This window comes from Catenibacterium sp. GCM10023432 (genome assembly GCF_042651925.1).
GTDB lineage: Bacteria > Bacillota_I > Bacilli_A > Erysipelotrichales > Coprobacillaceae > Catenibacterium > Catenibacterium mitsuoka.
On the sequence record NZ_JBHSEB010000090.1, the window covers coordinates 1 to 57,671 of the forward strand.

Consider the following 57,671-nt stretch of genomic DNA (forward strand, 5'->3'; position numbering starts at 1 on the left):
CTAAAAGACTTGTGACAGTCAAGACAGATATATCTCTGATGTCCGTTCTTATCTTTTCCATTCTTCTTGAAATGAACTGAACCACATATAGGGCATGCCTTATGAGATGGATCAATGTCTTCATCATCCTGTTCATATAATGATTCGATAAGTTTATTTACATAATCCTTATCCTTAGATCTTAAATAGTTTTTTACCTGGTTTTCAGTTATCATAGCACTCACCTGACCTTTTAAGATCATTTTACAACTATTCGAGAAATGATGATTTGAGTTAGGCGGCTATAAAGTAGAAAAATAGGCGTTAAGCTAAATTTAATGATCTAGTAGCAACACTTTTCATAAACTTAGCGATATTATTTAGCTTTAAAGAATCAAGTAAATAATCATAATTATCCGATAAAGCATCTATCTTAATCAATTTCTTACCTGTTTGATCATATAAGATCATTGCGTCTTTCTTATCAATAACTACCTGTCCAATACCAGTGATACATAATACCTTCTTAGCATGAAATACTCTATGTATCTCTATTAGAGACTCATTAACTGATACACCCCATATAGATGCCCAGGCCACGCCATATAAACCAATAGCCCCAAAGATAGAAGAAACATACAGATGTCCCATCTCTACTGTTTCATTGCCTTGCAGATAGAAATAACTAAATACAAGAAACATAACCATTCCTAGAATGAACTGTGACATACAGGCATACTTCAACACCGCTAGCGCTTTACTCTATAATGTGTAGTACTTATGTCCTCATCAATTGTTTTACTAGAAAAATGAGATATCGCTTCACCGATAACACCTAACACAATCGCAATAATTATGTATCTAATTATAGTTTCTATCATATCTGTTCACCTCTTATACATAAATTATATTGTATCAATTAATATACTACAAGACACAAAAGATCCCCTAGGATCTCCTAGAGGATTCTTATTAACCCCAGACTTCTTCTGCGATTTCTTTTACAAGCTTTAATTTAGCCCATTCTTCTTCTGTTAGTTTATTACCAATCTCACATGATGCAAAACCACATTGTGGACTCAAAGAAAAACGTTCAAGAGGAATATACTTGCTTGCTTCCTTAATTCTCTGAATTACTTTTTCTTTATCTTCTAATTCTGGACGTTTAGTAGTGATTAATCCTAAGACAACCTTCTTATCACCAGATACTTTTGCAAGAGGCTTGAATCCTCCTGATCTTTCATCATCATATTCTAAGTAGTATGCATTCACATTTTCTTCACCAAATAATAAATCAGCCACACCATCATAAGCACCCCAACTAAAGAAAGTAGAATGATAATTACCATGACATACATGTGTATTGATTTCTAAGTCCTTTGGACTTGCTGCAACAACTTCATTGTTAAGTTTTAATAATCTCTTTTTATAATCTTCTAATGCATCACCAGTACGTCCTGTAAGCCACGTGCAAGCTGTGGATTGACCATACCACCCCAGACGCAATCATCAAACTGCAATACTCGACATCCTGCATCATAGATTTCATGGACAAACTCGATATAATCCTTAACTACATCAAAGGCAAAAGCCTCTTCATTTTCATAAATACTTAATGTATTTCTAAGTAACTGTGCTCCCGTAAAGTAAGCATAGAACTGTCCTGGTGAAGGAATAGTCTGTTTGGCTAATGTATTTTCATCTTCAAACTGTTTTACAAATCTGAAATAATCTACAAAAGGATGATGATCACAGCTGATCTTTCCTGTGACATAAGTATCATCAATCATTGCTGCTTCACCATCAAATGTTGTATTACCTTCTATTGTCTTTTTGTGTTCTACACCATTAAATCCCCACATAAAATCTAAATGCCATGTAGAACGTCTAAATTCTCCATCGGTGATTGTATGATAACCTAATTCTTTAATCTTAGTAATAAGTTCTGCAATACATTCATCTTCTACCTTTTTTAATTCTTCTAGATTAATTGTATTATTCTCAAAATCTCTTCTCGCCTTCTTAAGTCTTTCAGGTATTAAGAAACTACCTGCATAATCATATGTATTCATTTTAATTGTCTCCTTTTTTTTCGTGAGTTCATTGTATCAGAGATATTCTGAAAGTAGAAATACGTATAAATGTATGTTCGTTATAGATTAAGGCTGTGGATACGATACATCAGCAATGTACTCGTATTCAAAAATAGAAAACATATTATAAGTGTTATAATCCCTTTTATACCTAGAGTATGCATAGAACTCACTAAAGGCATCATACGAACAATTGAATAGGCGACATTAAATTCTATTAATATGCATGTAGATTGTTTTCTAAATATATACTGTAATATAATCAAAACAATCATTAATGGTAATGAGGTTTTAATAACAGATAAGATTATTTCTTTATACATAGTAATCACTCCCTGTTTATTATTATGACTACTAATTTTAAGAGAATTATGTGATTTATAACAGAAATGTAAATTGTATTGATTATTCCATTATAAAACCGATTATAAGGTTTTCTCATTGAAGAAATGAATTATATTTTATACACTTTTTTAAACTTTTTTCTTAAAGACCCTTGCAATTATCTAAAATCCATAGTATATTATACGAGTGCCACGAAGCAACGGTTCCATAGCCAAGTTGGTAAGGCAGAAGACTGCAACTCTTCGACCATCGGTTCAAGTCCGGTTGGAACCTCCATACGTGTGCCCTGGTGGCGAAACTGGTAGACGCACAGGACTTAAAATCCTGCGGACTTCAAACTCCGTGCCGGTTCGATTCCGGCCCAGGGCACCATCTTTATAAACGGGAAGTAGCACAGCTTGGTAGTGCACCTGGTTTGGGACCAGGGGGTCGCAGGTTCAAATCCTGTCTTCCCGACCATTTATTGGGGCCTTAGCTCAGCTGGGAGAGCGCCTGCTTTGCACGCAGGAGGTCAGGAGTTCGATCCTCCTAGGCTCCACCATTTTTATTGGTCTGGTAGTTCAGTTGGTTTAGAATGCCGCCCTGTCACGGCGGAGGTCGCGGGTTCGAGCCCCGTCCAGACCGCCAATTGGTTCCGTAGCTCAGTCGGTAGAGCAGAGGACTGAAAATCCTCGTGTCGCTGGTTCGATTCCGGCCGGAACCACCATTTTACTTATGATGCAGGTTTACCCAAGTTCGGCTGAAGGGATCGGTCTTGAAAACCGACAGAGGATTAACGTCCTGCGGGGGTTCGAATCCCTCAACCTGCGCCATTAATAAATATAACTCAGGATTCTTTCCTGAGTTTTTTTGTGCATATTTCAAAGACTATATTTTAGAGGTTCTTATTAGACAAGATAAGTATTTTAGTTATCAAACTATCGATGCTTATCCTTTTTAATTACTCCCCTATTCTTTGAGACAAAGAAAAAAAGCTATCAATTGATAGCTTCTTAGAAAATGTTGAAATATAATAGACAAGCACAGATACTTGCACAAATTGGAGCAAGTACTGGTACCCATGCATAATCCCACTGAGAAGTTCCCTTGTTCTTAATTGGTAAGATTGCATGTAAGATTCTTGGACCTAAGTCACGAGCTGGGTTTAAAGCTGGACCTGTAGGGCCACCAAATGAAGCAACTAATGCCATAACTAATAAACCAACACCAATGAAACCAGCACCCTGATTACCATGTTCAAAAATTGGTGAATGAGTAATAGATAATGCACAGAAGAATAAGATGAATGATCCGAAGAATTCGTTTAAGAAACCATTTAACTTATTCTTTGTTGCATCAGTAGTTGAGAATGTACCTAAGATTGCTTCAGGATTTTCTGTTGAGTCATAATGAGGCTTGAAGCAAAGATAAACAATGAACTGACCTACGATAGCACCAGCGAACTGTACTAAGATGTAAGGTAATACTTCAGCTAATGGTACATCACCTACAACAGCAAGACCAATAGTGAATGCTGGGTTGATATGGTTACCAGAAATTTTACCAATCATAAGAGCTGGAATCATAACGGCCATACCATAACCGATTGCAATGACGATCCATCCACTGTGGTTTCCCTTTGTTCCCTTTAATTCCACGTTTGCTACTGAGCCGTTACCAATCATAACCATGATTGCAGTTCCAAGGAACTCAGCAATTAGACGAGTAGTTAATGAAAATGTCATAATTGTCCCCCTATTTAATATTTAATTGTGTTTAATGACATTTGGATTATAAAACCTGTATTTCAATGTGTCAACATGTTTATAAAATGTTAATGCTTACAATCGTTTTTTTGTGCATAGGTGGCACATTATTTCTATTTTTGGTATAATGCACAAAGGAGGGTTTGTTATGTTAGAGATTAATACAAAAGCACCTTCTTTTAATCTACCAGATGAAGAAGGCAATATGCATACTTTAGAAGAATATAGAGGACATCGCGTGATTCTCTATTTTTATCCTAGAGATAATACACCTGGATGTTCTAAACAGGCATGCGGGTTTAGAGATTTGTATCCTGAATTTTTAGAAAAGGATGCAGTGGTCATTGGAATCAGTAAAGATTCTGTAGCAAGCCACAAGAAGTTCAAAGAGAAATATGAACTACCTTTTACTTTGCTTTCTGATACAGAAAAGAAGACAATCATGGACTATGACGTATGGAAAGAGAAGAAGAATTATGGAAAGGTCAGCATGGGTGTTGTAAGAACAACATACTTAATTGATGAAGAAGGAATGATCATTAAAGCCAAGGAGCGTGTAAAGACAGCTGATAATCCAAAAGAGATGCTTGAGGCTTTATCATGAAGATTATCATGAGTCCTGCTAAGAAGATGAGAAGCGACGAGGATGCTTCTATTGCTCCTACTACACCTTGTTTTCTTAAAGAATCTCAAATATTAGAAGAGAAACTTAAGAGTATGTCCTATGAGGAATTAAGAAAGCTTTGGAAGACCAACGAAACATTAACACATCAATGTTTTGAAGAGTTACAGGAGCGTCAGTTTAAACCTCTTACATGTGCAATTCATGCTTATGATGGGATTGCGTTTAAGTACCTTCATCCCTTTTCTATGAGCGATAGTGAAAGAGAGTATTTAAACATGCATTTACGTATTTTATCAGGTCTGTATGGAGTTTTAACACCTACCGACGGAATTGTACCCTATCGTTTAGAAATGGGCGTAAAATCGTTTAATTTGTATCAATTCTGGGGTAGTAAAATATATAACTCTTTGGATGATCATGTCATCATTAATCTAGCCTCTAAAGAGTATTCAAAATGTATTACTGATTACTTAACGGAAGAAGACCAATGTATTGAGATACAATTTCTAAGAAATATCAAAGGAGTACTCAAGCAGCAGGCAACCTATGCGAAGATGGCTAGAGGTGCAATGATCTCTTATATGGCTAAAGAAAAGATAGAAAATATAGAGGACTTAAAGAAGTTTAACGATTTAGATTTTGTATTTGATGAAAAGCTATCTAATGATCATTGTTTTGTATTTGTACAAGGGAGAAATGAAAATGAATAAGTTTTTAAAAGGTTTTGTATGTGCACTCCTTGTATTAAGTACTGGTTGTGCTCAAGAAGAGAAGAAAGAAACACCAAAGAAGACTAAGAAAAAGACAGATGAAACAGCTCAGGTCACTCATACTGATATTACTATGTCTTTTGTAGGTGATATAACTTTAGGAAATTATGCAGGACAGCCATATGATGGATCTTTTGATCAGGAATATGTAAAACAAGGTAATAATCCTGATTATTTCTTAAAGAATGTAAAAAGTGTTTTTGAACAGGATGATTTAACTATTGCGAACTTAGAAGGTCCTTTGACTGATGAAGAGAGTCATGTGATTAAGTCATTCCCTTTTAAAGGTAAAAAGGAATATGCAAAGATTTTAACTAATAGTAGTGTTGAAGCTGTGACAGTCGCAAATAACCATTCTATGGACCGTTATCAGAAAGGGATGGATGATACTAAAGCAACTCTAGATGAGTATGGTGTAGGCTATTTTGGATATTCAAAGAGCTATATTAAGGAGGTAAAGGGAATCAAGTTTGGATTTCTTGGTTATGCATTTCCTAATGCTGTATCTGATGAGATGAAGAATGCGATTACTGAATTAAAGAAGAAGACTGATTTTGTGATTGTTTATTATCATTGGGGTATTGAAAGAAACTATAGTCCTACTCAGGGACAAAGAGATTTAGCACATGCAACTATTGATGCAGGGGCTAATATGGTTGTAGGTAGTCATCCTCATGTATTAGAAGGGATTGAAACATATAAGGATTCCCCTATTGTTTATAGTTTAAGTAACTTCTGTTTTGGTGGCAATAGAAATCCAAGTGATAAGGATTCTATGATCTACCAGCAAACATTCCATTTTACTAATAAGAAGATTACGAGTATGGAACATAAGATTATTCCATGTATGATTTCTTCTGTTAAGTATCGTAATAACTATCAGCCTATAATTGCGACAGGACAGGATGCAGAGCGTATACTAAAGAAAGTCAATACAATCCAGTAAATGAAAGGTGTTGATCAAATGATTGAAGATATCTTAAAAGAGAAAAAGAATATGACAAATGGAGAAAAGAGAATTGCGGATTATTTCTTAGATAAAAAGACTTTACTTCGTAAACAAAGCAGTCGTTCTATCGCATCTCAATTGTTTATCAACCCTTCTATGATTACTCGTTTTTGTCAGAAATTAGGATTTCATGGATATACTGATTTTCTTGAAGAATATTTAAAAGAAATTGAATATACAGAATCTCATTTCCAGGATCTTGATCCTAATCACCCTTTTGATGATCAAGATAAAAACACTGTAATCGCAAATAAGATTGGACAGCTATATCATGAAATTGTAGATGATACATTAAAGCTAATTGGTCATGATGATCTGCAGAATGCGATTAATTGTTTAAATAGAAGTGATATTATTTATGTATATTCTGCAGGCGTACAAGGTGACGTAGCCCAGACTTTTAAAGATAAGATGTTGAAGATTGGAAAGAATGTGGTTCTTGAAACAAAGATGAATGAACTCTATTATCGTGCTTCTTATTGTTCTCTTAATTGTTCATTTATTATTCTCTCTTACTCTGGAGAAATAGAAACAGAATTAAGAGGTGTTAAGAAGCTTAAAGAGAGACATATTCCTCTTCTCGCAATTACATCTTATGGAGATAATACATTGTCTCAATATGCAGATTATGTTTTGCATGTTTCTACAAGAGAAAAACTGAAAGATAATCTAGGTGATTTTGCGATGAATATATCTACGATGTTGATTCTAGATATATTATATGTGAGTATTTTTAATACTGATTATTTAAAGCATTTTGAAAGAAGAAGATCTAGTTCACAGGGATTTGATTTATTTAGAACATCCAAGAATCCTAACATTAAGTAAGCAACATTGTTGCTTGGATATTATTAGAAACACACATCTTTTCGCAACGCTATTGAAAGAAGCCGTTCATTAATTGAGCGACTTCTTTTTTTATTTATAATCTTAGTTGTAGAAAGAAAGGTGATGAAGATGTTTCCAAAAGATTTTCTCTGGGGTGGTGCAACGGCAGCTAACCAGATAGAAGGTGCTTATTTAGAGAATGGTAAAGGATTAAGTACCGCAGATGTGATGACTTTAGGGTCTCATGAAAAGAAAAGACGTATTACAAAAAGTATTGAAGAGAATGAGTATTATCCTAGTCATAATGCGATTGATTTTTATCATCATTATAAAGAAGATATCGCATTATTTGCAGAAATGGGATTCAAGGTTTATCGTATGTCTATTAACTGGACACGTATTTTCCCTAACGGGGATGAATTAACACCCAATGAAGAAGGACTTAAATTCTATGATGCAATACTAGATGAATTAGAGAAGTATCATATTATACCTCTTGTAACTATTTCTCATTTTGAAACACCTTTAGGACTTCAAAAGTATGGTTCATGGGAAAATAGAGCTGTAGTGGATTGTTATGTGCGTTTTGCGCTAGTTTTACTAAAAAGATACAATAATAGAATAAAATATTGGCTTACGTTTAACGAAATCAATTGTATGTCTACTCAGCCTTGGGTTGCAGCTGGTATTAATAGTGATGATGAGAGAGTAAGAATGACTGCAGCATATCATCAATTTATTGCAAGCGCAAAAGTTGTAAAGATTGCTCATAAAATTAATCCTGATAATAAGGTAGGAATGATGTATTGTGGTCATTTCTCTTATGCATATAGCGCTAATCCTGATGATGTGATTGGAACGATGAATTTTATGCATAGTATGATGTTCTATTGTGATGTACAGTGTCGTGGATATTATCCTCAATATAAAATAAAAGAACTAGAGAGACTACATATTACCTTACCTATTCAAGAAGGAGATTTAGAAATACTTAAAGAAGGTAAAGTAGATTTCTTATCACTTAGCTATTATTGTACTCATGTGACTGGTAAAAAGACGAAAGGTATTCTTAAAGGTATGAATGGTTTAGATACAGGTTATAAGAATACATTCTTACCTAAGAGTGATTGGGGGTGGACTATTGATCCCCAGGGGTTAAGATATGCATTAAATTATTTATATGATCGTTATCAGTTGCCTTTGATGATTGTAGAGAATGGAATAGGTGCTATAGACCAGTTAGAAGATAATAAGGTCCATGATACATATCGTATTGAGTATTTAAAAGCGCATTTAAAGGAATTGTCTAAAGCAATTGAATTAGATGGTATTCCAGTGATGGGTTATACAATGTGGGGGCCTATTGATTTAATTGCGGGATCTACTGGTGAAATGAAAAAGAGATATGGTTTTATTTATGTAGACGTAGATGATTCAGGAAATGGCTCTATGAAGAGATATAAAAAAGATTCTTTTTATTGGTATAAGAAGGTTATTGAAACAAATGGACAAATCTTAGAGGAGGATTACTAGTATGAAGAAATATATTTTAATGGATAGTGAATATTGTAGTATGGGTAGATGGATTTCTGTTATTGTAGGTAAAAAGTTAGGAATGAAATTATATGAAGGTAAGGATCTTGTAAAACTAGCTGATGAAGAGTGGTTAACTGAAGATTATTTAAAGGATTTTGATAATAGAATTGCGGATATGTCTTTAGAAGAAGTAAAGGCAAGTGATGAAATTAAAAAGGTTCATCATGCTTTATCTAAAGCCATTCTAAAAGCTGTAGAGAATGGTCCATGTATTATTCATGAAAGAGCTGCAGGTGATGTACTTGAAGGACATGCAGATTGTTTAAAGGTACTTTTATATAATACTTCAATGGAACATCGCATTCCTCGTGCAATTGCGGATAAAACATATGATTTAGAAGGATTAGAACATGATGAATTAGTCAATTTTATTCATCGTGAAGATCATAAGCGTAAGGTTTATCGTGATGCCATTTCTCATCATTTATGGGGTGAAAAACAAAGCTATGATATATGTTTAGATAGTGATTTATTATCTAGAGAGAAGTGTGCAGAAATATTAATCGAAGCGGCATCAGATTGTAAACTTGATTTAGAGGAATGTGCTCAAATTATTAAAAGTTATTTTGACTGGACAAGATAAGAGGTAAATAGAGATGATCAAAAAACTTTGGAAATTATTTTTTTCAATGGTCTATCTCAGTACTTTTACTTTCGGCGGTGGCTATGTCATTGTCACATTAATGCAGAAAAAGTTTGTAGATGAGTATCATTGGATCAATCGAGATGAAATGCTGGACTTAGTAGCCATTGCCCAATCAGCACCTGGTGCTATTGCCGTCAATGGAGCTATTGTAGTTGGATATAAGATTGCTGGTGTTTTAGGTATTATAGTTAGCGTTATTGCGACTATTCTTCCTCCATTTATTATTATCTCTGTTGTATCTGTATTTTATTCTATTTTTAAAGAGAATTTAATTGTTCATTATATACTTGATGGGATGCAGTCAGGTGTAGGTGCAGTGATTGGTGTTGTTGTTGTAGAAATGGCATTAGGTATCTTTAAGGAAAAGAAAAGAAGTTATTATTTGATTATGTTCGGTTCTTTTATTGCGAATTACTTCTTTAAGGTAAATGTTGTATTGATTATTTTGACATGTATTGTGATAGGTATTATTTATTCTTTATATGAAAGGAGACTCCAGCAATGATCTATATACAGTTATTTTTAAGTTTTCTGCAGATTGGCGCTTTTAGCTTTGGTGGTGGTTATGCTGCTATGCCTTTGATTCAAAGTCAGATTGTCAATTTACATCATTGGCTGGATTTTAAAGAATTTACAGATTTAATCACTATATCACAAATGACACCTGGTCCTATCGCAATTAATTCAGCTACATTTGTAGGAACTAAGATTGCTGGTATTCCTGGTGCTATTGCCGCGACTTTAGGATGCATTCTCCCTTCTTGTATACTAGTAACTAGTATTGCATATTTTTATCTTAAATATCGTCATCTGCGTTTCTTGCAGAATATTCTAAATCACTTGAGACCAGCCGTCGTTGCATTGATTGCAACCGCTGGTGTTACCATAATGATTTCTGCATTATTTGGTAGTGAAGCAACAATTATATTAAATAACTTCCGTATTCATCAATTGATTATATTTCTATTTTGTGTATTTATGCTCTGGTATAAGAAATCTAATCCAATATTTGTAATGATTCTTTCAGGGGTTATTAATGTTATTTATCAGATTATCATCTAAAAAAGAGTAACTAAATAGGCTTGGAGTTAACTTTATTTATTTCATAAATCATTTACCATGTTTTTAAGATCAATAAATCTATAGAAAGAAAAAAAGGATAAGCATCGAAGTTTGACGACCGAGATGCTTATCCTAGCCAATAAGAACACTGCAATAATAAAACTTTCATCTAAAATCAAGCATATTACTGAAAATTAATATAAAAAGATTATTCAATATCTGAACTTCGATGAACTATCATGCCCTAAGTATAATTCCAGAGGTCTTGTGTATATAATAGTTAATTCTCTTAGGGAATATAAGGATCTGTTATAGACCCCATACCAATCATACAGGGTTTTCATCTAAGAGTTCTCAAGCATCCTCTATAGAGGTTCATCCCATTATTAGAGGATAAAATACCTTTGACCTTTTTATAGAAGATGAGCGTAAAACCCATTACCTTTAGGTGATGGGATATAAGCGACAAGAAATTATATATTTTACTGAAATGATGATATTACATTAGAATATGCGATATAATAGGTACATGGAGAACATCTCTCTAAATCTTTAGAAAGGAAAAATGCTATGTATCTTACAGTAAAGCAACAAGTAAAACATCTTTCAAAAGAAGATTACAAAAATATTAAGCATCTTTGCCATATAGCAAAGAATCTCACTAATCAAGCAATCTATAATGTAAGACAGTATTACTTTAACGAGGGCGAATACCTTAATTATGAAAAGAACTATGCTCTATTAAAAACATCTAACAGTTACAAGATGCTGAATTCAAATATGGCTCAACAGATACTTAAAGAGGTCGATGGCAGTTTCAAATCATTCTTTGGACTACTTAAGCTTGCTAAAAAAGGCAAGTATGCTTTTAAGGATTGTCGTTTGCCAAACTATCTTCCAAAAGATGGATATACTACGCTTGTCATAGGTTTTGTAAGACTTAATGGTAATAAACTGATTTTACCATATTCAAATGCTTACAAGAAAACACATAAATGTGTAGAGATTACCATCCCACCTATATTACTTGATAAGAAAGTTAAGGAAATCCGTATCATACCGAAAGCAAACGCTAGGTTCTTTGAAATTCAATATACTTACGAAGCTGAATGTATTCAAAGAAACTTAAATATCAATAATGCACTAGCAATTGACCTTGGTATTAATAATCTTGTAACAGCGGTATCAAGTAATGGCAAGACATTCATCATTGATGGTAAGCGACTTAAATCCATAAATCAGTGGTACAATAAGAAAAATGCACATTTACAGTCTGTAAAAGATAAACAAAATATTGGGAAAAGACCTACCAATAAACAAAAAGCCAATACTCGCAACAGGAATAATAAGATTAATGATTATATGAACAAGACTGCTCGCACAATCATAGATTATTGCATCAATAATGATATTGGAACACTTGTAGTTGGCTATAATGAAACTTTCCAGAAGAACAGTAATATTGGTCAAGCCAATAATCAGACATTTGTAAATATACCTTATGGACAACTTCGTTTTAAGCTAGAGTACCTTTGTGAGATTAATGGCATTGTCTTTGTAAAGCAGGAAGAAAGCTATACTTCAAAAGCATCATTTTGGGATAAGGATGATATTCCTATTTACAATAACGACAACCCGCAAAGCTATACATTTAGTGGAAAGCGAATATATAGAGGTATGTATCAATGTTTAAATGGTAAATGTCTTAATGCTGATGTAAATGGTGCATTAAATATTTTGCGTAAAAGTAATGTTGTGTCTCTTGTGGAGCTATACAGTAGAGGCGAGGTGGACACGCCTGTAAGAATAAGGATTGCCTAGCAATAGGTGGAAACTTAAATATCAAACTTCTTAAAAAGAGCCGTTAGGCTCTCTAAAGCCCATTACCTTTAGGTGATGGGTAGTTCACAATGTATATTACTCCTTTTCTAAGCAAATACGACAATTTGTATAAAGAAATCTTTTTAAAAAGTTCATATAATAATGTTGGAAAGAGATTTCCCACTCTTTTCTACCCTTCGAGGTCAGCGCCCATTCCCTTCTAAAAGCTGACCTTTTTTATTTATTCTTTATATAGAATTGGTTTAATCATTACCTTGTATCAATATATTCAGGTGATGAAGATATGTGATTCCCACCATATTCTACAAATATCACTTCATCAATGGCCAGCTATGCTGTTTTTTTATGTATTCTTCTATCTTTTCTTTATTTAATGATTCACCAATGACAATAATGATTTCCTGCCCTTTCGCAATTGTTTCAGTAGTAATCTGGTCTTTTGTTGCATTAAGTTCTATCCATTGATTATCTTCAGGAATAAAGCCTTTGATTCTAAATACCTTACCACATAGAGGATCATTAAAGATAGAATGAGTGGCTTTTGTTAGTTCTTCTTGAGTAATAGGCTGGTTCATAAAGAACATAGTAGAGAACGCTTCTTCTTTCTTAAAGAACATCTTAATAAAGCCTTCTAATTCATAACCAGAATGAAGAATAGAATCAAAGTCTTGATTATTGAGCGTTTCTAAATTAAGACAGTCTTCTTTATTAAATCTTCTTTTACATTTAATAAGAGCCATTGTGTTATTTAAGTGTGTGATTGTGTTATTGATTTCTTCTTCTGTGGCTTCACTAGAGCGACTGAGAATGATTTTACCAGCATCTGCAACCTGACAGCCTAGTAAGTAATCTGATTGCTTAGAGAGACTATTTTCGAGCTTAGAATTCACTAAAGCAATCACATTACCAATCTCATACCATTTATCTAATGGTTCTTCATGAAGTACATCAAAGAACTCATCGACATCATAAATACCTGATGGTTCTACTAATATTCTATCAAAACCTCTCATACCCATAGAAATGAGTTTTGTCTTAAAACGACGTCTATGACAGTCTAAATCTCCTCCACCAACAACCATTTCTAGTTCACATTGGTCACCTAATTCTTCTTCTAATACCATCATATCTACATTAATCGCACCAAAATCATTTTCTAAAATTGCGATATGCAGTCCTTGATTAATTAAATATTTCGCATACTTCTTAATAAATGTTGTTTTACCTGATCCTAAAAAACCTGTAATTAAATCGACTTGTACCATAAGTTCACCTCTTGATTTTATTATATGTTGATCTAATGTTTTGTCAAACAGTTCACATTAGTGACATGTAAGAGACATAGAATATTCTTTAGAAACTATATGTGAATTATGTCAAACTATGGACTTAACATACCTATATATTTATGTTAGAATTCAGTTGAAAGGGGGCAGTGAATATGTGTACTGCTGCATGTTTTAAAGATAAGGATTGTTATTTTGGAAGAAATCTTGATTACGAGTTTTCTTATGGTGAACAGATTGTTGTAACACCTAGAAATTTTGAGTATGGTTTTAGACATACAGATGAACCATCTTACAAATATGCCATCATTGGAATGGCTCATGTCAGCGATGGGTATCCATTATATTATGATGCAATGAATGAAAAAGGATTAGGTATGGCTGGACTTAACTTTGTAGGAAATGCTTATTTTAATCCTGTTGTAAAAGGAAAGACAAATGTTTGTTCCTTTGAATTTATTCCTTGGATCTTATGTCAGTGTGAAACTGTTGATGAAGCAATAAAGCTTATTAATGAAATGAATTTATGTGATACACCTTTTAGTGCATCATTCCCACCTGCTTCACTTCATTATATGATCAGTGATTCAAATAAAACTATTACTGTAGAAGTAATGAAGGATGGGATACATATTTATGATAATCCTGTAGGTGTACTGACTAATAACCCACCTTTTGATAAACAGATGTTTAATTTAAATAATTATATGTATCTTTCTACTAAACAGCCTGAGAATACATTCTCTCAAAATGTAAACTTATCTACTTATAGTAGAGGTATGGGTGCTTTAGGATTACCTGGTGATTTATCTTCAGCATCACGTTTTGTCCGTGTCGCATTTTCTAATATGAATGTCACTAAAGGATTAAATGAAAAAGAGAATGTGAGTCAGTTCTTCCATATTCTTGGTTCAGTAGAACAGCAGAAAGGACTATGTGAAGTATCTGAAGGTAAGTATGAATATACTATTTATACATCTTGTTGTAATTTAAACAAAGGTATTTACTACTATTCAACTTATCATGGACATACTATTAAAGCGGTGGATATGCATAAGACAGATCTTGATAATAAAGATTTGACATGTTATCCAATGATTGATGAAGAAGTATTCTTCCAGCAGAACTAATAGAAAATTCATAAGTCAGAATATAAAATAGCACTCGATCTGAGTGCTATTTTCATTATTCCATAACTCTTATTGCATGATAACCTTCATGAATAGCTGTCATAATCTTTCTTGGAGATACAGCATCTCCCACAACGCAGACTTCTTCATACATATCTTCTAGAAGGTTTTCTAATTCATTGTTTGGTCTAAATCCTACTGCATTGATGATTGTATCACATGCAATAACATAAGTCTGACCATCCTTTTCATAAGTTACGCTATTATTTGAAATTGCAATGACTTTCGCATTTCCAACGGTTTCTACATTTCTATCTTTAACTAATCTTCTCAAATGCTGATCATTGTTTAAACAATGCTGTGCTGTATAAAGAATATCAGGCATCATTTCTAATAAGGTTACATGGTCTGCACGAACAGCAATATCGCATGCTGATTCAGTACCTGCAAGACCACCACCGATTACAACAACATTCTTCCCTACTTCAGCTTTATGTGTTAAATAATCACTTGCTAGAATAGTATGTTCAATACCTTCAATAGGTGGAGTGACTGGTCTAGAACCTGCTGCAAGAATAACCTTGTCATAATCTTTTTGTTTAAGGTTATCTTTTGTTATTTCAGTGTTAAGGTGAATATTTACACCCAGTTTATAGCACTGTGTTTCTAAATACTTAATTAGATTTAATACATCATGTTTAAAATCAGGTCCTCCTGCGGGCCATAAAGTACCGCCTAAACGATTTTCCTTTTCATAAAGGTCTACTTCAAAGCCTCTTCTTCTTGCAGTGATTGCTGCTTCCATACCTGCTGGACCACCACCGATAACTAATACTTTTCTTACTGTACCATCAGCCTTAGGAAGTGCATATTCCTTTTCAGCATAGCATAGTGGATTGACTGCGCAATAGTAATGTTTACCAGAGAAACCAGCTAATAAGCACTCATTACAGCCTACACATGGTGTGATGTCTTCTGTATGTCCTGTCTTAACTTTCTTTACCCAATATGGATCGGCAAGCATCTGGTGACCTAAACCAATATAATCAAGAATCCCATCTTCTACTGCCTTTTTTGCAACAGCAGGATTTAATAATTTGCCATCACCAAGCACTGGAACATTAACTACTTCTTTAATTGCCTTTTGAACATCTAACTTGAATCCTTCTTTACTATAAACAGTAGTAATCGCTTGATACCACTCCTCATAGCAACCAGTATCTACATGTAAAGCATCAACACCTGCCTTTTCAAAAATCTTTGCCATTTCAATACCTTCATCAATTGTTCTAAAACCTTCAACACGATGAACTGGCGTAAACTTTACAAGAACTGGGAAACCCTGAGGGACATTCTTCTTAATTGCTTCTATGCATTCTAATGTAAAACGCATTCTATTTTCTAGACTTCCGCCATATTCATCAGTACGGTTATTCCACTGTACTGAATGGAACTGATCTAACAAATATCCTCCGTATGCATGTAATTCAACCGCATCTGCGCCTGCATTCACTGCAAGAGAGGCTGAATAACCTACTTTTTCTACTAAATAATGAATGTCATCCTTAGTAAATGGTTTACAGATTAAATCTGGGAACCAGAATGATCCAACACTACCTGCACTGTATGGTGGTGTAAAAGGATCTGTGAACTGTTGTCTACCTAATCCTGGAGATAACTGCACACATACCTTGGCTCCATAATGATGACATCTGTCTACTAACATATTTAATCTTTCGACATGATGGAAATCAGATAATTCAGTACAAGGACGTGGTTCATATTTAGTAGAAACAACGTTCGCACCAGTAATAATAAGTCCTGTACCACCTTTAGCACGTTCCATGAAATAATTAATTGCATCGATGTTGTAAGCACCATCCGCTTCACCTGTTGTACCCATTGGAGACATAAAGATTCTGTTCTTTAGTTTCATTGTTCCAATAGACGTCTTATCAAACAAACTCTTTGTCATGACATATCCTCCTTATTTACATCAGTTATGTTTATCTTTACCTAAGTAAAGTTTATACTTAAATAAATGATATGTCAACGCTTTCAGAAAGACTTTTAATTAAATCTATGTTACTATAGTTAAGAAAGGTGATTATATGAAATCAGTAAACAAAGAAACAATTACAGAAGTCGCATTAGACCTCTTTCTCAAAGAAGGATTCAATAATGTAACTGTCAATCAAATATGCGAACATTGTGATATCACAAAACCTACATTCTACAAATATGTTAATTCTAAGGATGATTTGATTCTCAATCTCTATGATCAGACTATTTCAAATATTTTAGGTGATACATACCACCTTTTACAGGCAGATAGTCATTTCGAACAGTTATTAATGATTTTCAATGCATTAATTCAAGAAACAAAGAGATTTGGAAGTGATTTATTCTCTCATATGCTTATCGCAAATTTAAACGAAAATAAGCATAGTTTTGATATGAGAAATTCCTTAACAGACCTTTGTGTGATGATTATAAAGAAATCTCAGGAAAAGAATGAAATTAAAAACCATACAGATCCACACATCCTATATGAGACTCTTGCTCATTTGTTTACAGGATATGAAACTGTATGGTGTATTGAAGATGGAAAGACACAATGGAATAAATCATTCTATCAGAGCTTAATCGCATTATTACAAGTAGAAGATCAATTTGTAGATATCTATAAGAAGTATATTGACTAGGAAGGATTTTATCCTTCTTTTTTTATCTTATCTTGAAGATTATAACTATTGTCACGATAAAAGTAATGATCAAGTTCGTTGCTGCATAAAATCACTATCTAATGAAAAAAAAAACAGACCGAAGCCTGTTTTACATCTTGATGATTCCAAATGCATTTGCAACTGAACTTAACAAGATAATAGCTGCAAAGATTGGACAAACATATTTAATCATGAAATTGAAGATCTTTTCACGTTTGAATGGATTGTTGTGAGACTTGATTTCTTCCGCAATCTTGTCTACACCAATCACTCTAGATACAAGTAAACAGATGCATATTGCAGAGATTGGCATCATGACTGAGTTCGTTAAGAAATCAAAGAAGTCTAAAAACTGCATACCAATGATCTGGATAGAGGCTAGTGGTCCATAACCAAGTGATGATAATGAACCTAATGCAAGCATGATAATTCCAAGAACACATACAGATTTATGTCTACTCCATCCAAGTTCATCCTGGAAAGTAGATACTGCACATTCAGTTAGGGCAATTGAACTAGTAAGTGCTGCAAATAATACTAATACGAAGAATAGAATACCAATAAGTGTACCAAGTCCCATACTATCAAATACTTTAGGAATAGTAATGAACATCAATGATGGTCCTGCATTAAGGTTATCCATATTCCCATTAGAGAAGGCAAATACTGCTGGGATAATCATTAATCCAGCCATAATCGCAATAGCTGTATCAAATACTTCTACGCTTTCTGTAGAGTTTTCAATAGACACTTCTTTTTCTGTATAAGAACCAAAAGTGATTAAGATACCCATGGCGATAGATAATGAATAGAACATCTGTCCCATTGCAGTCACAACTGTCATCCATGAGAAATTCTTAAAGTTAGGTACAAGGAAGTATTTAACACCTTCTAGTGCACCTGGGCGAGTCACTGAATAAACAGTAATGACACATGATAACACAACTAAGATAGGCATCATGATCTTAGAGACACGTTCAATACCATTTTTAACACCTGCAAATACAATAAATAAAGTCAGTAAAGCAAAGGCAATAAAACATAATTCTGTTGAAACACCATTAGAGATAAATGTAGAGAAGTAGTCACTAGATGCTAAAGCATGACCATTACCCAAAACATATTCTATAAGGTATTTAATGACCCATCCACCAATAACAGAGTAGTAAGGTACGATTAATATAGGGATAATCGCATTGATCCATCCACCAAACTTATGCCCTATAGAGTTTCCAAATTTTCTAAAAGCCCCTACAGGACTCTTTCTAGTCATTCTTCCAATTGTGGTTTCTGCAATAATCATTGTATAACCAAATGTGAGTGCAAGAATGATATAAATTAATAAGAAGATTCCTCCCCCATATTTTGCTGCAAGATATGGGAAACGCCAAATATTTCCTAAACCTACTGAAGCTCCTGCGGCAGAGAGGACTAATCCTAGTTTTCCTGAGAAAGTACTTCTCTTTTCATTGTTTTTCATAAAATCCCTCTTCCTTTTGTCTTTTTTTTAGAACAATCAACATTATATCACAAAAAAGAGATAAAGGAATAGAAAAGTTCAGAAGGTAAAAAAACAGAATCTCATTACTGAGATTCTGTTATGTGGTTAACTCTTTTTCATTCTTATTAAGAGATAAATTCCAGATACTAAGAACAATGCTGCAAATACAACCAGCTGTGTATTATCTCCTGTTTTAGCAGGTGTCTTATCTTTTTCATCTTTCTTTGTATCTTGTTTTTTATCTGGTACAACTTCTGCTTTTTTCGCAATCAACTTAAAGTCTTCAGTGACTGTATGATTATTTTCAGAATGTGTGATTGTAAATGTCTGATCTTCTTCTTTGTTTTTATCAAAGCCTGTTAATACAGCTTCTTTTGTAACATCACGACTAAATCCATTGTCATAATAAGCAGTAATTGTAAGATCTGCTTCTTCACCTTTAACATGTTCTTTATTCTGCTTGATTTCAAGCTTTGTGAGTACTGAAAGCTTCTGTTTTCTAGGAACAGTCTTTACATCAATACCTGCCATCTGACAGATACCTATAGCTTGAAGTTGTACTGATTCATAACCGAGTGATCCAGTCTTAAAGCCTGCATTAGAGATAATAGATAGAGGTGCACTATTGTTTTCTAGTCCTTCTAAAACAAACTTAGTGTAGTATAAGATACAGCCACGAGGTACATGGTAATCACTTGTTACAAGAACAACATTCTTAACATCTGGATACTTTGTTTTTAATACTTCATAAGTATTTTTCGCATTTCCTACTGTATCCTGTGCTCTATTTTCTACAATCAAGCGAGATGGCTCTAAGCCCTGTTTTAAGAGCCATTCACCCATCAATCCACCTTCAGTCACATTTGGATTATTCTTTGCAGTCCCACCACCTGTAACGACGACATATGATTCAGGATATTCTTTCGCAATTGCCAGACCTGTTTGAAGTCTACCTACAAGTTCTTCCTTCATCGTACCATCATCATTGAGTGCAAATCCAAGAATAACAACTGACATACTATTATCTTTTGGTAAGCCTTGAGGTACTTCATTTACATGAGTGAAATCAGGAGAATTGACTTCTAGCCAATAATGCATGATTGAATCCCAAGCTTCTCCCTTTTTCTTATCTACAGATTTTAGTTCTACTAAGACACGTTCAATATCAGTGACTGAGTCTTCCATATAATCTGCATAATAACCAATTAATTGTGAAATGAGGACATCCGCATCATTTTCTGCGTATACTGGTGTCACTAGAAATGCACTGAACATCAATGAGAAAGCAGTGAATAATGCGAACAATTTCTTATATCGTTTCATAAGTTATGCCTCCTTTTTTGTCCTTATTTCCTCCTTTAATATACATTCTCTTCTCACTTTCATCATACCTATAATAAGCATAAATCTCAATAAATACAGATAAAATAAACTGTTTCTAGGTCACTATAATTATCTTCATTTTAACATTATAACTTATAAAAAGAGTACCGAAGTACTCTATTTACGATCCAGTATTGATTTGATTCCCATAAATAATGAAAATACAAATATAGCGATATATAGTCCAAAATATGGCATACGTACACCATGTTCTAAATAATCAGATAAAGCAATAAGTGCCCAGATGACACCCATCATAAGATATTGCGCGGCAATATAGCGATAGTCATCTTTATGTTTATTACGTTGTCTCATCACTAGCGCGAAGCCAATAACAGCCGCAAACATTAAATATGTTAACATGTTATATTTTCCTCCTTAATTAAAAGAATAGCACAAATAAGAGTGCTATTCTAGGCTGACTACTCCCACGGGCAAGCCCGTGGGGTTCTTACTATCAAGTTTAGCTTGTAATCGTACATCATTTTCAGACTTTGGAATACAAGTATAAATCTATTTAAGTAAGAACTTTTATTACCAAGTGGTCCAACGACCACATTAGCGGTAAATTTCTATCTTGCGATACGGAAGTGTAATCAATCTCCCTGTTGCTTATTTTATGCTATTTTGATTCCACTATTCAATACTTTGATTCTATTAATTTTAATTCTTTTAATTAAAGCTTCTTCTTTGCTGTAACACTCTTCAAATTCTGAAATACATCTGTCTCTACCTATATTCTTAGTCCTCTAATCATAGCAGTACAACAGAAATGATGAATACCACTCTTGTTGTACTAGAGTTCCATCGGCTAAATGATACATCCTGTCAGATAATTTCTTCTTTATGTAATCATCTGCTGTATGGTCATATTATGATGCTCTATAATCATCAGGCACTTCTATATATGTACCTTTAATTTTTCTTCTACAGCAGCTTAAAACCCAGAAGGGCATCTATTCTTTATAGACTTGCCAAAACGTTTATTCTTATTGAACTTACCCTTATGCTTAACTCAAGTAAAAATTATGTGGCTTTCATCCCATAGGCAAGCCTATGGGTTTTTCGCCACTAATTATAACAGGCGGATATGCTTCTTCAAATTGTTTCAAACAAAGTGTCAATGTGTCATCTAAATAGCTTAAAGCCTGATTTCTGATATTTACAGGAATACCATAATACGCTTCCGCAATACTACCGCATATAGCCCCTATTGTGTCACTATCTCCGCCAATAGAAATCGCATTTCTAATTGCATCCTCATAGTCCATTGATTCAAAGAAAGCCTCTAATGCATGAGGAACTGTTCGTTGACATATTTCATTAAACTCATAAGTATCTCTTATTTCATCAAGAGTAAAATCTATCTTATAGAAATTCTGATTAATATAGTCTTTAATTTCTTCTTTTGTTGAACCTGTCTTAGCTAAATATATGGCGGCAGCTGTTGCCTGTGCTCCTTTGATACCTTCAGGATGATTATGGCTGATAGCAGTCACTCTTTTTGAGAGTGCTAACGCTTCTTCCAAAGAAGAAGCCACAGTACCTGCCGCACTTACTCTCATCGAGGCACCATTACCATAACTATTATAAGGCTTTGGATCATCTCCAAAGATCCAAAAATAGAAGTTAACTCCATAACCACAATAAGGATATTGTCTACCTAGTGACTGCATGCAATCTATTGTATTCTTTTCTAGATTTTCATAGTCAGGTTGACTTTTAAGTAATCCTGCTCCTATTGCAAGACTCATAATACTATCATCCGTAGGCATACATTCCTTTGTAAATAGTTCAAAGTCTTTCCCTTTATAATTTTCCCATTCAAATCTAGAACCAACAATATCTCCAATAATTGCACCTAACATCCAATCATCTCCTTTTTAACATACCATAAGCAAGAATTTTCCCCACCTTTAGGGTGTTGGTTGAAGCAGGAAGCCTAGACTTCTAAGCAAAGCGAAAGTCAGGATAGTTCTTATTTAGGTTATTTTTCTAAGAGTAATTTCTGTAATACGTTTGTGAACTACCTCGACTTAATACTCCGTATTTGAAGTCAAGGCTTCTAGGATGCTTACGCATCCGTTTAAGAAGATTGATATTTAAGTCTCCACCTATTGCTAGGCAATCCTTATTCTTATTGCGTGTCCACTTCGCCTCTACTGTATAGGATGTTTACATCCACAACTCTACTTTTACGCATGATATTTAATGCACCATTTACATCTGCATTCAGAACTTGTCCACTCGCTGTTCTATACTGTTCTCTTTCCGCTGAAATAGTATTCTTCAGTATCATCACTCTTATAGACTGGTATAACATCCTTATCCCAGAAGCTGGCCTTAGATGTATAGGATTCCTCCTGCATTACAAGTGTGATGCCATTCAGCTCACAGAGATATGCAAGCTTGTCTCTCAGCAATCCAAATGGAATATTGACGAAAGTCTGATTGTTTCTCTTGCCAATGTTAGAATCCTTCTGAAATGTTTCATTATAGCCCACAACAAGAGTTCCGACATCATGATCGATACAGTAATCAATCACCCCGCGTGCTAATGCCTTCTGTCTGTTGGTCGGCTTCCTGCCATAGTTCTGTTTATCTTTGATGGACTGTGATCTTGCATTTTCCTTATTGAACCACTGGTTGATAGACTTCAGTCTTCTTCCATCAATGATGAATGTTTCACCTTTACTTGACAGGCCAGTGACAAGATTATTGATATCAAGGTCTAATGCCAGTGCATTTGTTGTATTGAGATTCCTTTGAATGCATTCAGCTTCATAGGTATACTGAATTTCAAAGAACCTGGCATCTGCCTTTGGTATGATACGTATTTCCTTCACTTTCTTATCAAGCAGTATAGGCGGGATAGTAATCTCAACAGCCTTATGTGTCTTTCTGAAGCTGTTTGAATATGGAAGTATGAGCTTATTCGCTTTAAGTCTTACAAATCCAATGACAAGTGTAGTATATCCATCACTAGGAAGATAGTGTGGAAGTCTGCAGTCCCTAAGTGCATGCTTTCCCTGCTTTGCCTTTTTAAGAAGACCAAAGAATGATTTGAATGAACCATCTACAACCTTGAGTATCTGCTGTGCCATATTGGAATTAAGCGTTCTATAGTTATCAGACAACTTCAGAAGTGCATAGTTCAACTCAAACTTGAGATACTTACCTTGGCGCAAAGTAATGCTGTCTGATGTTGTAGATTGCCTGATTAGTGAGATTCTTTGCAATATGACATAATTCCTTGATGGAACGATAGTCTTCCTTGGACAGATGCTTTACCTGCTGCTTGACTGTAAGATATATAATCTCCTTTCTGTAGATTCAGGAAAAGAAGTTTCCTATATGTATTATACTATTTCTTACTCCAAATTTCTCTATCAGATGCATTAACGGCATTCATCCCCCACCTATATTCTATATTGAGGTGGGGGTTTTCTGCCTGTTTTTTAGATAAAAATATAGAGCAAACGCCTATAATATATCATAAGAAAATCTGATTACAAAGGCATAGCCTGACTCGCATAAATAAATACGCCAATTACTCCTAATAAGAATCCTATCACTGCAGCCATCATCAATACTTTCATACTTATTTGTTTATGGACAAATTTGCAGATTAAAAATGTAATTAGAAATGCAAAAAAAGCACATAGTAACGCTATACCAAGTAGCGTCCATAACTAGTTTAGTTCATGAATATTCATAATATATTCCTTCCGTAATATTAAAACATAAGAGATTCATCCCCTTATGCTTCACTATTATCCTAAAATTTTCTTTTTTAAGTTATTTAAATCATTTTTATCAGGATGCGTTAAAGCTTGATCAAAGTTTTCAATGAGCATATCAATATTAGGCATATGATCAGGCTGTGCTTTCATCAAAACATATCGATCACGTACAGATTGTGGCATCTTACCTTGACACATATACTCACCTACAACAATATTACTTCCATCAATGCTTGTTTTCACATTATTTAAAATTCTCTGGAAATACTCTTCACTTACTCCAAATCCTGCTGTACCAAATAAGAAAATCTTCTTATTCTTTAAGGTTTCTAATAATTTAAGAGTTGCTGCATCCGCATTACCTTTATCTGTCCAGAAACCAATATAAAGCATATCTGAATCTACTTCTTTACATGGTCCAAAATAATCACAGTCTTCTTCAGGTAACGTGTCATGAATAGCCTCAGCAAGCATCTTCGTATTACCTGTTGGAGAACTATATAGTATTGAATATCTTTCTTGTTCCATCATTTCTACCTCACTTAATGATTTATTACACTACCATTATAACATTATTCTATCTAAATAATAGTTGTAATCCCATTACAATCACCCACATATAAGCACATGTTTTAGGAATCATCAATAAACCAACTTTAGGTTTTTTCTTAATAATAATGTAACTGGTAAATAACAGCCAAATGAGATGATGATAGCCGCAACCATTCTTGTCATATGAAGATTACCTATATTACCACTCATTGCATAAAGAATAATAATGCCAATTCCAGTCACTGCAAATACGGCATTTCTGATCATAGATAGTTTTAAGTTACCTTCATCACCGCACCAGTCATTTTGTGGTAAGAAACATACAACAATTCTAACAATAGCTGAAACATAGATCATTGCTTCTACAATAAATGACGCCTTAAGTGTAGGGAATGTCAATTTCCAGATATATAATAAAATAATATAAAAAACAGTCATAGTAATAGAAGATACCTGTAAACCAATACCAGGCTGTCTCTTAATCTTTTCGTTGCTTCCTTTGAATGCTCTTTTAATTCTAGGAACTAAGTGGAAGGCATCGCCACCGCAAAAAGTAAGAGTTAAAATACCATATAAGGTAAATAGCATATTACCATTGGCTTTTGCTAGAAAGATAAAGCCAGCAACTAAATCAAATAATAAATAGCAAGTATCAAAAATAGCTTCCATGATATCTGGCATTTTAGGTACATATTTTTCTTTCATATTGATCATCCTTTCTTTTGAATGCATTCTTCTGCATTTCTACAAATTTTCTCAAATACTTTTTTACATACTTTTATCTCATCTTGTGTGAGACCCTGAAGCATATCATGCGCAAATTGATTTTGAACATTGAGCCCTTCTTTCACGATTTCATTGGCTGAATCCTCCAAGAAAAGTTCTACACGCTTCTTATTATTTTCATTTATCTTTTTAGTAATATATCCTCTGTCTTCTAATACCTTTAAGGCAGTTGAGACATGGGATTTAGTCGACTTTCTTATTCTGACAATATCTGCAGCAATATTGTATTCAGGATTATGATACAAAAACATCAATATGTCATATTCCATCTTTTTAAGATTGTATTTATCACAGGTAGATGCGGTTAACATCTCATAATAAAGAGTAATTGTCTTATGTTGATCCCAGAAATACATATTAAGCCTCCTTATATCGTTCTATTTAGAACTTTCAATTGTTCTATATAGAACATTATCCCAATAAGCATTAATGTCAATAAAAACGATCAATGATTTTTTTATAAATACCTGAAATTGGATTCTTACAAGTATCAATGTATATATAGTTTCCACATTGTACACTAGACCATATATAGTTATGATCACGATTGCTCTCTTCAATTATTACCTCAAAAAGAAGAATACCCTCGATTCTTCTCGCACCTCTATCTAAAATGAGATACTCAAAGAACTACGGTTAATGCATGCTTAAAAACTTATTACCTATTTCCATACTATTTGTAACATATAAAAAGCCAGCAACCATTATGTTGCTGACTAAACTAGTTCTTTCTTGAAATCATCTTATGACCTGAATAGACTGACATAATCATACAAATGAGTGCAATCAAACCTAATCCTGTATGAATCATCTTGTTCATATGTCCTGTTAAGAAAGTACAAATCATGGTGATCAGTGCACCAATAGACCAATATTTATGTGCTTTCATGTAATTCTCCTTAGTTAGTTTATGCTAATCATACTAACATAAATGAATTATATAAGCAAATGACTTATTCTCTTGTGACTGCATAAGGTGTACTATACCAGACTTTCTTATATTTTTTAGTATTTCCATTTAGTACAGATTCCATACATTTAACTATTCTTAATACTTGGTTATCCATATTGTTATCTACACTACCATATATTTCACCAGACATAATTTTCTCATTCATTTCCTGGCTGTTGTTGATACCTAAAATAATAGGTAGAGCTAGATTCTTTTCTTTGTAATAATCATAAACTCCTAATGCCATATCATCATTATTACATATAACAGCTTCAGTACTAGAAATCGCATTGTTATCTAATTGAGAAAACTTCTTATAAGCAAGTTGTCTGTTCCATGAAGCAGATAAAGTACCTAGTGTATTTAAAGGGAGGTCTTTACTGTTTTCTAAGAACCCTTTTGTTCTACGAATGGCATCATAGTGATCTTCTTCGCCTTCTATAAGAACATAATCTATTTTTCCATTCTTATTTTTATCTACTCTATTTCTTTGTTCATTCCAGATTTTACGAAGCATCTCTCCCTGTATTTGCCCATCCTGAGAGGCATCTGTTCCCACATACCAGACATTATCTGTAATCTTTAAATCCTTTTCAGCAATATCTCGATTAAATAATATAACAGGGATGTCTAATTTCTTTGCATTATTCAAGACACTTGCTGCAGAAGAAGGATCAACAAGATTAATAAGCATCATATCATAGTTCTGAGTATACATATACTGAAGCTGTTTATTTTGACGTCTTGAATTTCCTTTCGCATCACATATCTCATAAGAGATTTTCTTTTTCATATGCGCTTCATCAATTCTATTTTCTAGTGCTGTAATTAGGCTATTCATAAATGTATCGTCAAGATCGTAAACCGCAATACCCACATGAATATATTGATCATCTTTAGAACGTGAGCCTCCTAATACTGTTAGTGTTAAACATAAAATCAGCACCATAAACAATATCCATTTATATTTTCTCATCTTTTTCATAGTAACCTTCTAATATGTAAATAGTGAGGCTTTACTGCCTTTTTCCACTACTTTCTGATCAACTTTTTCTGGTTTTAAAGAAATAGTTGATAACCTTTTTTTTCCTTCACAATGACTAATCAGTTCTATACTCTTATAACCTAGTTTATAAGTATCCTCAATATAAATAGCATCTCTTTTTCCTATAGATATCTCTTTTAGAAGAGTAAAATCCACAGGTAATCTCATTGTTTCATGAGAAGTATGACTAAAAGAAGCAGTGTAGGTGAAGGAATCCTGCATTGTATCTGTAAGAGCTAATACATTCCCATATTCATACTGTGTTTTCCTCATGTACTTTTCTGGATATACAAGTAATAAGCCCATGGCCTGATTTTTATATTCCTGTGTAATAAGATTATCGAGTTCATTTTGGGATAAATCATCCTTATACCAGACATCAAGCTTCACTTGATGATCATATGCACAATCCTGTATTCCTTCCTGTACTTCTTGAATAAGCGATTGTGAATGCTTAGGATAAATAATCGCAATTCTTTTATTTTTCTGTACATAATCCCTATCTCTTACATATAAAGTAGAAACAAATGCCATACTCAGTAATATCACAATGAGGATTATGTGTTTTCTTTTATTCTGTTTCATCTGCTTCCTCCATTTTAGGGATAGTAATAGTAGCAGTTGTTCCTTCGTCTAATTCACTTGTAATAGTAACACCATACTGTTTACCATAAATAAGCTGAATTCTTTCATGAACGTTTCGCACACCTATACCTGATCCACGTTTACTAGAAACAACCTGATGATGCATAATATACTCAAGTTTATCTTCTGTCATACCAAGACCATTATCTGCCACATCAATCTTGATAGTATCCTCTTCCTCATAAACACTGATAATAATCTCCCCATCCTCATACATACCTTCCATTCCATGATAAATCGCATTCTCTAATAAGGGCTGAATAGAAAGCTTAGGAATGAGATATTTCATTAGTTTAGGATCTGCTTCTACCTTAAAGTCAAATTTATCTTTAAAACGAATATTCTGAATCTTTAAATAACTTGTTGCGTGTTCAAGTTCTTTACCTAAGGGTATCATATCCTTTCCTTGACTTAAGGAGATACGGAAGAACTTAGCAAGAGATGAAACCATTTCACCTGCTCCTTCATATTCTTCACTTCTAATCATCCATATTATAGAATCAAGCGTGTTATATAAGAAATGAGGGTTGATCTGTGATTGAAGTAGTTTCTTCTCCATTTTCTGTTTTTCACGTTCATTTTGACGGATTTCTTCCATCTGCTTCTGTAATTTATCTGCCATAATATTAAAATTGGCACTTAAACTCTTTAATTCTCCAATTCCTTCTTCTTTTGCACGAGAATTATAGTTACCTTTACCAAAATCTTCCATTGTAGCAAGTAATTGATAAACAGGGTCGGTAAAGTTTCTAAACACCTGAAAATCAAGTAATATCAAAATAGCTCCTACTAAAAGTAGAATAAACCAAACAATATAATGAAAACGACGGTTTTCTACTAATAGATTTGACATGGAATTCACTACCACAATATTCCATCCCGTATAGCCAATCTGTTTTCTTTCTACAAGCCAGTCTCCATTATGAATACTACGGTTGTTCTTGAATGCAGTAGATACTGTTTTTTCTTTATATAAACGAGAGGCGATACGTTTTTCAAAAGGATGATATAAAAAATCATTAGATTCATCCAGTAAATAACAATAAGCTGACTTCTGGTTCTGATAACGATCTAGAATACCTTCTATAGGCTCTGTATAATACTGCATCAATAAAATACCTGATCTTATATTGCCAGCATTAATATATTCTACATAACGGCTAATATCCATGACATAACCTGATAGATTGGATTTCACCAAGTGTCGATGACCATATTGAATGGTTTCAGTATTCTTTTTTGCATTTTTAAACCAGGATTGTTGAATATCAAAAACACCGGACGATTCTCCAAAACTCCAGACCCTATTCCCATTCATATCATAAAGAGATATACTATAAATCCTATTTGATTCATTGGAGATTTTCTGAGTCATAACTGTTTTAAACTGAACATTTTCACAATCATATTTCTTAATGTTCTGATAATAAACATCATTCACAAGACTATTGATTTCACTTACTTCATTTTCTAGACTTTGTGCTAAGGAGATTGTCTGTCGATCCATCTTCTCGACTGCATCTTTTTTAAAATAAGAAGAGAATAGATAAGAAAATAACATCATACTGCTGATAATACAAGCAGCAATGGAAACAGACATAACAACAGGTAATATAACACGTACACTTAATTTCTTATTTTTCATTTTCTAGTTTCCTATATTTAGCGGGAGAGACACCGCAGTTTTTCTTAAATACATAGCTAAAATAATTAGGTTCTGGATATCCTACCATTTCACCAATCACCAGACTCTTATAATTTGTCTGAAGTAAAAGTTTTTTTGCTTCTCCCATACGTAATCTTGTCATAAAACTCATAAAAGTCCCACCTGTTTCCTGTTTAAATATCTTGGAGAAATGAGAGGTACTGACATGTAATGCCTCACAAACACTTTCTACACTTAAATCTGGATCAGAGAAGTTTTCCTGAACTATCTTCTTAGCATTATCTACAAGTATCACATTATTATCTATACGTTTTTTCTGTATAAGAAGGCGAATCAATTGACAATAATCAAGTAGCCAGTGATCTAATTCCTCTCCTGTAGTGAGTGCAAGAATAGTAACGGCCATCTTTTTTGATCCAGCAAATTCTCCACTAGAAGAAATATGATATTTCTTATATAATCTTGCGAAAGAAAATGATATCTCCATAATCACCATCTGATATTCATTAAGATTATAATGAGCTTTATGAAGTAAATTAATCAATTCTTCAACCTGTTTCTTAAGTTCTTCTTCTTTACAATAGGTAATTGTTTTTCCAATCTGTTCTACATAAGCATTCCAATCTGTTTCGACTTCTTCTTGAAGCATTAAGTCATTATAGTATGTATAGCTTTCATCAGGAAGTACCAGATTATATTCTAAAGCATCTTTAGCCTGTGTATAAAGTGAAGGTATATCTTCTCTTTTATTTCCCGTACCACTTATTCCGCATGAAATATGAACACCAAAAATACGTGTAATCATAATTGATGCTTCTTGCAAAGTACGTGTTATTTTTCCTATTTCATGCTTTTTATTCGCACTTAAGAGGAATATTTCTTTGTCCCCTATTCCAAACTCATATCCCTTAGAAATCTTATCCAATGCTTCTTTAAGTGTTTCTTTAATAGAAAGTTCACTAAAAACATCCTGATGATTTTCTTTTTGTATTTTAACTGCAACAATACAATATTCCTGTTCATCAAGTTCTAGTCCAAGATTCTTGATCTGCTGTGCACATTCTTCTTGATTCATCGTACCTAGAACCATCTGTGTAAAAAACTGCTGTCTTAAGAGTGGAAGGCTTTTATAATAAGCATTTTCTAAACGAGTCCAGTTGATTTTTTCATTATATTCGTCTTCTAAACTTTGGTGCATCTTTTCTAGGAGTTTTTTCATCTCATCATAGTCAATAGGTTTCATCAAATATTCTGATACACCGTAGCTGATAGCAAGTCTGGCATATTCAAAATCATCCCATCCAGAAAAAAGAATAACCTTAGTATTCATATAATTATCATGAATAGTCTTAGCAAGCTCTAATCCATCCATAAAGGGCATCTTAATATCACTAATAACAAGATCTGGATGTAAGTCATCCATCATTTCTAATACTTCTTTCCCATTTTGTGCTGTTCCTGCCACTATGAATCCTAGTTCCTCCCAATTAATTCCCTTCTGCATACCATAGAGGATATTCTGTTCATCATCAGCCAAAATAATACTAAACGTTCTCATAAGCCTGCTCCTTACTTTTTATTATCATAACACTTTTTATTATATACGCGAAATAAGAACAAGCCGATTTCAGTTTATAAAATCAGCCTGTTCTTTAGAATTAACTATTAATTTTATCTACAACTTTTTTCATGAATTCATCATCTAACTTATACTTCTTCTTAAATACGATATAAGCTAAGATAACACCAATAGTTGGTACAACACACATTAATACACGAATTGAGTTCTGTGTAGCAAGTGACTGCACTGCATTTGGAACATAACCAGTAAGTTCTAGTACGAAACCAATTGCGAGTGAAGTGAAGGCGGCTGTTAATTTAACGATTAATGTCTGTAATGAGAAGACAACACCCTCATTTCTGTCACCTAATACATATTCACCATAGTCTACAACATCAGCTAAGAATACAGTTGCACATCCAAGTTCTAGACCAGTACCAGTCTTGACAACAATACCCGCAATAGCAGTTAACAAGATATTTGTAGGACAAACAAAACCAACAACAAGTAATAAGATTAAACCAATTGGAGGTAATGCACATGCGAATAAGAATGCTTTCTTTCTTGATAATGCTTTAGTAACCTTAGGGAAGATAAGAAGACCAACAACTTCAGCAACTGAAGCACTGATCATAAAAGCTGATAACATACCAGCGTTATTACATACATAACTAAAATAATAAGTAGCAACACCCATGATTGCCTGAATAGCAACGTTATATAATAGAATTAATAATACTGCCCATCTTAACTGGTCATTTTTCTTAATAACTATGAAAATGTCTCTGAATTTCATCTTTTCCTTTTTTTCATCATTTGTCTGAACTTTAGGAAGGTTTAAGACACATACTGCCATAGTGAAAATGAATGTAGCTGCGATGATTAAAGCAAATCTATGATAACCAATATAATTTCCACCAAGACCCTTGATGATCTGAACACCAAAACCAGCAATAATTAATGACTGACCAATACTTGCAAAGATTCTTGGAAGTACTGATACTTTTTCACGTTCTTCTGGATCAGAAGTTAAGTTTGGAATAACTGACCAATAAGGAATATCCATGATTGTATAAGTCATGCCCCATAATACATAGATAACTGAAGCGAAGATACAAAGATTTACACCTGTAAGATGGAAATCTGTGAATACAATAACGAATACAAATGCGTTAATTAATGTTCCTGCTACTAACCAAGGAATGAATTTACCATAACGGCTTCTTGTATTATCCACAAGCATACCCATAAATAAATCATTGAAGGCATCCCAGATCTTCGCAACGAAGAACATTGTCCCGATGAATGCTGGTGCAACCTTAATGATATCTGTGAAATAGATCATTGAGAATGTGGCAATCATACCATAAATCAAGTCTTTACCTAATGCACCAAATGCGAATGAATATTTTACTCTACCAGGAATCTTCCCCTGATAAACGACACTACTTTTACTATTGTTTTCCATATTTTCTCCTTCTTTTTTTGCTTTGTGTGTACATCACTCTTACTGCTCCTAAATGATACCGCTTTTATTCATGAATGAACATCTGATATTCTATTCATAAAATATGAATTTCTATTTTATTACCTATTTTTAATAATAGTTTTCCTTAGTTAAAAAAGCGACATGAATGATTTCATGTCGCTTTAGGGGGGAATTAAGGTATTATTTACTTTTCAAAACCAACTGATAATATATCTAGATTTCCTTCTTTTACTATTAGTTTAAGTTGAGTATATTGATAAGATGCATCAATGGATATGTCTTTCTTATCCCATGCATCATTACTAAATGTCATATCACCAACCAAATGATTATCAAAATATACTTGTAGAGTACCAGTACCTCTTGCAGTGATATTTAATCTAGTATCCTTCTCTATAGAAAAATACTTATAAACTACTTCTGCTTATTTAGCTGCATTCTTAATAAAGACGTCATCTCCTGAATGAGTAATATATGGGATATACTCCGTAAGTTTTTATTACGGTATTGACTTTTCATTTAAATTTAAATTTCATTATAGTCATAATTATATTATTTACAATGGTCAAAACAAATGATATGTACAAGTTCTCAACACATTAAAAATAACTGTTGAGAGCTTGAAATGTTTTTGTCAAGCCAGAAATGTTTTTTCCTAAAAACGCAAAAATCATTATATCATACTACAAGGAGTTTCTTATCATGAAATATTCAACAAAATTAAGTGATGCTGTTCATGTGATGGTTCTGATTGCTATTAACCAGGAAAAATCTCTCTTTAGTGCCTCAATTGCAGAAAGCATCCATACAAATCCCGGCTTTGTACGCCAGCTTATGTTAACGTACTTATGACTAGTGTAGCTGGACATGCCCGTCCTTCTCTTTTTAAACCAACAGACCAATTCACATAGCTGGATATTTATAAAGCTGTTGAAGGAGAGAAACCACTGCTTCATTTAGATACTCATACCAACCCTGATTGTGGCACTGGCATTAATATTCAGTTATCTTTACAGCAATTCTATAATGAAGTCCAAAAAACTGCTGAAGAAAAAATGAATATGATTACTTTACAGGATATTATAAATACATATTATCAGCGAACATCCATGCATAATGATTTTTAAAATACTATATAACAGATAGAAATTGAGTTTCTTGATGCAGAGATACGGTTTAACAAAAAAGTGACAGTGCGATATACATTTTGCATTTCTTGCCTGACACTTTTTTCTTAACTCCTACACTTTATCTTTAATTGTCTTCTCTACTTCAATAATACGTCTACCAATTCTCTTTGTTTCTATTTTTTTATAAGCTTCTAAACAAGGAATAAATTCCTTATTCCCTTCTTCCTCAATAATATCAAGTATACGTAAAATAACCTTTCTATTTACTTTAATCAGTTTATGAATGACACGCGGATTATTTTCTTTTACATCCAAGCAGAACTGTTGATATAATTCCTGAGCAAATGTTTCTTTCTCTATTGCCCATCCTTCATCAGAAAATACTAATAAGGGAAGACGCCCTTCATATTTTATTCTAAGATAATCTTCATCAATCATCCAATCAATATAATGCATAATATCAGCTAATTTCATATCATGATAATATCCATAAGCAGGACACTCATCTAATTTCAGTTCTAATACCTTTTTGTCTTTAGAACCTTTTAATATCTTAGCAAGCATATTTCTTCCTGCTTTCATAATACATGTATCAGCAGCTCTTAAGATCATCTTGATATCTTCTGGAGGTAATTCCTTTACATTACCTGTATCAAGAATGACAGGTATTCTATTAACTCTTCTACTCATTGGTTATCTACTCGCTTTCATATAAAAATATTACCACCATCTCTTACACTATTCAAGTAAACCAATAAAGCTATAAAACGCCTATAAAATGAGATAACCCCCCTACATACATAGGAGGCTTCACTTTACTTTCTATTTATATAACAACCACAAGGCATATCTGCTGCTTCACCAATAGAAGGGTCTAATGCATAGACTTCTTCTAGAGATACAATCCTTGCATCATCCATAGAATGTTCTTTATCACATAAGAACTGCCACATACCATCTTCATCATGAGTTATATAAGCAATAGCTTCTTCTTTATTTAGTACATGCCTGCATACTATGCAGGCAGTATGTGGATCGTCATCAAATGGGAACATATTATTTACTCAACAATAAAATATTTTCGATATGGGGGGTATGCGGGAACATATCTACTGGCTGTACATCTATTGGCTTATATCCCTTTTCTACTAAATATGTTAAATCTCTTGCCTGAGTCGCTACATTGCATGAAATATAGACAATACGTTCAGGAGAAAGTGTAGTCAATCTTTCTAAGAATTCAGTAGAACATCCTTTTCTAGGTGGATCCACCATAACACAATCCACCTTTTCATGTCTTTCTACAAATTCAGTCATGAAATGACCTGCATCATCACATACAAATTCCGCATTTGTAATATGATTTCTTTCAGCATTCTCTTTTGCATCTACAATCGCCTGTGGAACGACTTCTACACCATAAACCTTCTTTACATGTCTAGCAAGGGTCAAAGAAATAGTACCTATACCACAATACGCATCAATAACGACATCCGTTGGTTTAAATTTTGCATATTCAATGGCTTTAGAATAAAGTACTTCTACCTGTCTTGGGTTAATCTGATAGAAAGACTTCATAGAAATCTTATAAGTATTACCTAGAAGTGTATCTTCAATATACCCTTCACCATATAATACTTTTTCTTCTTCACCTAATATGACATTATCATGACGTGGATTGATATTCTGAATAATTGTACGTATTTCTGGATATTCATTCGTTAAAATATCAATGATTTCATGAATATGTGGAATCTTCTTTTTATAAGAGATAAATACAACCATGGCTTCATTCTTATGATAGCTTGTCTTAGTTAAGACATGCTTTATATTACCTGATTTAGTAATTTTATCATAAGGCTGGATATGATACTCTTCAAAAAGTTCTTTAATACGTTTAATGACCTTATTAGAGAATTCATTCTGAATAAGACAGTAATCGTTATTAATGATATCGTTTGTACGTGCTTTATAAAATCCAGAGACAATATGACCATCCTGCTTACCAAAAGGAACCTGCACCTTATTACGATAATGATAAGGGTCCATATCCATCAAACAGTCATTTACTTCCAGATCCTGATGAGCAATCTTCAAGAATGTTTCTTTTACTCTATTTGTCTTAAAAGACTGCTGTTCATAATCTGACATATGCATCAAAGAACAGCCACCACACTGCTTAAAACACTCACATTTTGGTTCTATTCGTTCACTAGAAGGTGTCTTTAATTCCACTACTCTTCCTACACAATAGCTCTTAAGCACCTTGATAACTTCTATTTCAGCCACTTCATGAAGTAATAGATTCTTTACAAAAATAGTTATATTATCCTGCTTTACAACACCTAAACCATCATGTGTATAATCGATACATTCACCTATAAACTTATCTCTCTTATTCATATATATCCTCCTCGTCAAAAAAAAGCGATTAGAAATCGCTTTTCATTTTATTGCTCAGTTGCTTTCGCTTTATTTGTTGTTTCCTGATCCTTTACTGATGAAAGAGTAAATCCGATATCATCTTTACCAGCCTGCTTAGTACCATAGATTGGATAATCTGTATCATTACCACCAGTTAGATAAAGATTCACTTCATATTGCTTTACGCCATTATGCTTATTCAATAATTCTGAATAAGAAGATCCCTCATAAGCAGGTTGACCACCTTTTGAATCAAGGATTTTCACAACTTCTCTTGAAACTTCTTCTGCAGTCTTTGCGGATGTGCCATTATTAAAGACAATATCTACCTTGAACTGCTTACATGCTGTTTCAATATCAATAGATGCAATAGAACTGTATTTAGACTTCGCTTCATTCATGGTGTCATCTAAAACACTTTTTTGAACTGTTACAAGTCCTTCACAGCGGTCACCGTATACAGGTCCTTCATCCTTTAAAGCACTATATAAATAGATTCCGAATGCGAGTACAAGTACTGCAACGATTCCAAGCACAATATATTTAGTTTGAATTTTCTTTTTTGGTTCTTTAGAAGGTTCAATACCCATTTCTTTAGGAGTTGGCTTCTTTTCAGCTTTCTTCTTAGGTGTCTGGATAACTACTTCTTCTTCATCATCAAAATGAAATCTTTCTTTGGACACATTAATCACCTACTTTACCCTTCTATTTTACCAAAGAAATAAAGTAAAGTATAGTTATTTAATTCTTTCTTTAAGAAGTTCAACAAGTAACTTGTTAACCATACCAGGGTTAGCCTGACCTCTAGACTTCTTCATAACCTGTCCTACTAAGAATCCTACAGCACGGTCTTTACCATTTGCATAGTCTTCAATAGACTGTGGGTTCGCATCTAATACTTCATTAGCCATAGTTTTCAAAGCATTAGGGTCAGAAATCTGTTTCATACCCTTTTCTTCAATGATCTTTTCAGGATCTTTATTGTCTGTCATCATTGGTTCAAAAACTTTTTTAGCCTGTTTAGAAGAGATTGTACCATCTTCGATGAAATTGATTAGTTTAGCAAGGTATTCTGGATTTAATTCAATATCATCATAAGACTGGTTGTTCTTATTTAAGAAAGCCAATACATCACCTAATAACCAGTTAGATACATTCTTGTAATTCTTAGTATATTTAATAACTTCATTGAAGTAATCAGACATAGACTTAGTAGAAACAAGAATCTTAGCATCTACCTTAGGAATACCATATTCTTCTTCGTAATGCTTTTCTCTTTCTCCAGGCATCATAGGTAATTCATTCTTAATTCTTTCTACCCAAGCATGATCTAGTCTAATTGGTAAGATATTTGGTTCAGTATAGTACTTATAGTCTACTGCATCCCCTTTAGAACGCATGACTGTAGTGATTTTTTCTACTTCATCATATCTTCTTGTTTCCTGAAGGACTTCTCCTCCAGATTCAATAACTTCCTGCTGACGTCCCGCTTCATAATCGATTGCCTTCTGAACGTTGCTGATAGAGTTTAAGTTCTTGATTTCTGTACGTGTACCAAATGCTTCCTGACCAAATGGACGAATGGAAACATTGACGTCACAGCGCATAGAACCTTCTTCAAGCTTTGCATCAGATACTTCTGTATATAAGAATACCTGTCTTAATGCTTCAAGATAAGCACTTGCTTCTTTACCTGAACGGATACAAGGCTTAGTAACGATTTCGATAAGTGGAATACCTGCACGGTTGTAATCGATTAATGAGTAATCAGTTAAATGAAGCTGTTTTGCAGTATCTTCTTCCATATGTAATCTTTCGATATCAATACGCTTTTCTTCTCCATCTACTTCAATCATTAAATAACCATTACGTCCAATAGGTCTTTTATCCTGAGTGATCTGGAACCCTTTAGGAAGGTCAGAATAATAATAATTCTTACGGTCAAAACATAGTAATTCATCAATTTCCATATGTAATGCATGGCATACACGAATAGCGAATTCTACACCTCTTTTATTTAAGCATGGTAATGTTCCTGTCATCCCCATGTCTACTTCATTGATCATTGTATTTGGATCTTCACCAAATGTAACTGGCGAAGCAGAGAACATCTTTGAATTAGTCTTTAATTCGCAATGTACTTCTAGCCCGATGACTCTTTCGTAATCCATCTTTAGTCCTCCCTCTTATACTGGTTCTTGAATCCTAATGCTTCTTCTAATGCATAAGCAACATTCAAGACAGTCTGTTCTTCAAAAATACGTCCTGAGATATTAACAGCCACTGGCATATTATCTACAAATCCAGAAGGAATAGAGATAGATGGTGTACCTGCAAAGTTGGCAAGACATAACCAGTTTTCAAGAATAATATATTCATCGCTTAAGTAATCTTCAGCTGCTTCATCAATTAAAGGTGCAACACCTCCACCATTAGGTGCAATGATGATATCGTAGTTTTCATAGATCTTATTTAATTCATCTACAACAAGTCTTCTTACTCTCTGTGCTTTTCTGAACATCTTTTCCTGATTTTCAGTGGCAAGAGCTAAGTTACCTAGAATAAATCTTCTCTTAATATGATCACCAAAACCATCAGTACGAGAATTGATCATAACATCATCAGGAGTATCCCCCTGCTGTCTATCTCCATACTTGATTCCATCTAAGCATGAATGGTTACTTGTTGCTTCTGAGTTCGCAATAATTGTATATGTTGGGAGTAAAGTCTTCATAAGCTTCTTATCCATTTCAACATCTTCAACTGTTGCACCAAGAGACTTTAATGTTTCAACAACATTTTCAAAAGTCTTTTTTACTTCTTCATTTCTTACTTCATTAGATACAGTAGTTAAAACACCAATCTTTAAGTCAGAAATATCAGTTGTTAAGTTTTCTAAATAATGTGGTACTTCTCTATTTGATGAAGTCATATCACGGTTATCTCTACCTGCTAATGCTTCAGTCACAATAGCCATATCACGTACATTTCTAGTAAATGCACCTACATGGTCTAATGAAGATGCATAAGGAATAACACCATAACGAGAGATTCTGCCCCAAGTTGGCTTGAAACCAACAATACCACAGAATCCAGCTGGCTTTCTAATTGAGTCCCCTGTATCACTACCTAATGCGAATGGAATAAGACCACTTGCAACAAGTGCTGCAGATCCTCCTGATGAACCACCAGAAATACGTCTTGTATCCCAAGGGTTATGTACTGGACCAGTAAGTGCTGATTTATTTGTACCACCCATAGCAAGTTCATCCATAGAAGCCTTACCTACTAAACCTACACCATGCTGATTTAATAAATCAACAACATGTGCATTGTATACTGGTACATAATCAGCAAGCATCTTACTTGATGCAGTTGTCTTAATACCTTTAGTGTTATAGTTATCTTTTAATACATATGGAATATGTGATAAAAGATCATCAGTCATAGGTGCTTCAATTGCTTTGTATGCTTCTTCTTCAGTAATAGTTACAAAAGCATTGAGTCTTTCCTGTTGTTTCTTTGCTTCTTCAAATAATTCTTTATAATATTCTTTTACATCTAACTCTCCACTTTTGAAAAGTTCATGTAATTCTTCAATAGTATGTGTCACCATTATCCTACCACCTTTGGAACTCTGATCTGATTGCGCTGTACAGTCTTACAGTTCTTTAATGCATCTTCTGTACTAATTACATGATTAGGTTCGTCCTCTCTTAAGAATGTTGTTTCAACCACATAAGGGAATGCGAGGGGTTCTACACCTTCAGTATCAATTTCATCAAGTGCCTGTACATGGCTCATGAATACTTCATACTGTTCTCTTAATGCTGGCATTTCTTCGTCAGTGATGTTGAACATGGTTTTTCTTCCTAGTTTTTTCAACATTAAATCTGTATCGTCCATAATTAACCTCCTACTGTTCTAATATAGATGTCTTTGCATCTTCGCCTTTTTTCTTAATAATCACAGCCATCAATTCATCCTGTGAATACACAAGAACCTTAATATTAAAGTCCTGTGTGAATTTACTATTAATGTTATCAGCAATCACTGAAGTCAGATATAGTAATTCTGTATATGTCTTGATATTCAAGTGTGCTGTGATTTTCATTGACTGAATTGTATCATTGATGTAGTTGGCTTCACCAACTAAACCAGCCGCTTCTGTAGAAGCCTTCTTCAAGTTAGACTTGATTGTCGCAAAATCTGAAGCAGTGGCTGGATCTAACTTAGATGCACGAGAACTAGTAAAGAAGACATTTTCATGATTAACCTTCTTTAAAGTTCCAGCACTGCCACCTTCGCAAAATGCTTCATAAATATAATTACCATTTGTTTCAGATATTTCATTATTATTAGCACGATATACACCAATCATAACGGGAATATCTGTTAATTTTTTCTTATTTGAACGGATATACTTATAAATCTTCTTAACACACTGCTGTGAATAGGTTCTTAATTTTTCATCGCTGAGCGTCACTGCAGGTGAAGAAAGTTTACCATCAATCTGTTCTTTAGGATCAAGAATAAGCGCAATAGAAATACCTTTTAATACATAACCAGAACCGCTCTTCTTATAATAATCCTGTTCAGTTAAATTAGATACAAGAACAGGACTCTGTAATCCTTCATAAGTCTTACCACTTTCTATCTGTAATGTATCAGGATATTTCTTATCTTCTTCTTTAGTTCCTGCTGCATCTCTTTTTAGAAGATTATTATAATCGGTTGGTGTTAATTCTAATCCTTCTGATAAATAATAATCGTTTGTAGAGAAATGACTAGTGGAAAGAATCTGTAATCCTGAACCGATAGTTACTAAATCCTTTGTATTACTGAAGTTCAAATAGAATTTCTCGCTATTTTTAGAACGTCCATTATTAATCATGTTGTAGTAATTGCCATCAAATGTCTTAGCAGATGACTCTTTTGTACTACTTGATGTTTTCACTGTTTTGCTGGAGCATCCTGTCGCAAAAATAAGCATGATGCTAACAAGAGCTTTTAAAAATTTATTCATAGTCCGCTAGCCTCCTTAAATGCTGATTCATTCATGATTGAAATACCAAGATCAACTGCTTTAGTATATTTAGATCCTGGATTTTCCCCAACAATCACTAAATCTGTTTTCTTTGATACACTACCTGTGACATTTGCACCCTGACTTGTTAGATAATCTTTAATTTGTTTTCTTGTCATAAGTGTTAAGGTACCAGTAATAACGACTGTCTTATCTCTAAATGGATTATCACCTTCCTGACGGACTTTTAAATAATCCATATTGAGCCCTAACTCCCTTAAATGTGCAATCAACTCTAAATTACGTTCATTACGTTTAAATGCTGCAAGAGAAGACGCAATTGTATCACCTACATCCTTAATACTTGTTAATTGTACATAATTTGCATTAAGAAGTGCATCCATTGAACCAAAATGATAAGCAAGTGTATCTGCCATCTTTGCTCCAATTCCTTTAATACCTAAACCAAATAAAAGCTTTTCTAGAGAATTTGCTTTACTATTCTCAATCGCCTCTAAGAGTTTATCCATGGATTTCTTCCCAAAACCTTCAATATCCATGATTTCTTTTTCATGTACACCAAGATGATAAATATCTTCAATACATGTCACAAAACCTAAGTTATAGAACTGTTCGATGATCTTATCACCAAGTCCATCAATATTCATTGCTTCACGACTTGCAAAATGAATCAGCTTCTCAATCTTCTTTGAGTCGCATTCTTCATTCACGCAATAATAAGCGGCTTCATTAGGTTTTCTTACAAGTAGAGAACCACACTTAGGACATACCGTAATCATCTTAAAAGGTATTTCATGACCAGTGCGTCTTTCTTTAATAGCAGAAACAACCTCAGGGATGACATCTCCTGCTTTTCTTACAATAACATCATCACCTATACGAATATCTTTACGTATACAATTGTCTTCATTATGAAGCGTTGCGCGCTGAACAAGTGAACCAGCAACTCGTACTGGTTCTAGGACTGCATTAGGTGTAATCTGCCCTGTACGTCCAATTGTGAAGATAATATCTTTAAGTTTAGTAATCACTTCTTCAGCCGGAAACTTATAAGCAATAGCCCATTTAGGTACCTTTGCTGTATAACCTAGTTTTCTTTGTGAATCAAGGTCATTGACCTTAATAACCACACCATCAATATCATAAGGAAGTGTTGGTCTGAGTTTTGCTACTTCTTCAATATAGTTCCATACTTCCTGAATAGTCTTGCACTTACGTGTATAAGGATTTGTCTTAAATCCAAGATCCTTGATTTTCTCTAAACATTCATAATGTGTAGAAACATTTAATTGAGATGCTTCTGGCACATGATATAAGAAGGCATCAAGGCCTCTTTTTGCCGCCACACGACTATCTAGCTGTCTAATACTGCCTGCTGCTGCATTACGACAATTCGCAAAGAGAGGAAGACCTGCATCAGTACGCTCTTTATTCAATCTTTCCAATGCCTTTTTAGGCATGATGATTTCACCACGTACTTCTAGTGGTCCTTTAAAATCAATATGAAGAGGGATGGAACGAATCGTTTTAACGTTATGAGTAATATCTTCACCCACAGTTCCGTTTCCTCTTGTTGCTCCATACTGTAAAACACCATCCTGATATACAAGCGACACAGATAAACCATCCAGCTTCAGTTCACATATATATTCTGGATTAGGAATCACATCAGTGACACGATTATTGAAGGTATAAACCTCATCTTCATTAAAGATATCACCAAGTGACATCATCATACGCTGATGTGTCACCTTCTTGAAACCTTCTAATACTTCTCCACCCACTCTCTGGCTAGGAGAATCAGTAGTAATCCAGGCAGGATTGGCCTGTTCAATACGGATTAATTCTTCCATTAAACGGTCATATTCCTGGTCACTTACAGTAGGATTGTCCTGTACATAATATTCATAGTTGTATTTATTCAATAAGGCTTTTAATTCATTAAGTCTTTCAAATGACATCTTACTCATTCCTTTTCTTTTGGTATTATAACAAAATTCTCTCGATAATAAAACCGAAAATCAGTTAGATAAGCGCTTTAACGCATGATGATTTCCCATTAAGGTCTTGATTCCATGAGGCACTTCAAAGGCTACATCAATTAGCTGACCATTAACCTTTACTACTACACCCTTGCCAAAAACATCATGATTGACAAAATCGCCTACTTTCCAGTCATCTACACCATTATCACCAATCAAATCAGGATAAGATTCATGAACATAATGACGTGTCTTAAATTTCGAAGGACGCCCTACGTGTTCTACAGAATCACGACCAATTTCATCAACAAAACGTGATGTGACCTTAGGAGATTGAGAGACAAAGCTAAAGCCCTGACTATCAGTTAAATAAAGACGCTTTTTAGCACGTGTAAAGGCAACATAGGCAAGTCTTCTTTCTTCTTCTAGCCCTTCATCTCCTCCTTCACTGAGTGTTCTTTCAGAAGGAAAAATGCCTTCAGATAAGCCTGATACAAAGACATAGTCAAATTCTAGACCTTTCGCCATATGAATACTCATAAGTGAGACATAATCACCTGTTTTTTCTTCGTCCTGAGATGTATAGAGCGCAATATCCTGTAAATAAGATTCAAAATCAGGTGTTTCTGGATGAGTCTTCACATAAGTATCAATGGAATTCTTTAATTCCATGAGGTTTTCAATACGATTGTCTTCTTCATTCTGCTTCATTAAAGCAAGATAACCTGTATCCTTTAATAAATCTTCATAAATATCTGCTAGACTCTTATCAGAGACTCTGGCCTTTTCAATTACTTCTACAAGTTCCTTTAAGCCTTTTTTAGCTTTACCACCTACACCAATTTCATCCAAGAAGAAACAGACTGCTTCATAATTGGTAATTCCATGTCTCGAAGCTGTCAAAGTGATTTTTTCTAGTGTCTTAGTCCCAATACCTCGCGTTGGTGTATTAACAACACGTTCAAATGAAAGGTCATCACCCATGACTACAAGTCTGATATAACTTAAAGCATCCTTCACTTCTTTACGGTTAAAGAACTTGAGACCACCAAAAATCTTATAGGGGATCTGGCGACGAATCATTTCTTGTTCGATTGTACGAGATAGATAATTGGCACGATATAAAACAGCAATATGAGATTCAGAAATGCCTGTCTGAGTAATTTTCTCAATTGTATCACAAATATACTTCGCCTCAGCATCTTCACTCACTGCTGCATAATGTATAACCTTATCTCCTTCTTCTAGTTCAGAGAAAAGACTTTTTTCTAATCTATTCTTGTTCTTACGAATCAGATTATTAGAGATATCAAGAATAGTCTTTGTTGAGCGATAATTCTGATCAAGAATAACTGTTTTAACATTCTTATAATCTTTATCAAAGTTCATGATATAGTTCACATCACTCCCTCTGAAAGAATAGATTGTCTGATCAGGATCACCTACAACACAAACAATAGAATCCTGAGCAAAATAATGAATGAGGTTATATTCAATAGAACCTACATCCTGGAATTCATCAACATGGACAAACTGATAACGTCTAGACCATCTCGATACAATATCAGGATTATCCTGGAAGATCTTTAATGTATTTAAAAGAAGATCATCAAAATCCATCATATTATGGTCTTCTTTATACTTTTCATACAGTACAAAGACTTCTGCCTTGATTTTTTCTCCTGGCATATTTCCAGCTAGCTGCAGGGCTTTAGCTGGAGTGACAAAGTTCACCTTATAAGAAGAAATATAATTGATCATAGATTTCACACTGATTGTTTTCTGATCAATCTCTTTTTCTTTGTATAACTTTTTAATAAGTGATTTCTGGTCTTCTTCATCCATAATGATAAAGTTATGAGGATAACCAATGGCTGTAGAATGTTGTCTTAGTACGCGTACACATAAAGAGTGGATGGTACAGATTGTTATACCTAAAGAGGTACCAAGAATAGTTTCTACTCTTGTCTTCATTTCATTAGCTGCTTTATTAGTAAATGTGATAGCAAGAATATTATGAGGATTGACTCCTACTTCTTCAATTAAATATGCAATACGATATGTGACGACACGTGTTTTACCTGAACCGGCACCGGAAATGATTCTTAAGTGTCCATCTAGATAAGTGGCTGCTTCTAGCTGTTTAGGGTTTAATAATTGACTGAGTTCCATATTTATAATCCTCCTTATTCGCACCACTTAATATAACATAAAAAAGAGTGCTAGGCACTCTTTATTTATATTGATGTGATTTTCCAATAATATCAGTGATGTTTTCAATACCCATTGCATCAAGTTCATCATTTATTTCCTGAATAATACGAGGACATGCATATGGGTCTACTAAGTTAGCACAACCAACCTGTACAGCACTTGCACCTGCAATCATCATTTCGATTGCATCTCTACCAGTAGAAATACCACCCATGCCAATAACTGGGATATTCACTGCCTGAGAGACCTGATAAACCATTCTTAAAGCAACTGGGAAGATAGCAGGTCCTGAATAACCACCTGTCTTATTCGCAATAATAGGCTTACCTGAACGGATATCAAAACGCATACCAACTAAAGTATTGATCATTGAGATACCATCAGCACCGGCTTCTTCCACTGCTTTCGCAATTGCCACAATATCAGTTACGTTTGGAGATAACTTAACATAAAGTGGTTTAGTAATGACAGCTTTTACTGCTCGAGTCACTTCTGCTGCCATAGCAGGATCAGTACCAATGGCCATTCCTCCTGCATGAACGTTAGGACAGCTGATATTTAATTCTAATGCCCCAATACAATCTTCTTTAGTCAATTTTGCAGCAGTCTGTACATAATCATCAATACAGCTGCCACCAATATTCGCAATTGCCTTACCTGAATAAACTTCTCTTAGTTTAACTAATTCAGTTTTAATGACTTCATCAACACCTGGATTCTGTAAACCAATCGCATTTAATAAACCAGAAGGTCCTTCCGCAATACGTGGAAGTGGGTTACCATAGCGTGGTTCAAGTGTTGTACCCTTCAAGCTCATAGAGCCTAATACATTAATATCATAGAACTTAGTGAATTCATAACCGAATCCAAAAGTACCACTTGCTGGAATAACAGGATTCTTCATATCAAGTCCTGGTAGTTTTACAGATAAATTAGCCATTGATAATCACCTCATCTGAAGAAAGAACTGGTCCTTCTACACAAATTCTCTTATATGGTTTTGTTTTTACTTTACATGAACATCCCATGCAGGCACCAAAGCCACAACCCATTCTTGCTTCAAAAGAAAGAGAACCATTATCTGGGAAGTTCTTTACTAATGCATCTAACATTGGTTCTGGACCACATGCATAGTAATGATCAAATGTTAAATTATTTTCTTTAATGGCATCAATGACTGTACCCTTAGTACCACAAGTGCCATCCATTGTAGAAATATAAGTAGGACAAAGCTTCTTGAATTCTTCTTCATAGAAAACATCATAAGAACCATTGAAACCTAATACTGCAGAGACCTTAACACCCTTTGCGATAAGTCTTTTTGCAAGACCATACATAGGAGGTGTACCACTTCCACCACCTACTACGATAACTTCATTGTAATCAGTATCAGTAAAACCATTACCTAGACCAATTAATACATCTAGTTTTTCTCCTGGTTTTTTTTCTGAAAGAATCTTAGTTCCTTCACCTCTGATACGATAGATTAGTTTAATATGTGTATCATCATAATCTAAAATACTCATTGGTCTTCTTAAGTATGGCTGAAGTGAGTCATTGATCTTAATATTGATGAACTGCCCAGGTGCTGTAATAAAAGAAGCCCCTTCCCCTTCAAGTTCCATTTCAAATAGACCAGGAATTAATTCTTTATTGTAGTTGATTGTAAGAAAATCCTGATAATTCTTCATTTTATTCCTCCACTAATAATTGTCCATCGACAATATTCATAATTAATTCACCTTTTACCTTCCATCCTAAGAAAGGTGTATTGCATGCTTTAGATTTCAAATCTTCTTCTTTGATTGTATATTCCTTATTTAGATCAAAGGCACATAGATCAGCCTTCATGCCTTCTTCAATAGAAGCATCCAGGTTAAGTGTCTTTGCAGGACCAGAAGTCAAGCAGTCAAGAACTGTTTCTAGCTTAATAAGGCCTTCTTCTACAATATATGTATAGATTAATGGGAAAGCATGCTGTAAGCCGATAATACCAAATGGTGCTTTATCAATTGGTTTATTCTTTTCATCTCTTGAATGAGGTGCATGGTCTGTCGCAATAACAGTAATGACTCCATCATTAACGGCCTTAATAATCGCTTCACGATCTTCTTTTGTACGAAGAGGTGGATTCATCTTATAGTTAGGATGACAATCCTGAATGTTATCTTCAGTTAAAATCAAATGATGAGGTGATGTTTCACCACTGACTCTTTCACCACGTGCACGGCTTGCACCAAGTAATGCAACTGTTTCTTTTGTAGAAATATGACAGATATGATATCTGTTATGAATCTTATCTACAAGCTGTAAATCACGGTCTACCTGCTTATATTCACTTGCACTATTGATACCAATCAAGCCATGCTCTTTAGCATAATGACCTTCATGAATGCAGCCACCATGTAATTCAGATTCATCTTCACAATGAGCGACGATGATAGAATCAAGTGCTTTTGCACGTGTCATGGCTTCTTCCATCTTTTCATCTTTCTGAACACCTTTACCATCATCTGAGAAACCAAGAACGATTGGCTGTTTGATATTTTCTTCCATATCAACAACCTTCTGACCCTTTAATTCTTCTGTGATAGCACTATAAGTATATGTTTTGACCTGTGCATCCTTTTCACAGCGTTTTGTAAAGTCTTCAATTGTTTCCTGATCATCCATACAAGGTAATGTATTAGCCATTGCGACAATCGTTCCATATCCACCATAAAGTGCGGATGCACTACCAGTAGAGATAGTTTCTTTATGTTCAAAGCCAGGTTCACGAAGATGTGTATGGATATCAATAAAGTTATGAGATAAAAGTGCTCCATGAAGATCAATCACTTTATCTGCTTCTTCATTACATGCACCAATCTTCTTGATGATGCCATCTTTAATCAATACATCTGTATCACTGAATGATTCATGACGATACAAATGTGCATTCTTTAATAATAAACGCATAATCTACCCCCTGTATTTTTTAATTAGTTTTTCTTCAACACATGCTGGTACAAGACCTTCAACACTATGATTATGAGATACAATCTCCTTCACAAACGATGAAGAGACAAATGTATAAGCAAGTCGAGTCATTAAGAAGACTGTTTCAATGCCTTCATCTAAATACTGGTTTGTAAAGCACATCAAAGACTCATAGTTATAGTCTTCTGTTGCACGTAAACCACGTACAAGCACCTGCGCTCCCACTTCCCTTGCATACTCTACAGCAAGAGCACTACTTTCGTCAATGACAACATTAGGAAACTGTTTTGTTGCTTCTCTTAACATTTCTATACGTTCTTCTACAGAGAATAAGCATGTCTTATGTGGATTAATAAAAATAGTCACATAAAGTACATCATACATCTTAGAAGCACGTTCAATAATATCAAGATGTCCATTTGTGACAGGATCAAATGTTCCCGTATATACTGCCTTTATCAAGATGAAGCCCCCTCATATTTCACGATTTGAAGACATGTGATACCATAATTGTTTTCTTTAATAAGTCTAAAAGGTGCTTCGTATTCAAGCTTCTCTTCAGTTAAATCTTCTATCACGAGAATACAGCCATCTTTCAAGTTTCCATTATCCTTAAGTGTATGAATAATATCCTTATTAATCTTCATACCATAAGGTGGATCTAATAAAACAAGACTAAACTGAATGCCTTCTTCCTTAAGAATTCCTAAAGCCTTACGATAATCAGCTTTCATCACATGTGCATTCGTAATCTTTAAATTATTAATATTCTCTCTAATAACTTGAAATGCCTTATATTGTTTATCTACTGCATACAGTTCATCCATTCCTCGACTTAACGCTTCAATGCCAAGTCCTCCACTTCCTGCAAATAAGTCAAGGCAGATTCCTCCATCAAAATAAGGACCAATCATATTATAAAGATTCTCTTTATTTTTATCTGTTGTAGGACGTGTCAGCTTAGAAGGCACCGCCTTTAGCTGTCTGCTTTTATATTTACCTGCTATAACGCGCATAACTTCTTCCTATCCTTCCCTTTGCGAGTTCATCACTGATATCATCAAAGACAATTGTAGTGATGTCATCTAACATTTCATTGAGTTCACCATAAGCACTCAAATATGCATTCATCTCTGGTATACTGTAAAGTTCTCTTCTTATATTTGTGATACGTTCCTGAAGCTCTTTCGTATCACAATAGGGGCCAAAACGTGCTAAATCTTCTTTTTCTTCATTTAAGCGATTCATTTCACGCATCAAAGACTTAACCTCAGGTAATTTAAATACTTGAAGTGAATCATGATATGACTTGAAGCACTCTTCTTCTTTAATTGCTTCTATAAGTTCATTAATTGATTCATAAATCATAATGATTTCTCAATAGCCTCCTGCTTCTTTTCACGATTATATTTCGCAATAAGAGCCTGAGCCACACCAATACAAGTTAAAGCCATTAAAGTCGATGTACCACCGGCACTAATTAATAGTAAAGGTACCCCAGTCATTGGAATAAGACCAGATACACCACCTACATTGACCATTAAATGTACAAAGAAGTAACTTGCGATACCAATAAGAGTAAGTTTATCTCTTGATTCTTTCATACAGAAAGCATATCTAAATAATCTACAGATAATAATAGAGTAAGGAATAAAGAATGCCGCAAAGCCCACTAGTCCTAATTCTTCCACAATAATAGAGGAAATAAAATCGTTCTGTGCTTCAGGAATATAACCGAATTTCATAATAGAATTTCCGAAGCCACGACCAATCAACCCGCCATTTGTATAGCCTACAAAACCATTGATAATCTGATAGTTGGATCCATAAATATCTTTTAATGGATTCAGCCAAGAAGCAATACGTGCCATCTGATGACCTTTTAAGAAACGTTCATGAAATAAGATAAAGACAAGTACTGCAAGAAATACAAGAAATAATCCAATAATCTTATAAGGACGATAATATTGAGATGGAGTCGCAAAGAACAGACAGGCAGACATGACGAGTAGAATCAAGCCACTTCCCATATCCTTCTGAACTTTCCAGCAGATAAAAAATGCGAAAAAAACGAGCAATGCAGGAAAAGCAACACAAAGCATAAATTTACGACGAACGAGTTTTTTTCTTTTTTCAGCTGATAAGCGATTTGAGATACGGACCTGATCAGGTAAGACACCAAATATATAGCTCAATATAATAATCATAACAAGTTTCATAAACTCAACAGGCTGAATAGTAATAGGACCTACCTTGATCCAGGCATGGGAGTTATTAATTGTCCACATAAGACAGGCAAGCATCATAAGTATACATATCACATAAGCTGAAAGCATGATTGTTTCGCTTATGCGTCGTGTTTTATAGACACGTGCAAATAGAAACATACAGAAAAAGCCACCAGCAACAAAGACACATTGTTTCAATAAGTTAATAGTCGCAAAATTAGATCCTCTACTTGCCGACATACCTACAGAAGCATCACCAATCATGACAATCCCAAAACAGGCAAGAAAAATCGTACAGGCATAGATGGTTTTATCTGTACCAGTACGTTTAAACATCATCTGCAGCTTCTTGAAAAAGTTCATAGTTTAACCCACTCTTCTTCCTGAGCACGTTTGAAAACTTTATAAATAGAATAACCTGACGCTTCTTCAAAAGCTTTATCTAATTGCTTCTGTAATGATTTAGAGTCTGCAATAGATGTAAAAGTACGGTAATGTTCCATGAATTCTTTAGCACTGATACCTTCTTCATAAGCCTTCTCTACTGCGTTATATAGTTCCACAACATCGATAATTTCTTCAGTTGACCAATCTGGATCTAATGGATAATCGTACATATTAAAATACCTCCTAATTTAAGAAATATTATACATGAAATAGGCTTAAAAGAAAATAGGCTATACATAATTGGAAAAAGCCAAGGACTCTGCTATAATGACACAGAGGTGAAACGAAGTATGTTAAGCATGAAAAATGTAATTGATGATAAAAATCCTTTAATTCGTGAAAAATCTAAAGAGGTGACTTTACCATTAAGTGATGAAGACCGTCATACTTTAATGGAAATGTATCAATATCTTGTAGATTCTCAGGACGAAGAAAAGGCTGAAAAGTATGATTTAAGACCTGGTGTAGGTATTGCCGCTATTCAGATTGGTATTCCAAAGAGAATGTGTGCTATTTATATTCCTGCAGTAGATGAAGAAGGCAATATTGTAAAGTGCGATCAGTGGGCACTTGTTAATCCACGTATTGTTGCAAGTACAGTAAAGGTCGCATATTTAAAGAATGGTGAAGGATGCTTATCTGTTCCTGAAGACCAGCCTGGTATAGTTCCTAGAAGCGCTAAAGTTACTGTAAAAGGCTATGATGCCTTAACAGATCAGGAAGTGACTATTGTTGCAAGAGGCTTTACTGCCATCTGTTTACAGCATGAATTAGATCATTTCGAAGGTGTTCTTTATTATGATCATTTTAATAAAGAAGATCCAAAAGCACCAATTCCAAACGCAATGGTGATTGAATAATACTCCTCATGGAGTATTTTTTTTGCATTTTAAAAGACAGCTTACGCTGTCTAGTAATAATCTCTACATATATTAATCATATCATTCACATAGACGATTCCACCATTGATTGCATTATCTGATAATTGACATTTAAGTTCTATTGGCAGCTTACAGCAATATTGTTCACGCATAAGAGGCAGATCCTGCCTCATGCATAAATCAGATATATCATCAAGTGCCTTTGAAGAAAACATAAATGTAGAAAACAAAGCAATATTCTTCACATGATCACGGTTGAGCTTCATGACAAACTGTTCTACTTCTTTTGATTTACCAAAGTATGGACAATCAAATCCAAGAACAAGAAGATCTACACAAGCATCAAAATCATAGTCTTGAAATGAAATTGCCTGTGTTCTTGCAGTTTTTGCCATCATGGTTGCAAGTTGTTGTGCATATTTACTTTTATGACTGTAGACAATCGCAATATTCATAGACTCACCTCGTGGATTCAGTATATCAAGACATTATGAACTATGTAAGAACTTCTCACGTTTTCTTTTATTTATATATAGAATAATATAAGCAGACACAAAACCACCAATCAGACCGCTCACATGACCAGATAAGGATATTGTTGGAACAACAAAAGATATAAACAACATTAATAAAACATTCATCCCTAAGCTTCTTGCAATGTCGCGAAGCTGTGAGGGAAAGAATAGATAAAGAGCACCAATAGCTCCAATGATTCCAAAAATAACCCCACTGACACCACCGCTTACTGTATGTGCTCCTGTGCCAAATAATAAATAAGCAATATAAGGAAGACCAGTGGTAGAAAGCATAGATGTGAGTATCACTATTATATACTTTTTAGTTCCTATTAAATATTCAGCAAAGCAACTTAAATCAAATAAAGAGTAACAGTTAACTACAATATGCATCAGGCCAAAATGAATGAAATTGGCCGTGATCAAGCGATAGTATTGATGTGTGACATGAACATAATAAGGATTGAATCCTCCTGCCGCTAAGCCCTGCATGGCATTCATATCAATACTAAATAATAAAGTTGTCGCTATATAAGTCATTATACATAAAGCAAGCAATGTATATGTTACTGGATATTTTTTTATATTATTCATGCTTATCCTCAATAAATTCAAATATTGTCATCTGATCAATACTTGGATCATCCTTTTTAATAATAGTTTCATGATTATCTAATACTTCTGCCAGAGTGACATCAGATTTCAAATCTTCATCAGTAAAATGTGCTTCTCCCATTTCAATCAGTCTAATATTACCGCTATAGTCCAATGTTTCATAGACAAGTTGTCTTGTCCAGTGAGAATGAATATTCTGAATAGATGTAAACCAGACAGGTCCACTACCAATATGAGTTCCTGTAACCACTTGTGCAAAGACCATACCACAGATATAAAGATTCTTATCTAATGCATGTGTCACATCGAATAAAGCATAAGGGTCATTGGCACTCATAATCAGAAGTTTATTCTGTTTTAAATATTTAGAATAGAGTCTGATCTTATCAAACATATGATCTGCGACAAATAAAACAGCATTCCCATTATTAGTTAAATGAGTTCTTAAAGCTAACTCTTCCACGCCCTTAGAACCACCCACAACAAGGGTATAACCTTCCTTAGAAACCTTCTTCATGACTTCCTTAGTAACATGACGCATTGTCTTATTCATCACCTGTGGACCAGCAACTGAAATATTAACACCATAACTTAAAGAGAGATCACCTATATAGCTTATTACTAAGGGCATCTTGCTTCCAAGCACTCGTAAACAAGCTGGATAATCTTCTTCATAAATAGTAGTAACACCAATATTCTGGCTTTCTAGATTCTGAAGCGCATAAAAGAGATCAGGCAGTAATTTCTGCCTTTTTTCTATCTTACGCGCTGTAAAAGCATCAAGTCCAATAATCTGAGTCAAAGTATCATAACTCATACCAGTAATCATGCTCGGTTCTTTATTTATGGATTTCAATTTTTTCTCGATTTCCTGCCATTCTTCAGTATTCAAAGGCTGCAGAGAACTTGGAATCAAATCACCACAGCATAATATCAAGGCAAGACTGTTTAATGTTAGTTGTAATTTCATATTCTTATATTCCTTCTTAAATGACATTATACCATAGAAAATTTAGATAAAAAAGTGGCCGTTCTTACGAACGGCCTAGTGAAAGGATAAGTAGTTATTACAAAATACCCATTTTTTCTTTAACAGCAGCCTGAGCAGCAGCAAGTCTTGCGATTGGTACACGGTAAGGTGAGCAAGATACATAAGTTAATCCGATCTTATGGCAGAATTCTACTGTCTTTGGATCGCCACCATGTTCACCACAGATACCAAGTCTGATATCAGGACGAGTTGATCTTCCCTTTTCAGATGCAATCTTCATTAATTCTCCAACGCCTTCCTGGTCAACAGTAGCGAATGGATCATGTTCATAGATATTCTTAGAATAGTAATCGCCTAAGAACTTAGCAGCATCATCTCTTGAGAAACCGAATGTCATCTGAGTTAAGTCATTTGTACCAAATGAGAAGAATTCAGCTTCAGTTGCAATCTTGTCAGCAGTGATTGCAGCTCTTGGAATTTCAATCATAGTACCAACTTCATATTTCATGTCCAATCCGCTTTCAGCAATTAACTTGTCAGCAGTCTTAACAACTACATTCTTAACATACTTTAATTCTTTAACATCACCAACTAATGGAATCATGATTTCTGGAGTAACTGTATGTCCTGTTTCCTTAGTTACGTTGATTGCAGCTTCGATTACAGCTCTTGTCTGCATTTCAGCGATTTCTGGATAAGTAACAGCAAGACGGCATCCTCTGTGACCCATCATTGGGTTGAATTCTTTTAATGATTCTACTCTTTCCTTTAATGCTTCGAAAGTCATACCTAAGCTTTCAGCTAATGGTTTGATTTCTTCATCAGTATGAGGTAAGAATTCATGTAGAGGTGGATCTAAGAAACGGATATTAACACTATATCCATCCATAGCTTTGAATAATTCTTCAAAGTCTCCTCTCTGGTATGGAAGAATCTTTTCTAACGCTTCCTTACGAGTTTCTACATCTTCAGCAGTAATCATTCTTCTGAAGTTGAAGATTCTTTCTTCTTCGAAGAACATATGTTCAGTACGGCATAAACCGATACCTTCAGCACCAAATGATGCAGCCTGTTTAGCATCTCTTGGAGTATCAGCATTTGTTCTTACATATAATTTTCTTTCTTTATCAGCCCAAGCCATGAAAGTTTCGAAATCACCACTGATGGCAGCAGGAACAGTCTTGATCTTCTGAGCAAATACTTCACCTGTAGAACCATTTAATGATACATAATCACCTTCAGTTAATACTGTACCATCTGGTAATGTTAATGTCTTCTTATCTTCAGAAACTCTTAATACACCACAACCAGCAACACAGCAAGTACCCATACCACGAGCAACTACTGCAGCGTGAGATGTCATACCACCACGTACTGTTAAGATACCTTTAGCTAAGTTCATACCTTCGATATCTTCTGGAGAAGTTTCATTACGTACTAAGATCATATCCTGAACGCCATTTGCATGCGCTTTCTGAACATCTTCAGCTGTGAAGTAGATATGTCCAGTAGCAGCACCTGGAGAAGCAGCTAAACCTGTAGCAACAGCCTTTGCAGCCTTATAATCATCTTTATCGAAGTTTGGATGTAATAACTGGTCTAACTGTTTTGGTTCAACCTTTAATAAGGCTTCTTCTTCATTAATCATGCCTTCTTCAACCATGTCAACAGCAATCTTTAATGCAGCCTGCGCTGTTCTCTTACCATTACGAGTCTGTAACATGAATAATTTACCATCTTCAATTGTGAATTCCATATCCTGCATATCTTTATAATGATCTTCAAGAATATGACAGATCTTCTGGAACTGTTCATAACATTCTGGCATAACTTCATTTAATGTAGCAATTGGCTGAGGTGTTCTGATACCAGCAACAACGTCTTCACCCTGTGCATTCATTAAGTATTCACCGAATAATTTATTTTCACCAGTTGCTGGGTTACGAGTGAAGGCAACACCAGTACCTGACTTATCACTTCTGTTACCATAAACCATCTGCTGAACGTTTACAGCTGTACCCCAAGAACCTGGGATATCATTTAAACGACGATAAGTGATGGCACGGTCATTATTCCAAGAACCGAATACTGCTTCAACAGCAGCTAATAACTGTTCAATTGGATCCTGTGGGAAATCAACACCTGCATGTGCTTTATAAGCTTCTTTATATACAGCAACAACTTCTTTTAAGTCTTCTGCTGTTAATTCAGTATCGAATTCAACACCTTTTTCTTCTTTGATTGCATCAAATTTATGTTCGAAATCTGATTTTGGGAATCCCATTACAACGTCAGCGAACATCTGGATGAAACGACGATATGAATCGTATACGAAACGTTCATTTCCAGTTGTTGCAGCGAATTCCTTAGCAACTTCATCATTTAAACCAAGGTTTAATACTGTATCCATCATACCTGGCATAGAGATTCTCGCACCAGAACGTACAGATACTAATAATGGGTTCTTTGGATCACCTAAAGTTCTTCCAGTGATTTCTTCAAGCTTTTTAACATGTTCAATGATCTGTTCTTTAATATCATCTGAGATCATTTTTCCGTCTTCATAATATTGTGTACAAGCTTCTGTAGTCACTGTAAAACCCTGAGGCACAGGTAAACCGATACCTGTCATTTCAGCAAGGTTGGCACCTTTACCACCAAGGAGATTACGCATATCCTTGTTACCTTCGCTAAATAAGTAAACATATTTTTTCATAACTACTCAATCCTCCTTATGTCTTTTCACTTCTTTTATTATACACGTGTAAGGGCTTACTTGCAAACGCTTTCTTTTCTGTAATTGATTACATATTAAAAAAAAGCCCTATATAAGGGAATTATTATTGTTAAAAAAATAACAACTATTTTCTCTTATCGGGCTAAATGATGGATAATTGCAATTAATTTGTCTGGTTCAAGAGTATAAAGCACATCTGGGTTCTTATTGATTGTTTCATAAAGAAGATGCTGATTCTTTTTATAATCCTCCTTAGAAATGGCAATCACAGGCTGTTTTAATACTGCCTTTAGTTGTTTATCTGTCATATTTGTATCATAGATGTATGAATGCATCACGCCTTTGACATGTGTCAAATGACTCATATATTGATAAAAACCATTAACACCTATATGAATTACTGTCTCACAGCATAAAGATAAATAGCGAGACGCTATGTCTGACACAATCAAGAGACCACCCTTTTTATTGAACTC

Annotated in this window: 60 protein-coding genes and 7 tRNA genes (1 of these 67 running past the window's edge); 21 read left to right on the plus strand and 46 right to left on the minus strand. The window is 34.3% G+C overall.

Annotated elements, in window-relative coordinates; genetic code table 11:
* The 5 genes from ACFOZZ_RS11385 to ACFOZZ_RS11405 form a co-directional block, all read right to left on the minus strand.
* The coding region (locus ACFOZZ_RS11385) for a transposase-like zinc-binding domain-containing protein (protein WP_376815275.1) at positions 1–215 on the minus strand (215 nt) is incomplete at its 3' end.
* A gap of 88 nt (positions 216–303) precedes the next feature.
* Positions 304–708, minus strand: coding sequence for a hypothetical protein (locus tag ACFOZZ_RS11390; protein ID WP_376815276.1), 405 nt, complete (start codon positions 706–708; stop codon positions 304–306).
* A 20-nt stretch (positions 709–728) separates the two neighbouring features.
* Entirely contained in the window at positions 729–860 is a 132-nt protein-coding gene (locus ACFOZZ_RS11395; RefSeq protein WP_275055953.1) for a hypothetical protein, read from the minus strand.
* 91 nt (positions 861–951) lie between these two features.
* Complete coding sequence (locus ACFOZZ_RS11400; RefSeq protein ID WP_376815277.1) at positions 952–1,485, minus strand: hypothetical protein; 534 nt, start codon at positions 1,483–1,485, stop codon at positions 952–954.
* Complete coding sequence (locus ACFOZZ_RS11405; RefSeq protein ID WP_376815278.1) at positions 1,416–2,051, minus strand: hypothetical protein; 636 nt, start codon at positions 2,049–2,051, stop codon at positions 1,416–1,418. The genes ACFOZZ_RS11400 and ACFOZZ_RS11405 overlap by 70 nt, the downstream gene beginning before the upstream one ends.
* Positions 2,052–2,618: 567 nt before the next feature.
* Between ACFOZZ_RS11405 and ACFOZZ_RS11410 the strand changes: the two genes are divergently transcribed.
* The 7 genes from ACFOZZ_RS11410 to ACFOZZ_RS11440 all read left to right on the plus strand — a co-directional run bounded on the left by ACFOZZ_RS11410 (position 2,619) and on the right by ACFOZZ_RS11440 (position 3,229).
* Positions 2,619–2,693 (plus strand) — tRNA-Cys (locus ACFOZZ_RS11410).
* Between the two features lie 7 nt (positions 2,694–2,700).
* A tRNA-Leu gene (locus ACFOZZ_RS11415) sits at positions 2,701–2,789 on the plus strand.
* Positions 2,790–2,799: 10 nt separating this feature from the next.
* Positions 2,800–2,876 (plus strand) — tRNA-Pro (locus ACFOZZ_RS11420).
* A gap of 6 nt (positions 2,877–2,882) precedes the next feature.
* Positions 2,883–2,958, plus strand: a tRNA-Ala gene (locus ACFOZZ_RS11425).
* An 8-nt stretch (positions 2,959–2,966) separates the two neighbouring features.
* Positions 2,967–3,044: transfer RNA gene (locus ACFOZZ_RS11430), tRNA-Asp, on the plus strand.
* 3 nt (positions 3,045–3,047) lie between these two features.
* Positions 3,048–3,123: transfer RNA gene (locus ACFOZZ_RS11435), tRNA-Phe, on the plus strand.
* A gap of 13 nt (positions 3,124–3,136) precedes the next feature.
* Positions 3,137–3,229 (plus strand) — tRNA-Ser (locus tag ACFOZZ_RS11440).
* A gap of 180 nt (positions 3,230–3,409) precedes the next feature.
* On the opposite strand, the gene ACFOZZ_RS11445 is transcribed toward ACFOZZ_RS11440, so the two are convergent.
* Complete coding sequence (locus tag ACFOZZ_RS11445) at positions 3,410–4,141, minus strand: MIP/aquaporin family protein (protein WP_278780886.1); 732 nt, start codon at positions 4,139–4,141, stop codon at positions 3,410–3,412.
* Positions 4,142–4,310: 169 nt separating this feature from the next.
* On the opposite strand from ACFOZZ_RS11445, the gene ACFOZZ_RS11450 reads away from it, so the two are divergent.
* The 9 genes from ACFOZZ_RS11450 to ACFOZZ_RS11490 all read left to right on the plus strand — a co-directional run bounded on the left by ACFOZZ_RS11450 (position 4,311) and on the right by ACFOZZ_RS11490 (position 12,519).
* A complete protein-coding gene (locus ACFOZZ_RS11450; RefSeq protein ID WP_147556405.1) occupies positions 4,311–4,766 on the plus strand; it encodes a peroxiredoxin in 456 nt (151 codons plus the stop codon).
* A complete protein-coding gene (gene yaaA / locus ACFOZZ_RS11455; RefSeq protein WP_279068765.1) occupies positions 4,763–5,497 on the plus strand; it encodes a peroxide stress protein YaaA in 735 nt (244 codons plus the stop codon). The genes ACFOZZ_RS11450 and yaaA overlap by 4 nt, the downstream gene beginning before the upstream one ends.
* Positions 5,490–6,503 carry a CapA family protein gene (locus ACFOZZ_RS11460; RefSeq protein WP_376815279.1) on the plus strand — a complete coding sequence of 338 codons (1,014 nt, stop codon included), beginning with the start codon at positions 5,490–5,492 and terminating at the stop codon, positions 6,501–6,503. Before yaaA ends, ACFOZZ_RS11460 begins: the two co-directional genes overlap by 8 nt.
* A gap of 18 nt (positions 6,504–6,521) precedes the next feature.
* Positions 6,522–7,394: a MurR/RpiR family transcriptional regulator gene (locus tag ACFOZZ_RS11465; protein WP_055289651.1), complete on the plus strand. Its 873-nt coding sequence runs from the start codon at positions 6,522–6,524 to the stop codon at positions 7,392–7,394.
* Between the two features lie 123 nt (positions 7,395–7,517).
* On the plus strand, positions 7,518–8,927 hold the full coding sequence (locus ACFOZZ_RS11470; protein WP_376815280.1) for a glycoside hydrolase family 1 protein: 1,410 nt from the start codon (positions 7,518–7,520) through the stop codon (positions 8,925–8,927).
* Position 8,928: 1 nt separating this feature from the next.
* Positions 8,929–9,573: an AAA family ATPase gene (locus ACFOZZ_RS11475; RefSeq protein WP_376815281.1), complete on the plus strand. Its 645-nt coding sequence runs from the start codon at positions 8,929–8,931 to the stop codon at positions 9,571–9,573.
* A 13-nt stretch (positions 9,574–9,586) separates the two neighbouring features.
* Positions 9,587–10,141: a chromate transporter gene (locus tag ACFOZZ_RS11480; protein ID WP_376815282.1), complete on the plus strand. Its 555-nt coding sequence runs from the start codon at positions 9,587–9,589 to the stop codon at positions 10,139–10,141.
* Positions 10,138–10,698 carry a chromate transporter gene (locus tag ACFOZZ_RS11485; protein ID WP_278861304.1) on the plus strand — a complete coding sequence of 187 codons (561 nt, stop codon included), beginning with the start codon at positions 10,138–10,140 and terminating at the stop codon, positions 10,696–10,698. Before ACFOZZ_RS11480 ends, ACFOZZ_RS11485 begins: the two co-directional genes overlap by 4 nt.
* Before the next feature lie 570 nt (positions 10,699–11,268).
* Positions 11,269–12,519, plus strand: coding sequence for an RNA-guided endonuclease InsQ/TnpB family protein (locus ACFOZZ_RS11490; RefSeq protein ID WP_376815283.1), 1,251 nt, complete (start codon positions 11,269–11,271; stop codon positions 12,517–12,519).
* A gap of 332 nt (positions 12,520–12,851) precedes the next feature.
* On the opposite strand, the gene ACFOZZ_RS11495 is transcribed toward ACFOZZ_RS11490, so the two are convergent.
* Entirely contained in the window at positions 12,852–13,805 is a 954-nt protein-coding gene (locus ACFOZZ_RS11495; RefSeq protein ID WP_055289636.1) for a GTP-binding protein, read from the minus strand.
* 176 nt (positions 13,806–13,981) lie between these two features.
* Here ACFOZZ_RS11495 and bsh point away from each other — a divergent pair, with 176 nt between their 5' ends.
* Positions 13,982–14,956, plus strand: coding sequence for a choloylglycine hydrolase (gene bsh, locus ACFOZZ_RS11500; protein ID WP_376815284.1), 975 nt, complete (start codon positions 13,982–13,984; stop codon positions 14,954–14,956).
* A gap of 55 nt (positions 14,957–15,011) precedes the next feature.
* On the opposite strand, the gene ACFOZZ_RS11505 is transcribed toward bsh, so the two are convergent.
* Positions 15,012–16,931: an NAD(P)/FAD-dependent oxidoreductase gene (locus tag ACFOZZ_RS11505; protein WP_376815285.1), complete on the minus strand. Its 1,920-nt coding sequence runs from the start codon at positions 16,929–16,931 to the stop codon at positions 15,012–15,014.
* A 136-nt stretch (positions 16,932–17,067) separates the two neighbouring features.
* On the opposite strand from ACFOZZ_RS11505, the gene ACFOZZ_RS11510 reads away from it, so the two are divergent.
* Positions 17,068–17,661 (plus strand): TetR/AcrR family transcriptional regulator, encoded by a 594-nt coding sequence (locus tag ACFOZZ_RS11510; RefSeq protein ID WP_006504632.1) that lies wholly within the window; start codon positions 17,068–17,070, stop codon positions 17,659–17,661.
* A 130-nt stretch (positions 17,662–17,791) separates the two neighbouring features.
* Here the strand turns inward: ACFOZZ_RS11510 and ACFOZZ_RS11515 are convergent, their stop codons facing one another.
* The 15 genes from ACFOZZ_RS11515 to ACFOZZ_RS11585 all read right to left on the minus strand — a co-directional run bounded on the left by ACFOZZ_RS11515 (position 17,792) and on the right by ACFOZZ_RS11585 (position 33,318).
* Complete coding sequence (locus tag ACFOZZ_RS11515) at positions 17,792–19,162, minus strand: sodium-dependent transporter (RefSeq protein WP_279067625.1); 1,371 nt, start codon at positions 19,160–19,162, stop codon at positions 17,792–17,794.
* Between the two features lie 126 nt (positions 19,163–19,288).
* Positions 19,289–20,506 carry an ElyC/SanA/YdcF family protein gene (locus tag ACFOZZ_RS11520; RefSeq protein WP_278779831.1) on the minus strand — a complete coding sequence of 406 codons (1,218 nt, stop codon included), beginning with the start codon at positions 20,504–20,506 and terminating at the stop codon, positions 19,289–19,291.
* A gap of 177 nt (positions 20,507–20,683) precedes the next feature.
* Positions 20,684–20,929 carry a hypothetical protein gene (locus tag ACFOZZ_RS11525; RefSeq protein WP_055235033.1) on the minus strand — a complete coding sequence of 82 codons (246 nt, stop codon included), beginning with the start codon at positions 20,927–20,929 and terminating at the stop codon, positions 20,684–20,686.
* A gap of 674 nt (positions 20,930–21,603) precedes the next feature.
* Positions 21,604–22,434 carry an ADP-ribosylglycohydrolase family protein gene (locus ACFOZZ_RS11530; protein ID WP_376815286.1) on the minus strand — a complete coding sequence of 277 codons (831 nt, stop codon included), beginning with the start codon at positions 22,432–22,434 and terminating at the stop codon, positions 21,604–21,606.
* A gap of 387 nt (positions 22,435–22,821) precedes the next feature.
* A complete protein-coding gene (locus ACFOZZ_RS11535) occupies positions 22,822–23,805 on the minus strand; it encodes an RNA-guided endonuclease InsQ/TnpB family protein (protein ID WP_376815287.1) in 984 nt (327 codons plus the stop codon).
* Between the two features lie 534 nt (positions 23,806–24,339).
* A complete protein-coding gene (gene bilS, locus ACFOZZ_RS11540; RefSeq protein ID WP_278780220.1) occupies positions 24,340–24,837 on the minus strand; it encodes a flavodoxin family protein BilS in 498 nt (165 codons plus the stop codon).
* A gap of 114 nt (positions 24,838–24,951) precedes the next feature.
* Positions 24,952–25,566: a hypothetical protein gene (locus ACFOZZ_RS11545; RefSeq protein WP_376815288.1), complete on the minus strand. Its 615-nt coding sequence runs from the start codon at positions 25,564–25,566 to the stop codon at positions 24,952–24,954.
* A gap of 5 nt (positions 25,567–25,571) precedes the next feature.
* Complete coding sequence (locus tag ACFOZZ_RS11550; RefSeq protein ID WP_279068647.1) at positions 25,572–26,003, minus strand: MarR family winged helix-turn-helix transcriptional regulator; 432 nt, start codon at positions 26,001–26,003, stop codon at positions 25,572–25,574.
* 365 nt (positions 26,004–26,368) lie between these two features.
* Positions 26,369–26,536, minus strand: coding sequence for a DUF6219 family protein (locus ACFOZZ_RS11555; RefSeq protein ID WP_187114819.1), 168 nt, complete (start codon positions 26,534–26,536; stop codon positions 26,369–26,371).
* A 64-nt stretch (positions 26,537–26,600) separates the two neighbouring features.
* A complete protein-coding gene (locus ACFOZZ_RS11560) occupies positions 26,601–27,584 on the minus strand; it encodes a galactose ABC transporter substrate-binding protein (RefSeq protein ID WP_279068648.1) in 984 nt (327 codons plus the stop codon).
* A gap of 9 nt (positions 27,585–27,593) precedes the next feature.
* Positions 27,594–28,229 (minus strand): hypothetical protein, encoded by a 636-nt coding sequence (locus ACFOZZ_RS11565; RefSeq protein WP_147556399.1) that lies wholly within the window; start codon positions 28,227–28,229, stop codon positions 27,594–27,596.
* Positions 28,216–29,934 (minus strand): sensor histidine kinase, encoded by a 1,719-nt coding sequence (locus ACFOZZ_RS11570; protein ID WP_376815289.1) that lies wholly within the window; start codon positions 29,932–29,934, stop codon positions 28,216–28,218. The genes ACFOZZ_RS11565 and ACFOZZ_RS11570 overlap by 14 nt, the downstream gene beginning before the upstream one ends.
* On the minus strand, positions 29,924–31,513 hold the full coding sequence (locus tag ACFOZZ_RS11575; RefSeq protein ID WP_278780210.1) for a response regulator: 1,590 nt from the start codon (positions 31,511–31,513) through the stop codon (positions 29,924–29,926). Before ACFOZZ_RS11575 ends, ACFOZZ_RS11570 begins: the two co-directional genes overlap by 11 nt.
* Before the next feature lie 100 nt (positions 31,514–31,613).
* On the minus strand, positions 31,614–32,984 hold the full coding sequence (gene melB / locus ACFOZZ_RS11580) for a melibiose:sodium transporter MelB (RefSeq protein WP_376815290.1): 1,371 nt from the start codon (positions 32,982–32,984) through the stop codon (positions 31,614–31,616).
* 205 nt (positions 32,985–33,189) lie between these two features.
* Positions 33,190–33,318, minus strand: a complete 129-nt coding sequence (locus ACFOZZ_RS11585; protein ID WP_278780206.1) for a hypothetical protein — start codon at positions 33,316–33,318, stop codon at positions 33,190–33,192.
* 389 nt (positions 33,319–33,707) lie between these two features.
* On the opposite strand from ACFOZZ_RS11585, the gene ACFOZZ_RS11590 reads away from it, so the two are divergent.
* Both ACFOZZ_RS11590 and ACFOZZ_RS11595 read left to right on the plus strand, forming a co-directional pair.
* Complete coding sequence (locus tag ACFOZZ_RS11590; RefSeq protein ID WP_376815291.1) at positions 33,708–33,857, plus strand: hypothetical protein; 150 nt, start codon at positions 33,708–33,710, stop codon at positions 33,855–33,857.
* A 65-nt stretch (positions 33,858–33,922) separates the two neighbouring features.
* Positions 33,923–34,132: a hypothetical protein gene (locus ACFOZZ_RS11595; protein WP_376815297.1), complete on the plus strand. Its 210-nt coding sequence runs from the start codon at positions 33,923–33,925 to the stop codon at positions 34,130–34,132.
* 114 nt (positions 34,133–34,246) lie between these two features.
* Here ACFOZZ_RS11595 and ACFOZZ_RS11600 read toward each other — a convergent pair whose 3' ends face one another.
* The 18 genes from ACFOZZ_RS11600 to ACFOZZ_RS11685 all read right to left on the minus strand — a co-directional run bounded on the left by ACFOZZ_RS11600 (position 34,247) and on the right by ACFOZZ_RS11685 (position 51,626).
* A complete protein-coding gene (locus ACFOZZ_RS11600) occupies positions 34,247–34,825 on the minus strand; it encodes an RQC-minor-1 family DNA-binding protein (RefSeq protein WP_278780202.1) in 579 nt (192 codons plus the stop codon).
* 125 nt (positions 34,826–34,950) lie between these two features.
* Positions 34,951–35,190 (minus strand): hypothetical protein, encoded by a 240-nt coding sequence (locus ACFOZZ_RS11605; protein WP_279079829.1) that lies wholly within the window; start codon positions 35,188–35,190, stop codon positions 34,951–34,953.
* A gap of 1 nt (position 35,191) precedes the next feature.
* The gene (rlmD, locus tag ACFOZZ_RS11610) at positions 35,192–36,538 is read right to left on the minus strand and encodes a 23S rRNA (uracil(1939)-C(5))-methyltransferase RlmD (protein WP_320803374.1); all 1,347 of its coding nucleotides are present in this window, start codon (positions 36,536–36,538) and stop codon (positions 35,192–35,194) included.
* Positions 36,539–36,585: 47 nt separating this feature from the next.
* Positions 36,586–37,242, minus strand: a complete 657-nt coding sequence (locus tag ACFOZZ_RS11615; protein WP_147556397.1) for a hypothetical protein — start codon at positions 37,240–37,242, stop codon at positions 36,586–36,588.
* A gap of 54 nt (positions 37,243–37,296) precedes the next feature.
* Positions 37,297–38,730, minus strand: coding sequence for an Asp-tRNA(Asn)/Glu-tRNA(Gln) amidotransferase subunit GatB (gatB, locus tag ACFOZZ_RS11620; RefSeq protein ID WP_279147610.1), 1,434 nt, complete (start codon positions 38,728–38,730; stop codon positions 37,297–37,299).
* Between the two features lie 2 nt (positions 38,731–38,732).
* Positions 38,733–40,175 (minus strand): Asp-tRNA(Asn)/Glu-tRNA(Gln) amidotransferase subunit GatA, encoded by a 1,443-nt coding sequence (gene gatA / locus ACFOZZ_RS11625; protein WP_055233817.1) that lies wholly within the window; start codon positions 40,173–40,175, stop codon positions 38,733–38,735.
* The gene (gene gatC / locus ACFOZZ_RS11630; protein ID WP_006506605.1) at positions 40,175–40,465 is read right to left on the minus strand and encodes an Asp-tRNA(Asn)/Glu-tRNA(Gln) amidotransferase subunit GatC; all 291 of its coding nucleotides are present in this window, start codon (positions 40,463–40,465) and stop codon (positions 40,175–40,177) included. Before gatC ends, gatA begins: the two co-directional genes overlap by 1 nt.
* Before the next feature lie 10 nt (positions 40,466–40,475).
* Positions 40,476–41,585, minus strand: coding sequence for a CamS family sex pheromone protein (locus tag ACFOZZ_RS11635; RefSeq protein WP_147556396.1), 1,110 nt, complete (start codon positions 41,583–41,585; stop codon positions 40,476–40,478).
* Positions 41,582–43,567, minus strand: a complete 1,986-nt coding sequence (ligA, locus tag ACFOZZ_RS11640; RefSeq protein ID WP_055289302.1) for an NAD-dependent DNA ligase LigA — start codon at positions 43,565–43,567, stop codon at positions 41,582–41,584. Before ligA ends, ACFOZZ_RS11635 begins: the two co-directional genes overlap by 4 nt.
* 60 nt (positions 43,568–43,627) lie before the next feature.
* On the minus strand, positions 43,628–45,760 hold the full coding sequence (locus ACFOZZ_RS11645) for an ATP-dependent helicase (RefSeq protein ID WP_376815292.1): 2,133 nt from the start codon (positions 45,758–45,760) through the stop codon (positions 43,628–43,630).
* Between the two features lie 61 nt (positions 45,761–45,821).
* On the minus strand, positions 45,822–46,742 hold the full coding sequence (locus tag ACFOZZ_RS11650; RefSeq protein ID WP_376815293.1) for a dihydroorotate dehydrogenase: 921 nt from the start codon (positions 46,740–46,742) through the stop codon (positions 45,822–45,824).
* On the minus strand, positions 46,735–47,493 hold the full coding sequence (locus tag ACFOZZ_RS11655; protein ID WP_055289296.1) for a dihydroorotate dehydrogenase electron transfer subunit: 759 nt from the start codon (positions 47,491–47,493) through the stop codon (positions 46,735–46,737). Before ACFOZZ_RS11655 ends, ACFOZZ_RS11650 begins: the two co-directional genes overlap by 8 nt.
* Position 47,494: 1 nt before the next feature.
* Positions 47,495–48,760 carry a dihydroorotase gene (locus ACFOZZ_RS11660; protein ID WP_320803377.1) on the minus strand — a complete coding sequence of 422 codons (1,266 nt, stop codon included), beginning with the start codon at positions 48,758–48,760 and terminating at the stop codon, positions 47,495–47,497.
* 3 nt (positions 48,761–48,763) lie between these two features.
* Positions 48,764–49,243, minus strand: a complete 480-nt coding sequence (coaD, locus tag ACFOZZ_RS11665) for a pantetheine-phosphate adenylyltransferase (protein ID WP_006506612.1) — start codon at positions 49,241–49,243, stop codon at positions 48,764–48,766.
* On the minus strand, positions 49,240–49,797 hold the full coding sequence (gene rsmD / locus ACFOZZ_RS11670) for a 16S rRNA (guanine(966)-N(2))-methyltransferase RsmD (RefSeq protein WP_055233822.1): 558 nt from the start codon (positions 49,795–49,797) through the stop codon (positions 49,240–49,242). Before rsmD ends, coaD begins: the two co-directional genes overlap by 4 nt.
* On the minus strand, positions 49,778–50,149 hold the full coding sequence (locus ACFOZZ_RS11675; protein WP_376815294.1) for a YlbF family regulator: 372 nt from the start codon (positions 50,147–50,149) through the stop codon (positions 49,778–49,780). The genes rsmD and ACFOZZ_RS11675 overlap by 20 nt, the downstream gene beginning before the upstream one ends.
* Positions 50,146–51,372, minus strand: coding sequence for an FtsW/RodA/SpoVE family cell cycle protein (locus ACFOZZ_RS11680; protein ID WP_055289294.1), 1,227 nt, complete (start codon positions 51,370–51,372; stop codon positions 50,146–50,148). Before ACFOZZ_RS11680 ends, ACFOZZ_RS11675 begins: the two co-directional genes overlap by 4 nt.
* Positions 51,369–51,626 carry a UPF0223 family protein gene (locus ACFOZZ_RS11685; RefSeq protein WP_055233824.1) on the minus strand — a complete coding sequence of 86 codons (258 nt, stop codon included), beginning with the start codon at positions 51,624–51,626 and terminating at the stop codon, positions 51,369–51,371. The genes ACFOZZ_RS11680 and ACFOZZ_RS11685 overlap by 4 nt, the downstream gene beginning before the upstream one ends.
* Positions 51,627–51,746: 120 nt before the next feature.
* On the opposite strand from ACFOZZ_RS11685, the gene def reads away from it, so the two are divergent.
* Positions 51,747–52,316: a peptide deformylase gene (gene def, locus ACFOZZ_RS11690; protein ID WP_055233825.1), complete on the plus strand. Its 570-nt coding sequence runs from the start codon at positions 51,747–51,749 to the stop codon at positions 52,314–52,316.
* A 50-nt stretch (positions 52,317–52,366) separates the two neighbouring features.
* Here the strand turns inward: def and ACFOZZ_RS11695 are convergent, their stop codons facing one another.
* From ACFOZZ_RS11695 to ACFOZZ_RS11715, 5 genes are all read right to left on the minus strand, one after another.
* Positions 52,367–52,792, minus strand: a complete 426-nt coding sequence (locus ACFOZZ_RS11695) for a hypothetical protein (RefSeq protein ID WP_055233826.1) — start codon at positions 52,790–52,792, stop codon at positions 52,367–52,369.
* 33 nt (positions 52,793–52,825) lie between these two features.
* Positions 52,826–53,446, minus strand: coding sequence for a rhomboid family intramembrane serine protease (locus ACFOZZ_RS11700; RefSeq protein ID WP_055289292.1), 621 nt, complete (start codon positions 53,444–53,446; stop codon positions 52,826–52,828).
* The gene (locus ACFOZZ_RS11705) at positions 53,439–54,437 is read right to left on the minus strand and encodes a DNA-processing protein DprA (protein WP_278780184.1); all 999 of its coding nucleotides are present in this window, start codon (positions 54,435–54,437) and stop codon (positions 53,439–53,441) included. The genes ACFOZZ_RS11700 and ACFOZZ_RS11705 overlap by 8 nt, the downstream gene beginning before the upstream one ends.
* Before the next feature lie 97 nt (positions 54,438–54,534).
* Positions 54,535–57,174 (minus strand): pyruvate, phosphate dikinase, encoded by a 2,640-nt coding sequence (ppdK, locus tag ACFOZZ_RS11710; RefSeq protein WP_147556394.1) that lies wholly within the window; start codon positions 57,172–57,174, stop codon positions 54,535–54,537.
* 155 nt (positions 57,175–57,329) lie between these two features.
* Positions 57,330–57,671, minus strand: partial view of a DEAD/DEAH box helicase gene (locus ACFOZZ_RS11715; RefSeq protein WP_376815295.1) — the end only. The gene runs 768 nt beyond the window's last position; only the last 342 of its 1,110 coding nucleotides appear in the window; its start codon lies off the right edge, out of view; it ends in the stop codon at positions 57,330–57,332.

Bases quoted from the DNA above. Each gene is read 5' to 3' on its own strand.
- ACFOZZ_RS11705 (WP_278780184.1), bottom strand. From the start codon at position 54,437: ATGAAATTACAACTAACATTAAACAGTCTTGCCTTGATATTATGCTGT.
- ACFOZZ_RS11550 (WP_279068647.1), bottom strand. From the start codon at position 26,003: ATGTATTTCTGGGATCAACATAAGACAATTACTCTTTATTATGAGATG.
- ACFOZZ_RS11450 (WP_147556405.1), top strand. From the start codon at position 4,311: ATGTTAGAGATTAATACAAAAGCACCTTCTTTTAATCTACCAGATGAA.
- ligA (WP_055289302.1), bottom strand. From the start codon at position 43,567: ATGTCATTTGAAAGACTTAATGAATTAAAAGCCTTATTGAATAAATAC.
- gatB (WP_279147610.1), bottom strand. From the start codon at position 38,730: ATGGATTACGAAAGAGTCATCGGGCTAGAAGTACATTGCGAATTAAAG.
- ACFOZZ_RS11445 (WP_278780886.1), bottom strand. From the start codon at position 4,141: ATGACATTTTCATTAACTACTCGTCTAATTGCTGAGTTCCTTGGAACT.
- ACFOZZ_RS11485 (WP_278861304.1), top strand. From the start codon at position 10,138: ATGATCTATATACAGTTATTTTTAAGTTTTCTGCAGATTGGCGCTTTT.
- ACFOZZ_RS11555 (WP_187114819.1), bottom strand. From the start codon at position 26,536: ATGAAAGCACATAAATATTGGTCTATTGGTGCACTGATCACCATGATT.
- ACFOZZ_RS11505 (WP_376815285.1), bottom strand. From the start codon at position 16,931: ATGACAAAGAGTTTGTTTGATAAGACGTCTATTGGAACAATGAAACTA.
- ACFOZZ_RS11520 (WP_278779831.1), bottom strand. From the start codon at position 20,506: ATGAAACGATATAAGAAATTGTTCGCATTATTCACTGCTTTCTCATTG.
- ACFOZZ_RS11530 (WP_376815286.1), bottom strand. From the start codon at position 22,434: ATGTTAGGTGCAATTATTGGAGATATTGTTGGTTCTAGATTTGAATGG.
- ACFOZZ_RS11390 (WP_376815276.1), bottom strand. From the start codon at position 708: ATGTCACAGTTCATTCTAGGAATGGTTATGTTTCTTGTATTTAGTTAT.
- def (WP_055233825.1), top strand. From the start codon at position 51,747: ATGTTAAGCATGAAAAATGTAATTGATGATAAAAATCCTTTAATTCGT.
- ACFOZZ_RS11470 (WP_376815280.1), top strand. From the start codon at position 7,518: ATGAAGATGTTTCCAAAAGATTTTCTCTGGGGTGGTGCAACGGCAGCT.
- ACFOZZ_RS11465 (WP_055289651.1), top strand. From the start codon at position 6,522: ATGATTGAAGATATCTTAAAAGAGAAAAAGAATATGACAAATGGAGAA.
- gatA (WP_055233817.1), bottom strand. From the start codon at position 40,175: ATGGTGACACATACTATTGAAGAATTACATGAACTTTTCAAAAGTGGA.
- ACFOZZ_RS11645 (WP_376815292.1), bottom strand. From the start codon at position 45,760: ATGGAACTCAGTCAATTATTAAACCCTAAACAGCTAGAAGCAGCCACT.
- ACFOZZ_RS11480 (WP_376815282.1), top strand. From the start codon at position 9,587: ATGATCAAAAAACTTTGGAAATTATTTTTTTCAATGGTCTATCTCAGT.
- ACFOZZ_RS11510 (WP_006504632.1), top strand. From the start codon at position 17,068: ATGAAATCAGTAAACAAAGAAACAATTACAGAAGTCGCATTAGACCTC.
- ACFOZZ_RS11495 (WP_055289636.1), bottom strand. From the start codon at position 13,805: ATGGTACAAGTCGATTTAATTACAGGTTTTTTAGGATCAGGTAAAACA.
- rlmD (WP_320803374.1), bottom strand. From the start codon at position 36,538: ATGAATAAGAGAGATAAGTTTATAGGTGAATGTATCGATTATACACAT.
- ACFOZZ_RS11460 (WP_376815279.1), top strand. From the start codon at position 5,490: ATGAATAAGTTTTTAAAAGGTTTTGTATGTGCACTCCTTGTATTAAGT.
- bilS (WP_278780220.1), bottom strand. From the start codon at position 24,837: ATGGAACAAGAAAGATATTCAATACTATATAGTTCTCCAACAGGTAAT.
- ACFOZZ_RS11405 (WP_376815278.1), bottom strand. From the start codon at position 2,051: ATGAATACATATGATTATGCAGGTAGTTTCTTAATACCTGAAAGACTT.
- gatC (WP_006506605.1), bottom strand. From the start codon at position 40,465: ATGGACGATACAGATTTAATGTTGAAAAAACTAGGAAGAAAAACCATG.
- ACFOZZ_RS11635 (WP_147556396.1), bottom strand. From the start codon at position 41,585: ATGAATAAATTTTTAAAAGCTCTTGTTAGCATCATGCTTATTTTTGCG.
- ppdK (WP_147556394.1), bottom strand. From the start codon at position 57,174: ATGAAAAAATATGTTTACTTATTTAGCGAAGGTAACAAGGATATGCGT.
- ACFOZZ_RS11575 (WP_278780210.1), bottom strand. From the start codon at position 31,513: ATGAGAACGTTTAGTATTATTTTGGCTGATGATGAACAGAATATCCTC.
- ACFOZZ_RS11700 (WP_055289292.1), bottom strand. From the start codon at position 53,446: ATGAATAATATAAAAAAATATCCAGTAACATATACATTGCTTGCTTTA.
- ACFOZZ_RS11395 (WP_275055953.1), bottom strand. From the start codon at position 860: ATGATAGAAACTATAATTAGATACATAATTATTGCGATTGTGTTAGGT.
- ACFOZZ_RS11570 (WP_376815289.1), bottom strand. From the start codon at position 29,934: ATGAAAAATAAGAAATTAAGTGTACGTGTTATATTACCTGTTGTTATG.
- ACFOZZ_RS11605 (WP_279079829.1), bottom strand. From the start codon at position 35,190: ATGTTCCCATTTGATGACGATCCACATACTGCCTGCATAGTATGCAGG.
- ACFOZZ_RS11680 (WP_055289294.1), bottom strand. From the start codon at position 51,372: ATGAACTTTTTCAAGAAGCTGCAGATGATGTTTAAACGTACTGGTACA.
- ACFOZZ_RS11565 (WP_147556399.1), bottom strand. From the start codon at position 28,229: ATGAAACAGAATAAAAGAAAACACATAATCCTCATTGTGATATTACTG.
- ACFOZZ_RS11590 (WP_376815291.1), top strand. From the start codon at position 33,708: ATGAAATATTCAACAAAATTAAGTGATGCTGTTCATGTGATGGTTCTG.
- ACFOZZ_RS11545 (WP_376815288.1), bottom strand. From the start codon at position 25,566: ATGAAAGAAAAATATGTACCTAAAATGCCAGATATCATGGAAGCTATT.
- ACFOZZ_RS11675 (WP_376815294.1), bottom strand. From the start codon at position 50,149: ATGATTTATGAATCAATTAATGAACTTATAGAAGCAATTAAAGAAGAA.
- ACFOZZ_RS11525 (WP_055235033.1), bottom strand. From the start codon at position 20,929: ATGTTAACATATTTAATGTTTGCGGCTGTTATTGGCTTCGCGCTAGTG.
- ACFOZZ_RS11490 (WP_376815283.1), top strand. From the start codon at position 11,269: ATGTATCTTACAGTAAAGCAACAAGTAAAACATCTTTCAAAAGAAGAT.
- ACFOZZ_RS11600 (WP_278780202.1), bottom strand. From the start codon at position 34,825: ATGAGTAGAAGAGTTAATAGAATACCTGTCATTCTTGATACAGGTAAT.
- ACFOZZ_RS11515 (WP_279067625.1), bottom strand. From the start codon at position 19,162: ATGAAAAACAATGAAAAGAGAAGTACTTTCTCAGGAAAACTAGGATTA.
- yaaA (WP_279068765.1), top strand. From the start codon at position 4,763: ATGAAGATTATCATGAGTCCTGCTAAGAAGATGAGAAGCGACGAGGAT.
- ACFOZZ_RS11475 (WP_376815281.1), top strand. From the start codon at position 8,929: ATGAAGAAATATATTTTAATGGATAGTGAATATTGTAGTATGGGTAGA.
- ACFOZZ_RS11655 (WP_055289296.1), bottom strand. From the start codon at position 47,493: ATGAAGAATTATCAGGATTTTCTTACAATCAACTACAATAAAGAATTA.
- ACFOZZ_RS11695 (WP_055233826.1), bottom strand. From the start codon at position 52,792: ATGAATATTGCGATTGTCTACAGTCATAAAAGTAAATATGCACAACAA.
- bsh (WP_376815284.1), top strand. From the start codon at position 13,982: ATGTGTACTGCTGCATGTTTTAAAGATAAGGATTGTTATTTTGGAAGA.
- melB (WP_376815290.1), bottom strand. From the start codon at position 32,984: ATGGAAAACAATAGTAAAAGTAGTGTCGTTTATCAGGGGAAGATTCCT.
- ACFOZZ_RS11660 (WP_320803377.1), bottom strand. From the start codon at position 48,760: ATGCGTTTATTATTAAAGAATGCACATTTGTATCGTCATGAATCATTC.
- ACFOZZ_RS11585 (WP_278780206.1), bottom strand. From the start codon at position 33,318: ATGACATTTAGTAATGATGCATGGGATAAGAAAGACATATCCATTGAT.
- rsmD (WP_055233822.1), bottom strand. From the start codon at position 49,797: ATGCGCGTTATAGCAGGTAAATATAAAAGCAGACAGCTAAAGGCGGTG.
- ACFOZZ_RS11685 (WP_055233824.1), bottom strand. From the start codon at position 51,626: ATGTACGATTATCCATTAGATCCAGATTGGTCAACTGAAGAAATTATC.
- ACFOZZ_RS11560 (WP_279068648.1), bottom strand. From the start codon at position 27,584: ATGAAAAAGATGAGAAAATATAAATGGATATTGTTTATGGTGCTGATT.
- ACFOZZ_RS11650 (WP_376815293.1), bottom strand. From the start codon at position 46,742: ATGGCTAATTTATCTGTAAAACTACCAGGACTTGATATGAAGAATCCT.